Below are 57,671 nucleotides of genomic sequence, written 5' to 3'. Positions count from 1 at the left end.
GTGTGACGTGTTGCGTTCTGAGTCGGCATTCTAGAGATTGGCCAGATGCGGTAAAGTCATTACCTATCTGATTTGGAGATGGGTTGATCATGCAATGGGACCTGGACCAGCTGCGTCTGTTTGTCAGCGTAGCGGAGCAGAGATCGTTCTCGGCGGTGGCGCGACAGCAGCGCAAGGCGCAGTCGGCCGTCAGCAGTTCGATTGCCTTGCTCGAAGAAGACCTGGGCATGAGCCTGTTCGATCGCAGCAGCGGTCGGCAACCCAGGCTCACTGAAGCTGGCAATGCCCTGCTGGAGGAGGCCCGGGAAGTACTGCGCCAGTGCGAGCGTCTCAATGGCCGGGCGTTGGCGATGATGCGCGGGGAGGAAGCGCGGCTGCGACTGGCGCAAGATGAAGCAATGCCTTATCAGCCGATCATTGAAAGTTTCGAGGCGCTTGCGGCGCAATTCCCCTGCCTGGAAGTGCAGTTGACCAGCGCCGCCCAGGGCGAGGTTGCGCGCAAACTGGTGGAGCGTCGCGCCGATCTGGGGTTGCTGTTCTTCCATGACCAGATTCCCGAGGCACTTGAGCGACGGGTACTGGGCAGTGTGGAGATGGTCACGGTGTGTGGTGTTGAACATCCGTTGGCGCAACGGGAGCGGGTCGATTGCCAGCAACTGGCACAGCATCGTCAACTGCTGATGTCCACCCAGTCCAGTGTCTACCCCGGCAGCGAGCCGGCCAGCCCTCAGGTCTGGCGCGCCGACAGTTTTTATGTGATGGCCGAATGGCTGGTGCGTGGCCTGGGCTGGGCATGGCTGCCTCGGCATGTGGTGCAGTACCCCACCTATCACGGCCAGATGGTTGAGTTGGACAGCGAATGGATCCCACCCGCGCTGGTGGTTGAACTGGTGTGGCGTCGCGACGAGCCACTCGGACCTGCGGCTCGCTGGCTGGCGGAACGATTTGCCGTGCACTTGCAGGCGATCGGCGGCAAAAGTGGATAAACTCCGCCGCCATGAATAGAACTCTCTACACCGTGCTGTTTTACCTGGGGCTGCCACTGGTAGCGATTCGCTTGTGGCTGCGCGCGCGCAAGGCGCCGGCCTATGCCAAACGCATTGGCGAGCGCTTCTCCCTTGGGCTGCCGGCCATGAAGCCGGGCGGTATCTGGGTGCACGCGGTGTCCGTTGGCGAAAGTATTGCCGCGGCGCCGATGATTCGCGCATTGCTGCAACGCTATCCGACACTGCCGATCACCGTCACCTGCATGACCCCGACTGGTTCCGAGCGCATCCAGGCCCTGTTCGCCAATGAGCCGCGCATCCAGCATTGCTACTTGCCGTATGACCTGCCTTGCGCTGCCGCGCGATTCCTGGATCGGGTCCGGCCTACGCTGGCCGTGATCATGGAAACCGAGTTGTGGCCCAACCATATCCATCAATGTGCCAAACGCGGGATTCCCGTGGCCTTGGCCAATGCGCGGCTGTCCGAGCGCTCCGCAAGGGGGTACGCACGCTTTGGGAAGTTGACGCAACCGATGCTTGCCGAGATGAGTCTGTTCGCCGTGCAAACCGAAGCCGAAGCCCAGCGCTTTCGCGAGCTGGGCGCTCGCGCCGAGACCGTGCAGGTAACCGGCTCAATCAAATTCGACCTGACCATCGACCCCGCGTTGCTACAGCGCGCCGCCGATCTGCGCGAGCAATGGCAGGCGCAGGAACGTCCAGTCTGGATCGCCGCCAGTACCCATGACGGCGAAGATGAGGTGGTACTGGCCGCCCATCGCCGATTGCTCACCGGTCACCCTGATGCGTTGCTGATCCTCGTGCCGCGCCATCCGGAGCGCTTCAATTCGGTGTTCGAGCTATGCCGGCAGCAGGGCTTCTCCACGATCCGTCGTTCCACCGGCGAACCGGTGACGGCAGACACTTCAGTGTTGTTGGGCGACACCATGGGCGAGCTGCTGTTTCTATATGCCCTGGCGGACAGCGCGTTTGTCGGCGGCAGCCTGGTGCCCAACGGTGGCCACAACCTGCTGGAGCCCGCGGCTCTGGCCAAACCGGTGATCAGTGGCCCGCACCTGTTCAACTTTCTGGAAATCGCTGCACAGTTGCGCAGTGCCGGGGCGTTGCAGGAAGTGGAAGACGCCGACGGCCTGGCATTGGCCGTGCAACGCCTGTTCGAATTACCCCGCGATGCGCAGCGCATGGCCGAGGCCGGTTTGAAGGTGATGCGCACCAATCAGGGTGCCTTGCAGCGCCTGCTCGATGGGTTGGGGCGGTTGATCGAGCGCTGATCCCCGCCTGATCGCTCACTTTTGTGGGCGCGAGCTGGGAGCATTCCCGGTTTGATGATCAGGGCCGTGCCTTGAGCTGAGCCTCTGCCGCCTTCGCCAGATCCGGTGGCAGGAAGTCCTTGTCCGGGTTGTAGTCGGGCTTGAGGTAGCGTTTCAGGTCTTGCAGATCCCCCGGGTTCAGCGTTCCGGCGGCCTGTTTCAGACGCAGGTTGTCGAGGATGTAGTCGTAGCGGGTGTTGTTGTAGTCGCGCACCGAGTTGTACAGCTGACGCTGGGCATCCAGCACGTCGACAATGTTGCGCGTCCCCACCTGATAACCGATTTCGGTCGCTTCAACCGCGCTCTGGTTGGAGATGATCGACTGCTTGCGCGCCTGAACCTGTTCCACGTCAGTGTTCACCGCGCGGTGCAGGTTGCGGGTGTTTTCCACCACTTGGCGACGCAGGCTCTCACGCTGCTGTTCGTTCTGGTCCAGTTGTGCATACGACTGACGGACCTGCGAACTGGTCAGCCCGCCGCTGTAGATCGGAATGTTCAGTTGCAACGCCAGCGTGGTTTGCTCGACAGGGCCGCCGTAGGCCTGGCCGAACGCATTCGGGTTACTGAAACCAAAGGCATCGTTGTCACCTCGTTGGTACTTGGCGACCGCATCGACGGTGGGCAGGTGGCCAGCCTTGCGTTGCTTGAGGGTGTCTTCAGCGGCACTGACCGCGAAGTTGCTGGCCAGCAGGTTGAGGTTCTGCCGGGCAGCGGTATCCACCCAGGCCTTGGCGTCGTTTGGCGCCGGCGGCAGGATCGGCAACGAGTGGACCATGCCCTGAATCGAGTTGTACTGGCGGTTGGTCAAGGTGATCAAAGCTTCGAACGCGTCGTCCACCTGACGCTGGGCCACGATCCGGTTGGCTCGCGCGGTGTCGTAGCTGGCCTGGGATTGCAGCACGTCGGTCTTGTCCGACAGGCCGACGTCAAAACGCTCGTTGGACTGATCGAGCTGACGCTTGAACGCGGCTTCTTCTGCCTTGGTCGAGGCCAGCGTGTCCTGGCTGCGCAGTACGTTGAAGTAGTCTTCGGCGGTTTGCAGAATCAGGTTCTGCTCGGTCGCCGACAGTTGCAACGCCGCTTGTTCGTTGACGTTCTTGGCGGCCTGGTACTGGAACCAGCGGTCGGCACGGAACAGTGGCTGCGCCAGCGTAGCCTGATAGGAGTTGGCGCTGCGGTTGGCGATGGCCGACGGTTGATTGATGTCGGTGCGTACATTGGCCACCTCGCCACCCCCTGAGAGGTTCGGCAGCAGACCGGCGCGGGCCTGGGGCACGACTTCCTTCTGGGCGCCATACTGGGCGCGAGCGGCGGCCAGGTCGGCATTATTGTCCACCGCTTCCTGGTAGACGCTGACCAGGTCGGTGTTGGTCGCCAGGGGCGCTTCTGCTGCCCAGGCCATTCCATTGGACGCACAAGACACGGCAACGGCCAGTGAGAGTTTGCGCAGCATGAGGCGATCCCTAAAAAAGTGATATGACGCTGATAATTCAGGCGCCAAGTTAAGGCGCGGGCTGCACAGCGTCAAGGCGCTATGCGGCGTAGCGAGTGTAGTTGCGCATACGAGCTGCAACAATCCTGCAATTACGCCATTCATCATGGTGATTGCCGCGGTGTTGGCGTTCCTTGCCAGTTGTGTCTAGACTGGCCGGGTTCTTGTCGGGGTGCCTTGCTATGAGGCTGAGATCGAATCATTTCGGATCCCGTTGAACCTGATCAGGTTAGCGCCTGCGTAGGGAACAAGATTTCTCGTCACCCGGCGAGTCCTCTTGTGCTTCGTCCGGGATGTTGTTCGCCATCGAACTACCCCTCGAGCACTGAGCACAGCACAGCTGGTTTCCAGCATTCGTGCGTCCATTCGTCACAGGTTCGCTCCGACAAAATTCCAATGCCTGGATGCCGTCTGGAGAGCCCGTGATGACGATAAAACTAAAAAATACAACCAACCTCAGTGATTCGGCGCAAGTCGATCAGCAATCGGTTCAGCCGTTTACCCGCTCGCAAAAAATCTATGTCCAGGGCTCTCGTCCGGACATCCTCGTGCCGATGCGTGAAATCAGCCTCGACGTGACGCCGACCGACTTCGGCGGTGAGGTCAACGCCCCGGTCACGGTCTATGACACCTCCGGCCCGTATACCGACCCCAACGTCATCATCGACGTGCGCAAAGGCCTGGCCGATGTGCGCTCACCGTGGATCGAATCCCGTGGTGACACCGAGCGCCTGAGCGGCCTGAGTTCGAACTTCGGCCAGGAGCGCCTGGCCGATCCCGAGCTGACCCAATTGCGCTTCGCCCACGTCAACAACCCGCGCCGGGCCAAGGCCGGGGCCAACGTCACCCAGATGCACTACGCGCGCCAGGGCATCATCACCGCCGAGATGGAATACGTTGCCATCCGCGAGAACATGAAGCTGGAAGTGGCGCGCGCCGCGGGTCTGCTGGACCAGCAGCACGCTGGCCACAGCTTTGGCGCCAGCGTGCCGAAAGTCATCACCCCGGAATTTGTGCGTGATGAAATCGCCCGTGGCCGCGCGATCATTCCGGCCAACATCAACCACACCGAACTGGAACCGATGATCATTGGCCGTAACTTCCTGGTGAAGATCAACGGCAACATCGGCAACAGCGCCCTGGGTTCGTCCATCGAAGAAGAAGTGGCGAAACTGACCTGGGGCATTCGCTGGGGTTCGGACACGGTCATGGACCTGTCCACCGGCAAGCACATTCACGAAACCCGCGAGTGGATCATTCGCAACTCGCCCGTACCGATCGGCACCGTGCCGATCTACCAGGCCCTGGAAAAAGTCGGCGGCGTGGCCGAAGACCTGACCTGGGAGCTGTTCCGAGATACGCTGATCGAGCAGGCCGAGCAAGGTGTCGACTACTTCACCATCCACGCCGGCGTGCTGCTGCGCTACGTGCCGATGACCGCCAAGCGGGTGACCGGCATCGTTTCGCGCGGTGGTTCGATCATGGCCAAATGGTGCCTGGCGCACCACAAGGAAAACTTCCTCTACACGCATTTCGAAGACATCTGCGAAATCATGAAGGCCTACGACGTCAGCTTCTCGCTGGGTGATGGCCTGCGGCCGGGCTCGATTGCCGATGCCAACGACGAAGCGCAGTTCGGCGAACTGGAAACCCTGGGCGAGCTGACCAAGATCGCCTGGAAACACGACGTGCAGTGCATGATCGAAGGCCCGGGCCATGTACCCATGCAGTTGATCAAGGAGAACATGGACAAGCAGCTCGAGTGCTGCGACGAAGCGCCGTTCTACACCCTCGGCCCGCTGACGACCGACATTGCCCCCGGCTACGACCACATCACCTCCGGCATCGGTGCGGCGATGATCGGCTGGTTCGGTTGCGCCATGCTCTGCTACGTGACGCCCAAGGAACACCTGGGCCTGCCGAACAAGGATGACGTGAAGACTGGCATCATCACCTACAAGATCGCCGCCCATGCCGCCGATCTGGCGAAGGGTCATCCGGGCGCGCAGATCCGCGACAATGCCTTGAGCAAGGCGCGATTCGAGTTCCGCTGGGAAGACCAGTTCAACCTGGGCCTGGATCCGGACACGGCTCGTTCGTATCACGATGAGACGCTGCCGAAGGACTCGGCCAAAGTCGCGCATTTCTGCTCCATGTGCGGGCCGAAATTCTGCTCGATGAAAATCACTCAGGAAGTGCGCGAGTACGCGGCCAACCAACGGATCGACACGGTCGATGCGGATGTTGCCCAAGGCCTGGCGGAACAGGCCGAGCGTTTCAAGCAGGAAGGCAGTCAGCTTTACAAAAAGGTTTAAGCGACAAGCTGCAAGCTGCAAGTAAAGAGCGCGCGTAATGCCGGCTTTTTCTTGCAGCTTGAAGCTTGCGGCTTGTGGCTATCATCTCTATGAGTCATTCCCCTTGAGCATCCAACCCAGCACCTACTCCCCCGACATCGCGGTACCCGCCGACAAGCGTGTGTTCGGTGGTCGTGATCTGTTTTCCCTGTGGTTTTCCCTAGGCATCGGCCTGATGGTGTTGCAGACCGGTGCGTTGCTTGCGCCGGGTCTTGGCCTGTCCGGCTCTTTGCTGGCGATATTCCTCGGCACCCTGGTCGGCGTCCTCCTGCTGGCGGCGGTCGGCGTGATTGGCAGTGACACTGGCCTTTCATCGATGGCCGCACTGAAACTCAGCCTCGGCGCCAAAGGTGCCAGCCTGCCGGCGGTGCTGAACCTGCTGCAACTGATCGGTTGGGGGTCGTTCGAAATCATCGTCATGCGCGATGCCGCCAGCCTGTTGGGCGCCCGGGCCTTCAGTGAAGGCAGCCTGCTGGCCAATCCACTGCTGTGGACCGTGTTCTTCGGCGGCCTGGCGACCCTGCTCGCGGTCAGCGGTCCATTGACGTTTGTGCGTCAGATCCTGCGTAAGTGGGGCATCTGGTTGCTGTTGGCCGCCTGCACCTGGCTGACCTGGAACCTGTTCGCCAAGGCCGACCTGGCCGCGTTGTGGGCCCAGGCAGGCGACGGCTCGATGCCATTCGCCGTGGGCTTCGACATCGCGATTGCCATGCCACTGTCGTGGCTGCCGCTGATTGCCGACTATTCGCGGTTCGGTAAACGCGCGAAAAGCGTGTTCGGCGGTACGGCCGTGGGCTTTTTCATCGGTAACTTCTGGCTGATGAGTCTCGGCGTGGCCTACACCCTGGCGTTCGCGCCCAGTGGTGAAGTGAACGCTTTGTTGCTGGCACTGGCCGGCGCGGGACTGGGCATCCCGTTGCTGCTGATCCTGCTGGACGAATCGGAGAACGCTTTTGCCGATATCCACTCGGCAGCGGTTTCCAGCGGGATCCTGTTGCGCATGAAAGTCGAGCACCTGGCCTTGGCCATCGGTGTGATCTGCACCTTGATCGCCCTGCTGGCGCCGTTGGCCCAGTACCAGAACTTCCTGTTGCTGATCGGTTCGGTGTTCGCACCGTTGTTCGGCGTGGTGCTGGTGGACCACTTCATCCTGCGCAAACGCAGTGGCCAGGTTGCGTCAACCGCGTTGCGCTGGCCGGCATTGCTCGCCTGGCTGGGCGGTATCAGCACCTACCATCTGCTGGCCAACCTGTATTCGGATGTCGGCGCCACCCTGCCGGCGCTGATCCTGGCAGGGCTGTTGCAACTCATCCTGGGTCGGGCCTTCAGCTACGGCCGGGAAACAGCTCGGGCTTGAGAATGCCATTGAGGCGAGGGTAGGGGATCTTCAGTTCGACATGGCCCAGCGCATAAGGCGCGATGCTGCTGGTCTCGTACTTGAGGATCACCCCGCCATAGGTCAGCGCCACGTTCTGGGTTTTCTGGAACGGCCAGCTCTTCACGAACTCCGCTTCCTGATCGAGCTTGGTGCTGATCAGCCAGCTGTTGTGCGCCACCTGCGCGGCTTTCCAGAATGCCTCTTCCTGGCCCGGCAGCAGCATGTCGGACAGGGTCAGCACCTTGTGCTGCGGCCGTGAGTAGTTGACGAAGCCGCGGCCCGGCGTGCCATGGGCGCCTCCGGTGTCCAGATAGCTGGCAAATTCGATGATCACCAAGCCGTCATGCTGCTCACGTACCTTGGCCTGCAAATAGCTGCTGTTCCGTGGTGGCGCTGTGCGCAGGAACTCATCGCGATAGGCCGCCAGCGTTGGCGCCACCGGGGCGTCGGGCGAGGTGCGGGTCATTTGCAGCAAGCGCTTTTCGACGATGCCGTCCAGGGCGGGCTCACCGGGGAAACGCAGCGTGTCGATGTTCACCAGCGGGCAATCGGCACTCGTGCAACCTGGCTTCAACTGCTCGGAAGTGTCACGGGTGACTTCCAGCGGCACTCGATAGTTGGGCTGGAACAAGCTCTGGCACGCGCCCAGGGTCAGGGCGATGACCGCCACGGAGGCGAATTTGAAAAGCGACATGGGCGTCCTTCATCAAACAGGGAAAGGCGAAAAGGTATCCGCTTCGACTCTCGAGCGGGCCGTCAGTTCGCCACTAAGCTAATTAGAGTGGGTTTCTCCCTCACCGTCCATCCCGCTGGCGGGAAAGGGGCTGCATCAAACGTCACGGGCGCGTTAGGATGGCGCGAAGTCGAGGTGGCAAGAAGCGAACCTCGGATCGGATTGATGGAAACGAGGATTGTCATGACCGATTTTGCCAGCGCCATTCCGACCGCCGTGGATATCGTTCGGCGCGAAAAGTGCTACGAGGGTTTCTACAAGCTCGACCGCGTGCACTTGCGCCACGAATTGTTCGCCGGTGGCATGAGCCGCGAAATCAGTCGTGAAGTGTTTGTGCGCCACGATGCGGTGTGCGTGCTGCCGTACGATCCGCAGCGCGATGAAGTGGTGCTGATCGAGCAGTTTCGGGTCGGCGCCATGGGCAAGGCCGACAATCCGTGGTTGGTCGAACTGGTCGCTGGTCTGATCGACAAGGACGAAGTGCCGGAAGAAGTTGCTCACCGCGAGGCGCAGGAGGAAGCTGGGCTGGTATTCGGGGCGCTGTGGCCGATGACCCGGTATTTCCCATCGCCCGGCGGCAGCAACGAATTCGTGCACCTGTTCCTGGGGCGCTGCGAAACGAACGGGGTGGGCGGCCTTCATGGATTGGAGGAAGAAGCTGAAGATATTCGCGTGACGGTCTGGGCCTTCGAAGATGCCTTGCAAGCCGTGCGCGATGGGCGAATTGCCAACGCGGCGAGCATCATTGCCTTGCAATGGCTGGCATTGAACCGCGTTGAAGTGAGGGGGCTATGGTCGTAAACAAGCTGCGCGATCGCTACCGGGTCGACCTGGCGGGGCTGCAAGCTTCCTGCGAGGCCAACTACGCGCGCCTGATGCGACTGCTGCCCGACATGCGCAGCGAACCCGCAGCGCGGCGCATTGCCGTGACTCACGGCGACCAGATGCTCGGCGTGCTTGCCCTTGAGGTGTTGCAGGTCTGCCCGTACACCACGACCCTGCAAGTGCGCCAGGAACACAGCCTGCCGTGGCTGCCGGTGCCGCAGCTGGAGGTCCAGGTCTACCACGATGCGTGCATGGCCGAAGTGGTCAGTGCCGAACATGCACGGCGCTTTCGCGGCATCTATCCTTACCCCAATGCCGCGATGCACCAGCCCGACGAAAAGGCCCAGTTGAACATGTTCCTGGGCGAGTGGCTGAGCCATTGCCTGGCGCTGGGGCACGAGTACGAAGTCGTTCGTTAGTTGTGAACTGCGTCCGGTTCACGGGTTTCCTCTTTTGCACGTCCCCCAGCATAATTGCGTCACTCGAGCCCTGGGAGAACGTCTTGCCGAGCGTATCCACACTGACCACCGCCGATTCGGCGCTACTGGTGCAACTGTCTGACAGCCATCTGTTTGCCGAGGCCGATGGCACGCTGCTGGGCATGAACACGCGGCAAAGCTTGCAAAAGGTCATCGAACTGGTCCGGCAGCAACAGCCTCGGATCGACCTGATCATTGCCAGCGGCGACCTTTCCCAGGACGGAACATTGGAGTCCTACCGGCAGTTTCGCGACCTGACTCGACCCCTGGACGCGCCAGCCCGCTGGATTCCCGGTAACCACGATGAGCCGCAGGTCATGGCCGAGGCGGCGGTGCAGAGTGCACTGCTGGATCCGGTCGTGGACATCGGCAACTGGCGGGTCACCTTGCTTGACTCGGCCGTACCGGGGTCCGTGCCGGGGTATTTGCAGGAAGAGCAATTGCAACGGCTGGCGCGTTCCCTGAGCGAAGCGCCGGATCGCCATCACCTGGTGTGCTTTCATCACCACCCGGTGCCGATCGGCTGCGCCTGGATGGAGCCGATCGGCCTGCGCAACCCCGATGCACTGTTCGCCGTGCTTGACCGTTTTCCCCAGGCGCGTGCCGTGTTGTGGGGGCATGTGCATCAGGAAATCGATCAAGTGCGTGACAACTTGCGACTGATCGCCTCGCCTTCGACCTGCATTCAGTTCGAGCCGGGCAGCGCCGATTTCAAGGTCGGCGAGCAGGCGCCAGGTTATCGCTGGCTGCGGTTGCTGCCCGATGGGCAGATCGAGACCGGGGTAGAGCGGGTGACCGGGTTCGAGTTCACTGTGGATTATGGGTCCAATGGCTATTGAGGTTGTTGGCTTGATCTGAGACCGAGGCGCGCCCATCGCGGGCAAGTCGAATCGTCGCACCGCCGCTCCCACAGTTGGAACGCGCTCCCCTGTAGGAGCGAGCCTGCTCGCGATGAGGCCGGTACAGGCGCCCCTGCTTTCCCTGTAAACTCCGCCTTCCTCACCCGACACCCAGGGAGCTCCAATGTCCGGTTCGATCCTCTATATCCATGGTTTCAACAGCGCACCCGCCTCGAAAAAGGCCACGCAGTTGATGCAGGTAATGGAACGGCTGGGCTTGAGCGATCACCTGCGGGTTCCGGCCTTGCATCACCACCCGCGCCAAGCCATCGCGCAACTGGAGCAGGCCATCGGGGAGCTGGGACGGCCATTGCTGGTCGGCAGCTCGCTCGGCGGCTACTATGCCACTCACTTGGCCGAGCGCCATGGCCTCAAGGCCCTGTTGATCAACCCTGCCGTCAGTCCGCACCGGATGTTCGACGGATTCCTGGGAACGCAGAAAAACCTGTACACCGATGAGGCCTGGGAGTTGACCCACGACCACGTGACGGCGCTGGCCGAACTGGAAGTGCCGGCGCCCCGAGACCCGCAGCGATATCAGGTGTGGTTGCAAACCGGTGATGAAACACTGGACTATCGACTCGCCCAGCAGTATTACCGGGCCTGTGCGTTGCGCATCCAGGCTGGTGGCGATCATGGTTTCCAGGGTTTTGCCGAGCGATTGCCGGCAATGCTGAGTTTTGCCGGTATCGGCGCAGATGTGTATCAGGCGATGGATTTCACAGCTTTGTGAGCCTTCGCTCCTTTTTTATCGAACATTTTTTATACAGGCGGACGAAGAGACCCCATGGCCACTCCCAGCGCTAGCTCTTATAACGCAGACGCCATCGAAGTCCTCTCGGGCCTCGACCCGGTGCGCAAACGCCCCGGTATGTACACCGACACCAGTCGGCCGAACCACCTCGCCCAGGAAGTCATCGACAACAGCGTCGACGAAGCCCTGGCCGGCCACGCCAAGTCCGTGCAGGTCATCCTGCATGCCGACCACTCGCTGGAAGTCTGCGATGACGGGCGTGGCATGCCCGTGGACATTCACCCCGAAGAGGGCGTGTCGGGCGTCGAGCTGATCCTCACCAAGCTGCACGCGGGCGGCAAGTTTTCCAACAAGAACTACCAGTTCTCCGGCGGTCTGCACGGGGTGGGTATTTCCGTGGTCAACGCCCTGTCGACCGAAGTGCGGGTGCGCGTCAAGCGTGACGGTAACGAATACCAGATGACCTTCGCCGACGGTTTCAAGAAAACCGAGCTGGAAGTGGTCGGCACCGTCGGCAAGCGCAACACCGGCACCAGTGTATTTTTTGCGCCGGACCCGAAATACTTCGATTCGCCAAAATTCTCCATCAGCCGCCTCAAGCACGTGCTCAAGGCCAAGGCTGTGCTGTGTCCCGGGCTGCTGGTGAGCTTTGAAGACAAAGGCACCGGCGAGAAAGTCGAGTGGCATTACGAAGATGGCCTGCGCTCGTACCTGGTCGATGCGGTCAGCGAATTCGAGCGCCTGCCGAACGAGCCGTTCTGCGGCAGCCTGGCCGGTAACAAGGAAGCGGTGGATTGGGCGCTGCTGTGGCTGCCCGAAGGTGGCGACAGCGTTCAGGAAAGCTATGTCAACCTGATCCCGACTGCTCAGGGCGGTACCCACGTCAATGGCCTGCGCCAGGGCTTGCTCGATGCCATGCGTGAGTTCTGCGAGTTCCGCAGCCTGTTGCCGCGCGGCGTCAAGCTGGCGCCGGAAGACGTCTGGGAGCGCATCGCCTTCGTGCTGTCGATGAAAATGCAGGAGCCGCAATTCTCCGGCCAGACCAAAGAGCGCCTGTCGTCCCGGGAAGCGGCGGCATTCGTCTCCGGCGTGGTCAAGGACGCGTTCAGCCTGTGGCTCAACGCCAACCCGGAAACCGGCATGTTGCTGGCCGAACTGGCGATCAACAACGCCGGTCGCCGGCTCAAGGCCAGCAAGAAGGTCGAGCGCAAGCGTATTACCCAGGGCCCGGCCCTGCCAGGCAAGCTGGCTGATTGTGCCGGCCAGGATCCGATGCGCTCCGAGCTGTTTTTGGTGGAAGGTGACTCCGCCGGTGGTTCGGCCAAGCAGGCACGGGACAAGGAGTTCCAGGCGATCCTGCCGCTGCGTGGCAAGATCCTCAACACTTGGGAAGTCGACGGCAGCGAAGTGCTGGCCAGCCAGGAAGTGCACAACATCGCCGTGGCCATTGGTGTCGATCCAGGCGCGGCGGACATGAGCCAGCTGCGCTACGGCAAAATCTGCATCCTCGCCGACGCCGACTCCGACGGCCTGCACATCGCCACGCTGCTGTGCGCGCTGTTCGTCCAGCATTTCCGTGCGTTGGTAGAGGCCGGTCACGTCTACGTGGCGATGCCGCCGCTGTACCGCATCGACCTGGGCAAGGAAATCTACTACGCCCTCGACGAAGCCGAGCGCGACGGAATTCTTGATCGCCTCGTTGCCGAGAAGAAACGGGGCAAGCCGCAGGTCACCCGATTCAAGGGCCTGGGTGAAATGAACCCGCCGCAACTGCGCGAAACCACCATGGACCCGAACACCCGGCGCCTGGTGCAGCTCACCCTGGGTGAAGATTTCGCCGAAACCTCGGAAATGATGGACATGCTGCTGGCGAAAAAACGCGCCGGCGATCGTAAAACCTGGCTCGAATCCAAAGGCAACCTCGCCGAGGTTCTTGCCTGATGCGGGTTGGCTTTGCCCTGGCGTGCCTGTTGACCTGCGTTTCGGCTTTTGCCGAACCGGTTCCGGAGTTGCGCCTGTTGTCCGAGCATCCCGTGGAAGGGATGCGCGGTGGCAACCTGTCAGGGCTGGCCTTGTGCGGCAAGGAGCTGTGGACGGTTTCCGATCGCGATGACGATCAGATCTATCGCCTGCAGGCCAGCGATACGGTCTGGCAGGCGCAAGCCGTGCACATTGACGTGCCGCCTGTACCGGACAGCGGTTTGCCCTGGGGTTTGCGTTCGCGGACCTGGGCGGCCTCGTTCGTGCGGGGGGGGCGACCTGGATTTCGAAGGCATCACCTGTGATAACGCCGGCAATCGCTACATTGTCAGCGAGGCACATGCGGCCGTGCTGCAAGTGCCGGCAGACGGCGCCACGTCCTGGCTGAGGATTTCGCCATTGCTGGTGCGCGAGGCACGGGCCAGCGGCATGCTGTTGCACTTCAACGCGCTGTTCGAAGGCCTGGCAATCAACCCGGCTGGCGATCAGTTGTGGTTGGCGGCGGAGCGTGAGCGCCGTGGCCTGCTGAAAATCAAGCGCCAGCAAACGCTCTGGGATTGCGACGGCGGCTGTGTGCTGCTCAGTGAAGCCGGAGTGGAAATGCAACCGGCACAGTTCCCCAAGGCGAGGGCGGTGTCGCGGGATTTTTCCGACCTGTCCCTGTTCAACGGCAAGCTGTTTACCCTGGAACGCAATGCATTCGAGATTTGCCGCCGTGATGCGGTGACAGCCAAGGTCGAGCGTTGCTGGTCGTTTGCCGATGAAGCGTTGCAGGAAAACCGACGTTATTCTCAGAGCTATGGTTTGGCAGAAGCGTTGATCATTGACGCCGATGGCGCGTGGATCGGCATCGACAACAACGACGGTGCTCGGGCCGATGGCGAGACACGCCCAATTGTCTGGCGCTTTGCCGCGCCGCAAGGCGGCTGGGGCGCCACGCCGTGACTGAGCAGGCGCCGGGCAAGCGCGCCGGTCGGGTCTTGCTGATCCTGGCCTGGTGCGCCGGGCTGTTCCTGGCCACGCGGTTTTTCGGTGAATGGGAAGCGCGCCAGAACAACCCGAACGTTATCGTCAGCTCCGAACAGGGCGATGGCTTTATCGAAGTGAAACTGGTGAGCAATCAACAGGGGCATTTTGTCGCCAGCGGCCAGATCAACGGCCAGCCGGTGGATTTCATGCTGGACACCGGGGCGACGGATGTCTCGATCCCGGCGGACCTGGCCAAGCGGTTGAAACTTGAAGAAGGCTTTGGGGTGACCCTGAGTACGGCAAACGGCCTGAGCCAGGGTTACCGTACCCGGATCGATCGTTTGCAGGTCGGCGACATCGTCTTGCGCGATGTTCGTGCGCTGGTCGCACCCGGCCTGGATGGCAATCAGGTGCTGCTCGGTATGAGCGCGCTGAACAAACTTGAATTTACCCAGCGCGGTGGCACCATGCTGCTGCGCCAGACAACGAACCGATGAGGCCCGCATGAGCGACTCCCTTGATCTCAGCCTGGACGGTGTAGAACGCCGGTCACTGTCTGACTTCACCGAAAATGCCTACCTCAACTACTCCATGTACGTGATCATGGACCGTGCCCTGCCGCATATCGGCGATGGCCTGAAACCGGTACAGCGCCGCATCGTCTATGCGATGAGCGAGTTGGGGCTTGACGCTGATTCCAAGCACAAGAAATCGGCGCGTACCGTCGGTGACGTGCTCGGCAAGTTCCACCCCCACGGCGATTCGGCCTGCTACGAAGCCATGGTGCTGATGGCCCAGCCATTCAGCTATCGCTACACGCTGGTCGATGGGCAAGGTAACTGGGGTGCGCCGGACGATCCCAAGTCCTTCGCTGCCATGCGTTACACCGAGGCGCGTTTGTCGCGTTACTCCGAAGTGCTGCTCAGCGAACTGGGTCAGGGCACCGCGGACTGGGGACCGAATTTCGACGGCACCCTTGACGAGCCGCTGGTGTTGCCGGCACGTTTGCCGAACATCCTGCTCAACGGCACCACCGGCATCGCCGTGGGCATGGCCACTGACGTGCCGCCGCACAACCTGCGTGAAGTGGCGTCGGCGTGCGTGCGTTTGCTCGATGAGCCCAAGGCCACGGTCGAGCAGCTCTGTGAACACATCCAGGGCCCCGATTACCCGACCGAAGCGGAAATCATCACCCTTCGCGCCGATCTGCTGAAGATCTACGAAACCGGTCGCGGTTCGGTGCGCATGCGCGCCGTGTACCACATTGAGGATGGCGACATCATTGTCACCGCGCTTCCGCACCAGGTCTCCGGGGCCAAGGTGCTGGAACAGATCGCGGCCATGATGCAGGCAAAACCGTCGAAAGCCCCGCAGATCGCCGATCTGCGCGACGAATCCGACCACGAGAACCCATGCCGCATCGTGATCATTCCCGGGGCGCGAAAAAACTTCGACCACGACGCGCTGATGCAGCATCTGTTTGCCAGCACCGATCTGGAGTCCAGCTACCGGGTCAACATCAACATCATCGGCCTGGACGGCAAGCCGCAGCTGAAAAACCTGCGAGCGCTGCTGGTCGAGTGGCTGGAGTTCCGGGTGAAGACCGTGCGTCGCCGCCTGCAATTCCGCCTCGACAAGGTCGAGCGCCGCCTGCACCTGTTGGACGGCTTGCTGATTGCCTACCTCAACCTGGATGAAGTGATCCATATCATCCGCACTGAGGAACACCCCAAGGCGAGCCTGATCGCACGGTTCGCCCTGAGCGAAATCCAGGCCGACTACATTCTCGATACCCGCTTGCGTCAGTTGGCGCGACTGGAAGAAATGAAGTTGCGTGATGAGCAGGATGCATTGCTCAAGGAACAGGCCAAGCTGCAAGCGCTGCTGGGCAGCGAAGCCAAGCTGAAGAAGCTGGTGCGCAGCGAGCTGATCAAGGATGCCGAAACCTATGGCGACGATCGTCGCTCGCCAATCGTCGAGCGCGCCGAAGCCAAGGCCCTGACCGAACACGATCTGTTGCCTAACGAGAAAGTCAGTGTGGTGCTGTCTGAAAAAGGCTGGGTTCGCTCCGCCAAGGGCCACGACATCGACGCCACCGGGCTTTCCTACAAGGCCGGGGATGGTTTCAAGGCGTTGGCGGCAGGGCGCTCCAACCAGTACGCGGTGTTTATCGACTCCACAGGTCGCAGCTATTCGGTGGCCGCTCATACCTTGCCGTCGGCCCGTGGCCAGGGTGAGCCGTTGACCGGTCGCCTGACGCCGCCGCCAGGGGCGAACTTCGAATGTGTGCTGATGCCTGAAGACGATTCGCTCTACGTGATCGCCTCCGACGCCGGCTACGGGTTCGTGGTCAAGGGTGAAGACTTCCAGGCCAAGAACAAGGCGGGCAAGGCCCTGTTGAGCCTGCCGAACAATTCGAAAGTGATTGCGCCGCGTCCGGTGGCTGACCGTGAGAACAACTGGCTGGCCTCGGTGACCACCGAAGGTCGCCTGCTGATTTTCAAGATCAGCGATCTGCCACAATTAGGTAAGGGCAAAGGCAACAAGATCATCGGTATTTCCGGTGAGCGCGTGGCCAATCGCGAAGAATATGTCACGGACATCGCCGTTATTCCCGAAGGCGCCACCTTGGTGCTTCAGGCTGGAAAACGTACCTTGTCACTGAAAGCGGACGACCTCGAACACTACAAGGGTGAGCGTGGTCGTCGTGGTAACAAATTGCCACGTGGCTTCCAGCGGGTCGATGCGCTGCTCGTCGAAAACCTCAATTAAGCGTCCTAGAGCGCCGGATCTGCGATTTAACGCGTAGATCGGCGCTTTGGCGCTGGAGTCGGAGCGCATATTCACGGATGATGTGCCCTTTCAAGCGCCGGTGTAACCGAGCGTTCTTCATATTTATTGAGTATTTTCACTGTGGTCCGCTTTGTAGCGACCACCTGGACGGGATGATGACTGCTCTGCGCCTTCCTTTTATTTTGATGCTCGCCGGCGTTCTTGGCCTGGCGGGTTGCAGCGTTCACCAGCCGGTGTCGCTGTATCAGCTGGACAGCGGAAGTCCGGCACAGCCTGCGCAAGCCGCAGGTATGGCGGTTTTACTCGGCCCGGTAACGGTTGCCGACTACCTGCAACGCGAAACCCTGCTGCAACGTCAGCCGGATGGCAGCCTGCAGGCATCGATTGACGGTCGCTGGGCGGGTAGTCTGTCGGCGGATATCGATCAGCTGTTGCTGCGTCAGGTGGCGGGCCACCTGGACAGCCAGCGTGTGGTACTGGCCCCGGCGACCCTCGGTTTCACCCCGGATGTCCAGGTACTGCTGACCATTACCCGCCTGGACTCGGGCGAATCACAACCGGCGATCCTCGATGCGCAATGGCGTCTGATCGACCGCCGTGGCCAGGTTCGCGATAACCGCATCGTTCACCTGCAAGAGGAGCACGCCGGCGGCACAGCGGCCCAGGTGCAGGCCCAGGGCGTGTTATTGCAGCGTTTGGCCGAACAGTTGTCCGTGGCGCTCAAGCCACTGGCCAACCAGCCACCGATTGCCGAAGCACCACGCAAACCGGCAGCCAAGCCGGCGGCGCCGGCGGTCGAGCAGGAAAAACAGCCAAAAATCCCGATGGCTGCGCCGATCCGTACCGATATGGAAGTGTTCAGGTTCTGAGGTTGGTTTGATTTGGTTTAAAGCAAAGCCCGCGAACGTGCGGGCTTTGTTATTTCTGGAGGATCTTCAGGGCTTCTGCCGGCCCCATCGCGAGCACAGGCAACAAAAAAAGCCCGCATGATCTGCGGGCTTTTCTACGACTGAAACTCAGGCCTCAGGCCCGGCGCTCATGCATCCGCGCCAGTTGCCGTTCAAGCATCGATGGATAAGGCTCCATCAGCCGCTCCACGCAGCAGGCCCCCTCGGGGCTGGCGATCGGGCGGATACGGGCGCGCTGGCGGATCAGGGCGTCGTCGCTGATCTTGCGCTCCACCAGCAGCAGGTTGCGGCTGTGTTGCGAAAGCGCCAGGGCGTCCTGGGCGGTTTCGGTCAGCAGCAGGTCGATCTGGCTCAGGCCGAACAGCTCGTCACCCAGGGTCAGGCCCAGTTGCAATTGGAGGGTGATGCCGCTGTCTGCGACTTCGATCTGCAATTGATGGCCCAGCGCACGCAGCAACTCACCGCAGCAGATGGCGTTGGTCAGGTAGTCGTCGCCGCTGTCCTCGGTGTGGAACAGCATCAGCGTGCTGCCATCGTTCAGGGTGTGCAGTTCACTCTGGTAGAGCGACGCGGCCTGATCGAGGCAATCGCGATAGCGTTCGAGCAATTCTTCCAGGCGCGCACGGGGCAGGCGACGCAGTTGGTCCTGGGCGCCGAGCTGCACGGCCAGCACGGCGCTGTGCTGCGGTACGTTGGACACGGGTAGCTTGATAGCCGGGCTCGCTGTCGACTCGTCGCGCAGGTCGGCAAACGGGTCCTCGTCGTCATCGTCGTCTTCGACGGTGCTGACGATTTGCCGGGGTGCGGGCTTGAGGCCAGCAACCGGCTTGGTCTCATCGAAACTCGGATCGCGCAGGTTACGCACTTCGAAGGCCGGTTCGTCGGAGTCAGCGTAATCGCTGTCGTCGTACTCGGCTTCCGGGACGGGCTCGGGTTCAGCCGGTTCCGGAGCGAAATTGGCGTGAAGTTGACGCGCCAGGTCGCCGATTTCGTCCTGGCGGTCGGTCGCCGGGGTGTATTCGTCGATATTGCGCAGCCACACGCGCAATTGCAGCAGCGGCGTGGACAGGTAGCGCCCCATGCGCAGGCTCAGGGCCAGGGACAGGGCCAGCAGAATGGCACTCAGGATGCCCATGCTCTGGAGGCTGATGGTCATCGGCTGCTGGAACTGATCCATGTCCAGGCTGATGCGCAGTTGACCGGCGGTTACGTCCTGGAAGGTGATCTTGCTCTGGTACATACCCTCGGCTTCGCCCAGCAGGCCGTGCTTGGGGCGCTGACCGGATTCGGCGAGGATGCGATTATCCACGCTGTAGATGGCGGCGTGTGCCACCAGCTTGTTCTTGGTCAGGTTGTTGAGCAGCACGTTGAGGCTGAGGATGTCGTTGGACACCAGCAGCTCGGTGGCCGAGGTGGCCGTCTGCGTGGTCAGGCTTTCGCCCAGGGCATCCGCCTGCTCGTGCATGGCCTGCTTGAACTGCAAACCCATCACGCAGGCGTAGATCACCAGGGCCAGGGCCACCAGGATCACGTTATGGCTGGCGATGCGCAATGCAATCGGTACACGGCGGTGACGCAGTGCACGGAAGATCAGCAGGAAGAAGTTATCGGTTTTTACTGGCGTGGGCCGGTTCACTTGCGCTCGGCTCTTTTGTCCGTGAAGTTGATGCGCAGTATAGCGACAGGCCCTAGACCGGCAAAGCGCTCACGGTGCCCGATGGTCACTGAATGTGGGTAGAATGCGGTTTTTTTCCACTTGCGGGGGTGCGCCTTGCGCGAAATCGTCCTGATAAACATCACCGGATCCGATCGTCCGGGTCTGACTGCGGCCATTACCGGCGTTCTGGCACAGGGTGGTGTGAGCATTCTCGACATCGGCCAGGCGGTGATCCACGACACGCTGTCGTTCGGCATCCTGGTCGAAATTCCCGACACCGAGCAAGGTCAGTCGGTGCTCAAGGACATCCTCTTCAAAGGCTACGAGCTCGAGCAACAGGTGCGATTCACGCCGGTGTCCGAAGAGGATTACCAACAGTGGGTGGGCAACCAAGGCAAAAAACGCCATATCGTGACGCTACTGACCCGCAAAGTGACCGCCGGGCAATTGCAGGCGGTGAGCGAAATTACCGCCAGGTACGGGCTGAACATCGATCACATCGATCGTCTGTCCGGACGCATGCCCCTCGACACCCCGGCCGACAAGGGCAAGGGTTGCATCGAGTTTTCGGTACGTGGTGAAGCCGCTGACCCACAGGCATTGCGCGCCGAATTCCTCAACGTCGCCCAGGAACTGAACGTCGACATCGCCTTCCAGGAAGATTCGCTGTTCCGTCGCAACCGTCGCCTGGCGGTGTTCGACATGGACTCGACCCTGATCGAGGCCGAAGTGATCGACGAACTGGCCAAGGCCGCTGGTGTAGGCGACAAGGTCTCGGAAATCACCGAGCGCGCCATGGCCGGTGAGCTGGATTTTCGTGCCAGCTTCAAGGAACGCCTGGCGCTGCTCAAGGGCTTGGATGTCGGCGTGCTGGACTCCATCGGCGCCTCATTGCGCCTGACCGAAGGCGCCGAGACGCTCTTTGCGGAACTCAAGCGCCTGGGCTACAAGACGGCGATCCTTTCGGGTGGTTTTACCTACTTCGCCAAGCAGTTGCAGGCCAAGTTGGGCATCGACTATGTGTTCGCCAACGAGTTGGAAGTGGTGGATGGCAAGGTAACCGGCGTTGCGGTCGAGCCGATTGTCGATGCGCAACGCAAGGCCGATCTGCTCAAGGAACTGGCGGCCAGAGAAGGCTTGCGCCTTGAGCAGACCATCGCCGTGGGCGACGGCGCCAACGACCTGCCGATGCTGGCGATCGCCGGCCTGGGCGTTGCGTTTCGCGCCAAGCCGCTGGTCAAGCAGTCGGCGAAACAGGCGATTTCCACGCTGGGGCTCGATGGTGTGTTGTATCTGCTGGGCTTCAGGGATCGTGACGGGCAGCTCTGAGTTCAGCGGCGGCTGACAAACCTTATCGCGGGCAAGCCCGCTCCTACAGTTGGTCTGCTGTAGGAGCGGGCTTGCCCGCGATGGCCGCGCTGCGGTCTCTCAGAGTGTCTTCCACAACGAATCAAAATCTTCTTCCGAGCCGACCCCACCGTCGCTGCCCGTGGCGTTCTCGTTCCTGGCCGCTTCCAGCGAGCGATACGCGAACTGATTGAAGCTGTTGGTGCTGGCCAGCCGCCGATCCAGACCGGCGCGGCGTTCTTCGCCGTTGGTATTGATCAGCACCTTGTTGCCTTCCTGGAAGGGCAGGCGCGGGGCGAGCAGGGTTGCCGGCAAATCGACCGCACTGATGGCCGGCAACAACAGGCCACGCAGATAATGGCTGTGGTCGTCGCGAGCGCGCACCAGTTGCAGGCCGCAAGGTTCGGCATACGGGGCAACTTGCTCAATGCCCATTTGCGTGCCGCCGCCACGAACCTGGCGGATCCAGCGCACCACCGCAATGCTCCAACCGCCCCCCGCTGCATCTTCGATGCCGACCATTTCGCCCGCCTGCAATTCCTCTGGCACAGCGTCGGGCCACGCCAGGCAATAGCCTCCCGGGCTGTGATTGATCACGGGCAGGACGTAGGTCGGGAAGTGACGGTTGTGGTCAGAGGTCTCGTGGCTGTCGTCGATCTGCAGTTGTGGGTATTCGATTTCCTCATAGGGAAGCATCGCATCGGCGGTGCCTTGAGGCGCGGCGTCGAATGCCTGTCGCCAATGGTCATTTTGGGGGCCGGCAGGTTCCATGGCTGTGAATTTGGCGCGGCCGCTTCCGGGGTTTTTCAGGATTTCGCTAAACGGACGTTGGCCGCCCAGGTAAAAGTGCAGCGCGCTCATGCCAACGCACAGCGTCAGGGTGCCTTGGCTGGCGGTGCGCTGGAAGCTGCGCTCTACGGCCTGGCCCCAGGCGGCACTCAGGTGTTGCAGGGTGTCCACGCTCAGGCCTGCGGGCACGGGTAGGGGATTGGCGCTTTCGATGTCTCGCAGGTGCGCGTCAATGGCGGCTACGAGTGGCTGCGGATCGAAAGTGAGCAAACTTTCCAACTGTTCAGGGCGGAATTTCGCTCGGTAGCGGGGGCCGATATCGAGTTCCGGTGCGACGGCAAACAAGCCAGAGGCTTGCGTTTGCAGCTTGAGCCATTTGCTCCAGGGCTCAAGCACTTCGACAAGCCGTGCGATCTGGTTCTGGCGCAGCTGATTGCAGCGGGCGGCGCCGAGCAGCAGGGCGACCGTATAGGTTTGTTCGATACTGATCGTTTGCGTCTGGCTGGCCAACGGATCGCGCAGAATCTGGTCCTGAAGGCGATGGGCGCAGGCAATCCGATACAGTTGGTGCAGTTCCAGCCACAAACCTTCCGGCACGGGGGCGTACAGTTCGGTGGCGCGAATCAGGGTACCGTTGAGGCAATGCATGGCCCGTTGCAATGCGTGGGTCAACAGCGGTGCGCGGTCTTTGCTAAAACGCGGGGCAATGCGTACGACGATCTGCTTGTACCCGATCGCCAAATGACCTTGCAGCGCCTGGCAGAGGTTGACGACCTTGCGCGAGCGCTCATCGAGCACAATCGACTGGTGCAGGAAGTGCCGCTCCAGGTGCTTGCAAACGTAATACACCTCGGGCCGCAGCAATTCGAGGAGTTGCAGGCGATTGTCGCTGGGGGTGAGCAGTTGGTTGAGTTCGCTCAGGCCCTGATAAAGCCGACGTGCGGTTTCGCCGATGTTGGCCTTGGGCAAGTCTGCGATCCAGCGCTTGAGATCGCGCGGAGTGGCCTCGCAGAAAGACAAACGTGGTTGAGTGGGCGTGGGTGCCCGTAGCAACAAGTGGGGACTGGTCTCATCCATGCCGTAAACAAACTCCAGCCGGGAAGTGGGCAGTGAAGGTTTGACTCTAGCAGCTATGGACAAGCGAAAGGGTACACAAATTCCACACCCCCACTGTAGGAGCGAGCAAGCTCGCTCCTACAGTGGGGGTTGGTATCAGGCCTTTGGCAGGCCCAAACCCTGGCCCATCTGCACGGGCGAACCAGCGGCCAATTCTTCGGCCCACTTGACCTGATCCGGCCCAAACAGCACGACGGCGGTCGAACCCAGCTTGAATCGACCCAGTTCCGCACCTTTTTCCAGATGGATCGGCGCACGGGCCGCTTCGTCGTAGCGGAAGGTTTTCAGCTCGCGCTTGGGAGGCGTCACCAACCCGGCCCAAACGGTTTCAATCGACGCCACGATCATCGCGCCCACCAGCACCACGGCCATCGGCCCGCGCTCGGTGTCGAAAATGCACGCCACGCGTTCGTTGCGCGCGAACAGTTCCGGGACGTTTTCAGCGGTGGTCTGGTTGACCGAGAAGATACGGCCCGGAATGTAGACCATCTCGCGCAGGGTGCCGGCCAGCGGCATGTGCACGCGGTGGTAGTCCTTGGGCGACAAGTAAATGGTGGCGAAATCGCCGCCCATGAACGGTGCGGCATTGGCCGGGTCGCCGCCCAGCAATTCCAGCACGCTGAAACTGTGGCCCTTGGCCTGGAACACACGTCCGTGTTCGATCGGGCCCAACTGGCTGACCGCGCCATCGGCCGGGCTCAGGATTGCGCCTGGTGTCTCGTCCAGCGGACGGGCGCCATCCTTCAAGGCACGGGTGAAGAATGCATTGAAGTGCTCGTACGCGGTGATGTCTTCAACCAGGGCCTGGGACATGTCCACCTGATAGCGTTTGGCGAACCAGGCGGTGAACGCATTCTTGAACCAGCGCACACGGCATTCGGCGACGCATCCGGCCAATCGCGAAAGCAGGTGGTGGGGCAGCAGGTACTGGCTGAGGATAAACAGACGCTTGTTCATTAACTGTCCTTTAAAACCTTAAATCTCTACGGGCGTGTCGGGATGGTTGCCCCATTCGCCCCAGGAACCGGCATAGCCTTTGACCCGCGGATAACCGAGGGATTTGGCCACCAGATAAGTGAAGCCAGAACGGTGATGAGTCTGGCAGTGGGTAATGACTTCTTTGTCCTTGGTGATCCCCAGGTGTTCGAGGATTCGCGGCATGTCGGTGCGGATGCGCAGGTTGCGCGCCGGGTCCATGCCCTCGGTCCACTCGAAGTTGACTGCGCCGGGAATGTGCCCAGCCTTGGCCGCCAGGACCTTCTCGCCGGAATACTCCAGTGGCCCGCGTGCGTCCCAGATAGCCAGGTCGGCGGCGCCAAGGCGGCTTTGCAGGTACTCGCGTGTCGCGGTGGGTTCCTCGTGCAGGGTCAAGGTCACCGGACCGCCCACCGCTGGCGGGATTTGGATCGACATCGGCGAGCCTTCCGCCAGCCAGGCCGTCAGGCCACCGTCGAGGTAGTGGTACTTCTGGTGGCCGATGACATCGAGCAACCAGATGAAGCGCCCGGCCCAACCGCCGCCTTCGTCGTCGTAGACCACGTACACGGCGTCGGGATTGTGGCCCAGTTCACCGAACAGCGCTTCCAGCGCCGCTTGCGGTGGCATCAGGCCCGGCGCCGGCGGCTGGCCGAGTTGCGTGCGTTTCGGATCGACGAAGCGCGCGCCGGGAATATGGCCTTCGGCATAGCGGGCGCTGCTGGTCAGGTCCACCAGGATGAGATCGCGGGCGTCGAGGCGAGGAAGCAAGTCGCTCGGCTCAATCACCAGCGGCAAGCCAGAGAAGTCAGACATGTGAGGTCTCCAGGGCACAAAGGGGAGGATTGTAGCGGGTCATTGGCCGCGATGGCTAAAGCTGTGCAGGGCTTTCTCGATGCACTGCGCGGTTTTCCCAAAGGCCTGCACGGTGATATCCGAAAACGGCCCACCACCCTGGTCTGCGGCCACGATCATGATGACGCGGCCGTTGTTGACCAGCGAACGCAGCATCAAGTGTTCACCGCGAAATTGTGCGCGCAGGCCGGGCGGCAGCAGCGCCGAGAATTGCGCATTGTTGGCCGGGGTCAGGCGCACCTGGGCCTGTTGCGCCAGCAAGCGTTGCAACACGGTGCTTTGACTGACCACGAAATTCAATCCGGCTGCTTCCTTGGGCAGCCCGGCGGTCTGGTGTACGCGCAGATTGGCGTGGGTGCGGTCGGCCATCAGGATCATCACCCGGCGCATGCCACACGCCACCAGGGCGTCCCGTGCCGAGTTGGTCAGGTGCATGGCATTGGTGAACCGACTCGGCTCAGCCAGTAATTCGGCGCATTGCCCGCGCCACTTCGTCAAGTCTTCGGCAGACGGTCCCGGGGCAGGCAGCAGACCAGCGTGGATACGATGGGTACCCCACGGCCAGAGCAGCGCAACGGCGGGATGGAAGAGGTCTGGCGCCGCGTGGTGGCGGGCGCTGTTGGCCGCCTGCTGGTGCAGTTGCTGCTGCAACTCGTCCATTGGCATTTGCAGGTAAAGACTGGTCAAGTATTGCCAGCGCTGACTGTGCGGGCAGTCCCAGGATTGTTGCGCCGACAGTGCCAACCCGTTGGCCAGCAACACGGTGTTGGCCGGCTGGTTGAGCCAGCGACGCAGTGTCGGGTCGTCATCGAGACGGTTTTGCTGGCGCAGCGGATGATCGATGTCACGGGCGATGCGCAGAACCTGCACCAGCTCACGTTGCTCCATGAGCAGCAGCCTGTAACCTTGTTGGACCCAGTTCGGCAGGTGCCAGGTTTCCACCAGTGTGCGGGCGATACGCAACAAGCGAACGCCGAACAATTGTTTCTCGACTTTGCGTGCCGACTCGCCCTTGTGGATAACCCGCAGTTCCCACTCTTCGAGCAATTGCGGGTGGGTCAGTGCCAGCGGCCATAACGGCGACAGGAATAACAGGCTGCCCCAGTGGATGTCCTGCCACAGCCTGGCCAGGCGTGCGGCGAAAAAACCGTTGGCCTGTTGCGTGGCGTGCTGGCTGATCAACTGCAACTGTCGCAGGGTCGCTGGAATTTGCGATTCAGGCATGGCAGGCAGCCGAGCGAGCAACTCTTCGGTGCGCTTCAAACCCAGGCGCGTGATCGCCACCTCAAGGTTTTCCGCTGGCTCGGCCATGCTGCCGTGAGTCTGCCGATTGGCTTCGCGAATCACACACAATGCCAGTGCAGGGCTGTCCTGCATCAGGTCGGCGATGTCGCGCAATGAGCTGCGATTGTCGGTGATTGCCTTGCAAACCCGGTCATGGCTGTCCTGTGGGACAGGCAGGCGCACGCCATCGAGAAGCTTTACCCAGCCTTCGAGCGTGGTCGGTTTTTGCGGTGGAACGTTCGTTTCATTAGCCATGGTTGGACGTGATCATCGTCTGCATTACCTACGCCCAGAATGGGCCAAATTGGCTTTTCGCCTGAACTGGCTATAGTCTGGCGCAGTTTTGCCGATAAGTAGAAGAAGAGATTTTTTAACTTCCGAATATGACCTTGAACCCGACTCAGTAAGTGCTCTCCTACCTATGGCTAAAATAATCGGCATCATCGTCGTATTCGCTAGCGTGCTCGGCGGATACGTGCTCTCCCACGGCAAAATTGCCGCCCTGATCCAACCCTTCGAAGTCATGATCATTGGCGGCGCAGCCCTGGGTGCGTTCCTGCAGGCCAACCCCGGCTATATGACCATGCACGTGCTCAAGAAATCCCTGAGCATGTTCGGCTCGCGCTTCAGCCACACCTTCTACCTGGAAGTGTTGGGGCTGGTTTACGAAATCCTCAATAAAAGTCGCCGTGAAGGCATGATGGCCATCGAAGGCGACATCGAAGATGCCGCGGCGAGCCCCATTTTCGCCAAGTATCCCGCAGTGTTGAAAGATGAACGCATGACCGCGTTTATCTGTGATTACCTGCGCATCATGTCGTCCGGCAACATGGCTCCCCATGAGCTGGAAGGTCTGTTCGACATGGAACTTTACAGCCTCAAGGAAGACCTGGAGCATCCTTCCCATGCGGTCAACGGCATTGCCGACGGCATGCCCGGTTTCGGTATTGTCGCCGCGGTACTGGGTATCGTGGTGACCATGGCCTCGCTCGGTGAGGGCGACCAGGCTTCCATCGGCTTGCACGTAGGTGCCGCACTGGTGGGTACCTTCTTCGGTATTCTCGCCGCTTACGGTTTTTTCGGCCCCCTGGCCCATTCCCTGGCCCACGATGCCAAGGAAGAGCTGAACGTATACGAAGCGATCAAAGCCTCGCTGGTGGCCTCGGCTTCTGGCATGCCGCCATCGCTGGCCGTGGAGTTCGGGCGCAAGGTTCTGTACCCGGCGCACCGTCCTAGCTTCGCTGAGCTGGAACAAGCGGTTCGCGGTCGCTAAACCATGGAAAATAATCAGCCGATAATCGTCAAGCGCGTAAAGCGCATAGCCGGCGGACATCACGGGGGCGCCTGGAAAATCGCCTTCGCTGACTTCGCGACGGCGATGATGGCGTTCTTCCTGGTGCTGTGGCTGCTGTCCACCGCGACACCGGAACAGAAGATCGCCATCGCCGGTTACTTCAAGGACCCGGTCGGGTTTTCCGAAAGTGGCACGCCCTACATCATTGACCTGGGCGGCTCGCCGACCCTGGCGCCGGAAAACACCCTCAACCCTGAGGTGAAGTCCCAGCCTCAGCCGGACAAGGTGACGGTCGACGCCGAACAGGTCGAAGGCATGGCCGAGATGGTCGAGAAGGAACGCCTGGAGCTGTTGCTGCAGGAACTGCAGAACAAGGTGGAAGAAAACCCGCAACTGCAGAAGTTCAAGGACCAGATCCTGTTCGAGATCACCACCGACGGCTTGCGTATCCAGATCGTGGACGCCGAGAACCGGCCGATGTTCGATTCCGGCAGTGCGCGCCTGAAGCCGTATTTCGAAGACATCCTGCTGGCCATGGCCGACACCATCAAGGCGGTGCCGAACAAGATCAGCGTCAGTGGCCACACCGATGCCAAGCCGTTCGCCGGTACCGGCGACTTCGGCAACTGGGAGCTGTCGGCCAACCGTGCCAACGCCGCACGCCGTGCGCTGGTGGCGGGCAGTTATCCGGAAGATCAGGTGGCGCGGGTGGTGGGTTATGCCTCGTCGGCACTGTTCGACCGCGAGAATCCGCTCAACCCGGTCAACCGCCGTATCGACATCATCGTGCTGACCAAGAAAGCCCAGCGTGCCATCGAAGGCTCGCAAGGTGCGGAACCGGCTCCGGAACCGACACAAGGCCAAGGTGGCCCAGGTGAAGTGCCGGCCAAACCGGCCGATCCAAACGCCTTGCCGCCTGAAAAGGAACCGCTACCGGCCCACGAGCTGCGCGAACGCCTGAACCTGTTCGACAACCCGGCCCCCAAACCGCCGGAAGCGCCGAAACAGTGATACGAAAAAGCCGCGATATGATCGCGGCTTTTTTGTGCCTGAATGGCCAATTTCAAAGCTAATCACCGACCCCTGTAGGAGCGAGCTTGCTCGCGATGGATGTCCAGACACCGCTGGATGTCAGGCCGCCAGCGTCATCGTTGACGACCATCGCGACGGTTCGACGCTTCGACAAGCTCGCTGCTACAGGTTCGGTGTTATGCCGGTGGGTGAGGTCGCCCGGGAAAAAACCGAAAAACCATCCATGTCCGAGATTGATGTGGGAAATCTCTTAGTTGCATAAACCGGGGTTTTCTTCATCTGGGGCGCGCCTATAGTTTCCCCGTCACCGACGAAAACGGTGATCGACTTTAGCCGGTCGTATCAGATGATGCACAAGCGCCCGTATAATCGCGGCGCTTTTTGCTGCCTTGGGTCTGCATGTCTATGGTGGCTGTGCGTGGGACACCTTCGGGTGTGCCGGAGTCATCTGCCGGTCGGCTAACCCGCGCATAGCTACCACCTAATTCGTTTAGCCGCGAAAGGTGGAGCTTCATTTATCAGATGAGATTCAGCCATGCCTAAATACCACCCCCTCCAAAACAATTTCAGCGCCGGCCCGATCCTGTACATCGATACCGGGGCCCGAGCTGTCGACCTGCTCGAAAACGCTGTCCACCGCCTCAAAATTGCCCGTAACCTGCTGAATAGCGTCACCTGCCTGAGCGTCAGGAATGCTGAAGGTCATGACCTGGAACACTTCGCCAGTGCCGCCCACCTTCTGTTGCAGGACGGTTGCGATGCGCTGGATGTGCTGGGTTGGTCGCTGGAAAAAGCCGCCCGCTAAATGCAAAAAAGCCGCGAAATGCTCGCGGCTTTTTTATGCCTGAATGGCCAATTTCAAAGCTAATCACCGACCCCTGTAGGAGCGAGCATGCTCGCGATGGATGTCCAGACACCGCTGGGTGTCAGGCTGCCAGCGTCATCGTTAACGACCATCGCGGCGGTTCGACGCTTCGACAAGCCCGCTCCCACCGGGACAACGCCGCTTAATAACCACCCTGCGGCAAGCTCGCGATGATCGAGCGATAGCTGTTCATCCGCTGCTGTTGCACGCGGCCGTCTTCCAGGGCCTTGAGCAGCGCACAGCCGGGTTCGCGGTCGTGTTTGCAATCGCGGAAGCGGCAGGTGCCGATCAGGTCGTTGAATTCGATGAAGCCGGCTTCGACGTCGGCGCGGCTGACGTGGCCGAGGCCGAATTCGCGGATGCCCGGGGAGTCGATCAATTCGCCACCACCGGGGAAGTGGAACAGGCGCGCGGTGGTGGTGGTGTGGGTGCCTTGGCCGGACAGCTCGGACAAAGGTCCGACGCGGGTGTCGACGTCCGGCAGCAGACTGTTGACCAGCGACGACTTGCCGACGCCGGACTGGCCTACGAACACACTGATGTGCCCGTCCAGTTGCTGTTGCAGTTGCTCCATGCCGTTGCCGTGGTGCGCCGACACTTCCAGCACCGGGTAACCCAGCGTGCGGTACACCGCGAGCAGGGCGTTGAGTGCCGGGGCGTTCTGCTCGTCGATCAGGTCGAACTTGTTGAGCAGCAACAGCGGGCGAATGCCGGCATGTTCGGCGGCCACCAGATAACGGTCAATCAGGTTGGCGTGAGGCTCGGGCAGCGGAGCGAAGACGATCACGATCATGTCGACGTTGGCCGCCACGGGCTTGAGCTGGCCGCGGCTGTCCGGGCGGCACAGTTCGGTGTTGCGCGGCAATTGCGCGACGATCACCCCGATGCCCTGATTGCCGGCGCGCCACACCACCTGATCGCCGGTCACCAGCGCCGGCAGGTTGGCGCGCAAATGGCAGCGAAACACCTGGCCAGCCAGTTCGCCAGCCAGCGCTTCGACTTCGACCTGCACACCAAAATGCGCAATCACAAGGCCTGTCTGTTCCGGGCCCAGGTCGCCACCCTCGAGTGCCTCGACCGCCGAGGACTCGCGTTTGGCGGCGCGGGCAGCGCGCTCGCCCTGAATTTTTTCGATGCGCCAGTTCTGACGACGATTGAGTTGGCGTTTGGCCATGGGTGTTCCACAAGAAGAATGCAGCGATTAGGTAAAACGGCCGCGAGTTTAGCACGCCCCGAGGCCTCCCTAAGCTAAACTGCGCAGCATTGCCTAGGAGTCGACACATGCTAAACGCGCAAAACCTGATCTGGATCGATCTGGAAATGACCGGTCTGAACCCTGACACCGACGTCATTATCGAAATGGCCACCATCGTCACCGACAGTGAGCTCAACACCCTGGCCGAAGGCCCGGTGATCGCCATTCACCACAGTGACGAAGTGCTCGCCACCATGGACGAGTGGAACACCCGCACCCACGGCAACTCGGGCCTGACCCAGCGTGTGCGTGAGAGCCGCATCAGCATGGCCGAAGCCGAAGCGCAAACCATCGCGTTCCTGGAACAGTGGGTGCCGAAGGGCAAATCGCCGATCTGCGGCAACAGCATCTGCCAGGACCGTCGCTTCCTTTATACCCACATGAAAGGCCTGGAAAGTTACTTCCACTACCGCAACCTCGACGTGTCGACTCTCAAGGAGCTGGCGGCACGCTGGGCGCCGGATGTGCGTGACAGCTTCAAAAAGGGCAGTACCCACCTGGCACTGGACGACATTCGCGAATCGATCGCGGAGTTGCAGCATTACCGCAAGCATTTCATCAAGGTTTGATTTGCCGGTGTCTGGGCGGGCCTCTTCGCGAGCAAGCCCGCTCCCACAATTGATCGCGTTCACAATTGGGCTTCTGTGGGAGCGGCGGTGCGACGATTCGACTTGCTCGCGATGGGGCCAGCACAATCTACAAGGCACGCCCCCCTTTGGTGCCGCCCCTTAATGGCTAGACTGCGCGCCTTCTCGCAAGGACTGCCGCCATGTTGCTGATGCTTTACCTGATCGCCATTACCGCCGAAGCCATGACCGGGGCGCTGTCCGCGGGGCGGCGGGGCATGGACTGGTTTGGCGTGGTGCTGATTGCCTGCATCACGGCGCTGGGCGGTGGCTCGGTGCGCGATGTTTTGCTCGGCCATTATCCGCTGACGTGGGTCAAACACCCGGAGTACCTGGTGCTGACGTCGATTGCGGCCATGGTCACCGTGTTCACCGCGCGCTGGATGCGCCACCTGCGTTCGCTGTTTCTGGTGCTCGATGCCGTGGGGCTGGTGGCCTTCACTTTGATCGGCTGTATGACCGCCCTGGAAATGGGCCACGGCATGCTGGTGGCCTCGGTCAGCGGTGTGATTACCGGGGTGTTTGGCGGCATCCTTCGTGACATATTCTGTAACGACATCCCGCTGATCTTCCGCCGCGAGTTGTACGCCAGCGTTTCCTTCGCGGCCGCCTGGTGCTACATGCTGTGCATCTACCTGCAACTGCCCGGCGAACAGGCGATCCTGATCACCCTGTTTGGTGGATTTCTCCTTCGCTTGCTGGCCATTCGTTTCCATTGGGAAATGCCCAAGTTCGTCTATAACGACGAACAGTGAGACACATGCACTCACAGACCCTTTGCGTTGCGGTACATAGATAAAGACAAGGCGTTCAAGTGACTCAATAAGCTGTGGGCTACCACTGTTTAAAGGATCCTTCCATGCCTGATTCATCGACTGCCAGCGATGCTGGGGCCCCACCTCTACATTCCAATGCTTTCAATTTCAGCGGGTTTCTCACCGGAGGGGTCGATCCTCGCACCGGCACGTATACCTGCTCGCTGACACTGGGCGAGCTCAGGTCCAACTTTTTGCAGGGGCCAAGCCTGCCAATCAGGCTTTTCTTCAATCCACTCCAGACCCATGACGGCGGATTCGGGAAGGGCTGGTCACTGGCACTGACCCGCTACGACGTACCCCATGGCCTCCTGACCCTGGCGGGGGGCGAACGTTACCAGGCGAAGAAGACGTCTTCGGGGCTCGTCCTTGACGAACTCAAGCTGAAGACTTTCAAGGTGCTTTGTCGGGAATCCGGACGCTTTGATGTCGTGCATAAAAGCGGCTTGATCGAAGAACTGGAGGTCTACGTCGGTAGTGAGCTGGCGGTGCCCAAAAGAATCGTTTCGGCCAACGGCGGGGCGATCCTGTTCGATTACCAGTCGATGGGTGATGAGCCGGCGCTGTCCGCCGTGCGCGACGCCACTCGAGCCTTGTTGAGCATCGAGCGAACGCCTGGCCAGGTGGTCTTGACGTTGTACCCAGGCAGCGAGTGCGCCGCGTCCTTCACGCTGAAACAGGCCGGTGATCGGGTGAGTGCCGTGCAGTTACCCGACGGCAGTGCCTGGATACTGAGCAGTCAGGCCATCGGCGGGGCCGAATGCCTGACAGAGGTCATCTCACCCCTGGGGGCGCGCGAGCAGATCCGCTACGAAGCGGCGGGCCATCGGCTTCCCCGTGGCGCGCCACAGACGACGATCCCGCATGTATGCACCCATACGGTTTTCCCGGGCCTGCAACCGGCCATCACTACCCACTACCGATTCTCGCCGACCAATTTCCTGGGGTACGACGACAGTGATCTGCACTGGAGGCGGGACGGCGACACCTTGTACCAGAGGAGCTCGGACTACCTGTATTCCTCGGTGGAAATGCTGATGGAGGGTGCCAACGTGCATCGCTCCATCAAGCGTACCTACAACAAATACCATTTGCTGATCTCCCAAGTGACCCGCTGCAATCAAAGCGTGGTGTCGAGAACGGTCGATTATCACCTTGAGCCGGGCAAACCGTTCACCGGGCAGCCCGCGCAATTCCGACTGCCCAAGGTCCAGACGCTGCGCTATGAAAACCGCCAGACCCAGGCTTTCCGCGAGGAGGTGACCACGACCCTGTTCGATGCCTGGGGCAACCTTCTCAAGCATGTCGCGCCGAACGGGGTGGTGACCGTCTCGACGTTTTACCCGGCCAGCGGTGCCGAAGGTTGTCCGGCCGACCCGCTGGGGTTCGCGCGCTTCGAGAAAAGCCGAACCGTACGGGCGGCAGCGGATCTTGCCCAGGCTGCGACGACGCAGCTGCAATTTCGCTACCGGCAAATCGGCGAGCCCGGTAAGCCTGGCTGCGATGTCGTACTGTCGCAACAGCGCTTTTACGAGCACACGCAGGCGGGAGCGGTCTTGCGGTTGCAGACCGATCTCGAATACACCGAGATGGTCACAGACCCGCAGGCTTACACCGTGCTGCACAAATACACAGTGCGCCAGGGCGGGGAGTCGTGCGCGACGCATTTCGAGTACCTGCTTGATGACACCGCGTTGCAGATGCAAACCATCCAGTTGGGGTTCGATGAAACCCGCCAGGAATCGAGTGTGAGCGCGTCTGTCATCAATGGCTTGAAGCGCTCGGAGCAGAACGAGGACCAGGGGCGCGTCGACTTCACTTACGATGGCCTGGGTCGAGAAACGAGCCGAACCGTTGCAGCCGGCAGTGAATTCGAAAGCCGCAACAGCTCGCGTTTTAAACAGGAGAAGAAGGGGGCCCGGATCCTGGTGACGAAACTGGACACCGATGCCATGGGCCAACACAGCAAAACCCGCTATGACGGGCTTGGGCGGGTCATTGAGGTCGAAGAGCAGGACCCGGAGCAGGACGGGGACGTGGTGTTTCGCGAGGTCTATGCCGCGAAGTACGACGTGCTCGGGCAAATGACTGGTGAAAAAAAGATCGACTGGTGGCTCGGGCAGCGCCAGGTGTTCAATACGGTCTTCACCTATGATGATTGGGGGCAGGTCAGCAGTACGGTGCACCCCGATGGTCGTCGGGAGCGTCGCGACTTTGACCCGATCCTGCGCAAGGAGACGACCTGGCTGGAGGGTATGGGCAAAACCGTCACGGTGTACAACACATTCGGTAAACCCGACAGCATCGAGCGCTTCGATACCTCGAACAACAGCCATGGCGCACAGCTTTATGCCTATGACGGTCTGGGCCGTTGCGTCGAGCAGACCGACCCCGTGGGGAATCGCACCACCCATGCCTATGACGTGTTCGATCGCCTGACCCTCAGCACGTTACCCGACGGCAGTGCGGTGCAGACCACCTACGCCGGGCACTCCCGGCAGTCCTTGCCGGTCGGCATCACGGTGGCCGGCCATACGCTGGGGCGACAGGTATTCGATGGGCTGGGGCGCTTGACCCTGCGCGTCGTAGGTGGCCGGACCAGTCGGGTGGGATATGAAGCCGGTTGCAGCCAACCTGCCTGGAAGCAAACGCCCGCTGGCGAGCGCGTCGAATACCGCTACGAAGCCCAATTGGGTGGTGTTGTCACGCAACGCCAGGCCACCGGATTACTCGCCAGCTACGAATATCATCCTCAGCTGGGCGAGTTGACCCGGTGTGTCGAGCAGGGCCGCGAAACCCGACTGACGTACGACCGGGCCGGGCGCCTCAAAAGTGAGACTTCCCGGGTCGGCGACGACGGTAAAAGTGTCTTCTACAGCTATTCCCTGGGTGGTCGATTGCTTCGTTTCGTCGACGTTCTGGGTGAACCGCACACGACCGGGTATGACGATGCAGGTCGTGCGCAGTCATTTGAACATCGGGCGCTGAACGCCACTTTTTCCTACAATACACTCAGTCAACTGGTGGCGATCGAGGCCCGCGCCACGCAGGGACAAGGCTCCATGACCACGCGTATGGCCTACGATGATTTCGGGCGCGAGGTGTCGCGAACCTTCCAGTTCGGCGATGGCGTGACGCAGGTCTTGTCCTCTACCTACAGCCAGGCGGACAAGCTGATGCGAAAGACGTTGCGGCACGAGCAGGCGGTGTTGCGCGACGAGCAGTTCACCTACGACTCGCGCGGTCGCCTGTGCTTTTATGAGTGCACGGGCACTCAACGGCCGCGCGATGCCCAGGGCAAGGAAATCATCCGGCAAGCCTACGTGTTCGATGCACTCGATAACATCCTCACCCTGGAAACCCGATTCCCCGGTGGCACCAACCTCACGACTTTCGAGTACAGCGCTACTGACCCGACCCGATTGACTGCGATCCGTAACAGCCACAAGGACTACCCGGCGCCAGTGACGCTGCAATACGACGACAATGGTCATCTGGTCCTGGATGAACAGGGGAGGCGTATTTCCTACGATGCCCTGGGGCGCCTGGTCCGGGTCGCCGGCACGGACCAGCAGGTCATACGCGACTTTCATTACGACGCCCGGGATCGGCTGGTCGAGCTGGCCCAGCCGTCAGGGGCGACCACCCGGCGTTATTATCGAAACGATCGGAGCAGCAATGATCTCGAGGGTGCCAGCAGCCGCACGTCGTTGGCGTCGAACGGCCTTCTGTTGGGGCTGGAGCGCCGAGGTACCGATGCCGGGATCGGGCTGCTGGCTGTCGATCAGCAGCGTAGCGTGCTCAGCGAGACGTCGGGCACGCAATGTTCGCCGTTTGCCTACAGCCCTTTTGGTCATCGACGGGTGCAGGCCGGTTCGTTCAGCGTGCCGGGATTCAGTGGCGAGCTACTCGATCCGCAGAGCGGTTTGTACCTGCCCGGAAACGGTTATCGTGTTTACAGCCCGACCCTGAGGCGCTTCCTCAGCCCCGACAACCTGAGCCCGTTCGGTGCGGGTGGTTTGAATCCCTACGCTTATTGCGCAGGCGATCCGATCAATCGAGTCGATCCCACCGGGCATTTCTGGGGGGCGATCCTGAGTGGCGTGGTCTCGTTCATCGGCATTGCAGCCAGTGTTTTGACATTAGGCGTCGCGACGCCACTGGCAATGGTGGGATTGGCCATGGGGGTCGTTTCCGGCGTTACCGGAGCGACTGCCGCTGTGTTGCGGACCTTTGACGCGGAGTCGGAAGCGGCGGATATCCTCGACTGGGTCAGTATCGGGGCAGGCGGGGGTTCGGTGGTGGCAGGGGTTGGCGCCATCGGTAAGGCCACCGTGCATTGGGGCAATCGGCTTGGCAAAGCCTTTTCGAAGGGGTTGAGCCCCAAGCGCCCACCCTCGGCATCGGGAATCGGTACAAAAACCGGGAATGCCGGCAGTTCGGTCGGCGAAGGCTTCAGGGGCAATGGGCCGTGGAAAATCAAGCTGGCCGAGCCGAAAAGCATCTCGAAACAACTGAGGCGCGCGCAGCAACACGAGTACGACCAATTCAAGAACGCGATCTACCACAAAGGGGTGGACCCGGCCGAAGCGGTTCGGCACATGGGCGACCCCAACCCCAAATTCCTGCAGCATCATTCGAAGGCCTGGAAGGACCTTCAGGGTAACAGGGTCAACCGGGTCGATATGTGGGAGGCCCGGCTCGGCGGCAAGGACCGCGTGACGTACCTGGTCGATGACACCGACAAGTTGGTCACTGTTCTACAGGTAGGTGGCCACACCTGAGCCACTCAGGAGGCGCGAGCAGAATGCTGGCGCAACGCCCATTCCACGTGTTCCCTGACCATCTCCGAGGGATAATCCCGCCGTGCCTTCAGCGCTTCCAGCACCTGGATCGTCGAAGGCGCATTGCCCAGGCCCACGGCCAGATTCCGCAACCAGCGCTCGTACCCCGCCCGGCGCAGTGGCGAGCCTTCGGTACTGCTGAGGAATTTATCCTCGTCCCACAGGAACAGCTCCGCCAGTTCGGCGTTGTCCAGGTTATGCCGTGGCTTGAAGTCGCCTTCACCGGATGGTTTGGCAAAGCGGTTCCACGGGCAGACGATCTGACAGTCATCACAGCCGAACACCCGATTGCCGATCAGGGGGCGCAACTCTTCAGGGATGGCGTTTTTCAGCTCGATGGTCAGGTAGGAAATACAGCGTCGGGCATCCAGCACGTAGGGACCGACAAAGGCGTTGGTCGGGCAGATGTCGAGGCACGCCGTGCATTTTCCGCAATGATCGCTGGCGTGCGGCGGATCGACCGGCAACGGCAGGTCGACGAACAATTCGCTCAGAAAGAAATAACTGCCGGCCTTGCGATTCAAGACCAGTGTGTTCTTGCCGATCCAGCCTAGACCCGCCTGCTGTGCAATGGCTTTTTCCAGCACTGGAGCGCTGTCGACGAATGCCCGGTAGCCGAACGGGCCGATCACTCCTTGAATTTTTTCTGCCAGTTGTTGCACACGTTTACGGATCAATTTGTGGTAATCGCGGCCCAAGGCATAACGCGATACGTAGGCTTTTTCCGGTTGGGCCAGGCGTTTGGCCATTTCGGTGTCGCCTGGCAGGTAGTCCATGCGCAGGGACACCACCCGAAGTGTGCCGGGCACCAGTTCCTCCGGATGCGAACGTTTGCTGCCGTGGGCGCCCATGTAGTCCATTTCGCCGTGATAGCCGGCTTCGAGCCAGCGCTCCAGGTGCTGCTCATGCTCGGCGAGGTCCAGGCCGCTGATGCCGACTTGCTGGAAGCCCAGCTCGCGGCCCCAGTCCTTGATGGATTGGGCGAGGGCGGACAGGTCTGTAGTAATGGCGGACATGAGGCGAGAGAAACCGGAGCTGAGGTGCGTATAATTCTGCCAGACATCGGAGCCCGAAGACGCATGCCGCACACTAAAGATGATTTACCCGACGCGCTGTACGGCGCCGCGCAAGTGCGAGCCATCGATGCGCGGCTGATCGCTGCCGGCACACCGCGCTTCGAATTGATGCAGCGCGCTGCGTATGCCACCTGGCGGACGCTGGTCCGGCGCTGGCCGGGCGCGGACGAATTGACGGTCGTTGCGGGCCACGGCAATAACGCCGGTGATGGCTATCTGATTGCTGTGCTGGCCAGGCGTGCCGGTTGGAAGGTTCGCGTGTTGGCTGCCGGTGATCCTCAGCGCTTGCAAGGCGATGCCGCGTTGGCCTGTGCCGAGGCACGGGCCGAGGGCGTGGACATTGAGACCTGGGGCGCGCAATCGGCGCTTCGGGGCGTCGTCGTGGACGCGGTGCTGGGCACGGGGCTGACGGGCGAGGTGCGCGAGCCCTTCGCCAGTGTCATCGGTGCAATCAACGCCAGTGGCTTGCCGGTGGCGGCGGTGGATATACCTTCGGGGCTGTGTGCCGATACCGGCCGGGTATTGGGTGTGGCGGTGCGGGCCGACCTGACCGTGACATTCATCGCTCTGAAGCTGGGACTGTTCACCGGGGACGCGGCGGATGTGCTCGGAGAGCTGGTGTTCAATGATCTGCAAGCATCACCGCAGGCTTTCGAGGGCGTCGACGTCAGGGCGCGTCGACTGACGGCCAGCAACTTGCCTCGTGTGGCGAGTCGCGCGCCGAGCGCCCATAAAGGCCAATTCGGCCATGTCCTGTTGATCGGCGGGGATCACGGTTTTGGGGGTGCCATCCTGCTCAGCGCGCAAAGTGCGCTGCGCAGTGGCGCGGGCATGGTGTCGCTGGCCACCCGTAGCGAACATGTGCCGGCAGCGCTGGCCCGGCTCCCGGAAGCCATGGTCCTGGGCACTTCGTCGGCCAATCAGTTGATGGGATTACTGCAAAAGGTTTCCGTGCTGGTGGTCGGGCCCGGCTTGGGGCAGTCTTCCTGGGGGCGAAGTTTGCTGTCGGCAGCGGCCAATGCACCGTTGCCGCAGGTTTGGGATGCTGATGCCCTGAATATGCTGGCGGCAGGGCAGGTGAAGCTGCCCGGTGGCGGTGTGATCACACCTCATCCGGGCGAGGCCGCACGGTTGCTCGGGATCACTACCGCTCAGGTTCAGGCCGACCGGCCAGGCGCCGCCCAGGCACTGAGCAAAAGATATACAGCGGTTGTGGTGCTCAAGGGCGCCGGCAGCCTGATCGCCAGCCCCGACGGGCGTCTGGCGGTGTGTCATCAGGGCCACCCGGCCATGGCCACAGCGGGTCTGGGCGATGTGCTGGCCGGTTTGATTGGCGCGTTGTTGGCGCAAGGCATGAGCCCGTTCGACGCTGCTTGTCTTGCGGTCTGGCTGCACGCCAATGCCGGGGCGCAACAAGGTAATTCGGGCCGTGGGCTGGCGGCCAGTGATTTGATTCCAGCCATTCGTCAGTTGTTGGAGGAGCAAGCACCGTGTCTGAAGTAACCCTGTACCTGGCTGATGAGCAAGCGATGACCGCTTTTGGCACACGCATCGCGAAAACCACCGAAGGGCACGGTCTGATTTTTCTCGAGGGGGATCTGGGGGCGGGTAAAACCACGCTGTCCAGGGGCATCATCCGTGGCCTGGGCCACGTGGGCGCGGTGAAAAGCCCGACCTTCACGTTGGTTGAACCCTACGAGATCGGCGACATTCGCGCCTTCCATTTCGACCTTTATCGGCTGGTTGACCCGGAAGAGCTGGAGTACCTCGGCATCCGTGACTATTTCGAAGACGATGCGTTATGCCTGATAGAGTGGCCCCAGAAGGGGGCAGGCTTTTTGCCAAAGCCCGACCTGACCATTACCATTAGCCCCCAAGGCAGTGGGCGTTCGCTGAAAATTTTGTCCCAGGGCTCGCGTGGCGAGTCCTGGTGTGCCGCTTTGGCATTGGAATCCAATTAAATGATGGGGTCAGGTATGCGCTTTCGCGCGATGGTAGCTGCCGTTGGGATGTTGTTTTTGGCGGTGACCGTCAACGCTATGGCCGACACGAAGGTCAACAGTGTTCGTCTGTGGCGGGCGCCGGACAACACACGTCTGGTGTTCGACCTCACCGGGCCGGTGCAGCACAGTGTGTTCACCTTGACCGCCCCGGATCGACTGGTGATCGACATCAATGGCGCCAGCCTTGGCGCGCCATTGAACGTCTCCACCGCCAACACCCCGATCACCGCCATGCGCTCGGCTCAACGCACGCCGACCGACCTGCGGGTGGTCATCGATCTTAAAAAAGCCGTCACGCCGAAGAGTTTCACCCTGGCGCCAAATGCCCAGTATGGCAACCGCCTGGTGGTCGACCTGTTCGACAATCCGGCGGACGCTGCGCCGATTCCGGCGCCGACCAACGTCGCGACCGTCGCCCCGGTCCCGGTCACCCCGGTAGATCCTCCGGTGAAGTTGCCGCCTGCCCCAGCCGGCAAGCGCGACATCATTGTGGTCATCGATGCCGGCCACGGCGGTGAAGACCCGGGGGCCTCGGGTTCCCGTGGTCAGCGCGAAAAAGACGTGGTGCTGTCCATCGCCCGTGAACTGCAACGGCAAGTCAACGGGATGAAAGGCTTCCGCGCCGAACTGACCCGTACTGGCGACTACTTCATTCCGCTGCGCGGGCGCACCGAAATTGCGCGCAAGAAAGGCGCCGATCTGTTCGTCTCGATCCACGCCGATGCCGCACCCTCCACCGCCGCGTTCGGTGCGTCGGTGTTCGCCCTGTCGGATCGTGGCGCCACGTCGGAAACGGCACGGTGGCTGGCGGACAGTGAAAACCGTTCCGACCTGATCGGCGGTGCGGGCAACGTCAGTCTCGACGACAAGGACCGCATGCTCGCGGGCGTATTGCTCGATCTGTCGATGACCGCGTCGCTGACTTCCAGCCTGAACGTCGGTCAGAAGGTCCTGAGCAACATCGGGCGCGTCACGCCTTTGCACAAACAACGTGTGGAGCAGGCCGGGTTCATGGTGTTGAAGTCGCCGGACATCCCATCGATCCTGGTGGAAACCGGTTTTATCTCCAACGCCAACGAAGCGTCCAAGCTCGCCGCGTCCAGCCACCAGCAGGCCCTGGCACGCTCGATCAGCAGCGGTGTGCGCCAGTTCTTCCAGCAGAATCCTCCGCCGGGGACCTACATCGCCTGGTTGCGTGATTCCGGCAAGATTGCCCAGGGCCCACGGGACCACCGGGTCAACCCCGGCGAAACCCTGGCAATGATCGCCGTGCGCTACCAGGTGTCGCCGGCGACCTTGCGCAGTGCCAACAACCTGAAAACCGATGAGTTGAAAATCGGTCAGACCCTGACCATTCCCGGCACTGAACTGGCGTCCAAAGAATGAATCAGGTGGTGACCAACAGCGCTCGTATCGAGCTGCTCAGCCCCCGACTGGCCAACCAGATTGCCGCCGGTGAGGTGGTCGAGCGCCCGGCTTCGGTGATCAAGGAGTTGCTGGAAAACAGCCTCGACTCCGGTGCCAAACGCATCGATGTCGATGTGGAGCTGGGCGGCATCAAGCTGCTGCGGGTGCGCGACGATGGCCGAGGCATCGCCGCCGATGACCTGCCGCTGGCCCTGGCGCGACACGCCACCAGCAAGATCCGCAACCTGGAAGACCTCGAGCAGGTGATGAGCCTGGGGTTTCGCGGTGAGGCGCTGGCTTCGATCAGTTCCGTGTCGCGCCTGACCCTGACGTCACGTACCCGCGATGCCGATCAGGCGTGGCAGGTGGAGACCGAAGGTCGGGAGATGGCGCCCCGTGTCCAGCCGGCGGCTCACCCGGTGGGCACGTCGGTGGAAGTGCGCGACCTGTTCTTCAATACCCCGGCGCGGCGCAAATTCCTCAAGACCGAAAAAACCGAATTCGATCACCTGCAGGAAGTGATCAAGCGCCTGGCGCTCGCCCGGTTCGACGTGGCGTTTCATTTGCGTCACAACGGCAAGACCATCCTCAGCCTGCATGAGGCCCATGATGATGCGGCCCGCGCACGGCGTGTGGCAGCCATTTGCGGCCCGGGTTTCCTGGAGCAGGCGCTGCCCATCGAAATCGAGCGCAATGGCCTGCATCTGTGGGGATGGGTCGGCTTGCCCACCTTCAATCGCAGCCAGGCGGACTTGCAATACTTCTTCGTCAATGGCCGGGCCGTGCGCGACAAACTGGTGGCCCACGCGGTGCGCCAGGCCTATCGCGATGTGCTGTTCAATGGCCGGCACCCGACATTCGTGCTGTTCTTCGAGGTCGACCCAACCGGCGTCGACGTCAACGTGCACCCGACCAAGCACGAAGTGCGCTTTCGCGAAGGGCGCATGGTCCATGACTTCCTCTATGGCACCTTGCACCGCGCCTTGGGCGATGTACGTCCCGACGATCATCTGGCCGCACCGGTAGCGACCGCCATCGTCCGCCCGACCGGCCTTGAAGCCGGCGAGTTCGGGCCACAGGGCGAAATGCGCCTGGCGGCCAATGCCCTGCTGGAGCAGCCGCAGGCCCAACCGTCATTCAATGCCGCCGGCGCTGGAGCTGGCGCCGGTTATCAGTATCAATACACTCCGCGCCCGCAGTCGACGATGCCGGCAGCGGAAGCCCAGGCCGCCTATCGCGAGTTCTTCGCGCCGCTGCCCGAAGCCAACGCCGCTGCGCTTCCCGAAGGGCAGGGCGATATCCCGCCGTTGGGTTATGCGTTGGCGCAGCTCAAGGGTATCTACATCCTCTCGGAAAACGCCCAGGGTCTGGTGCTGGTAGACATGCACGCCGCCCATGAGCGGATCATGTACGAGCGACTCAAGGTCGCCATGGCGAGCGAGAGTCTGAGCGGACAGCCACTATTGGTCCCTGAATCGTTGGCGCTGAGTCAGCGCGAGGCCGATTGTGCCGAAGAGCACGTCGCCTGGTTCCAGCGCCTGGGCTTCGAATTGCAGCGTTTGGGCCCGGAGACTCTGGCCATTCGCCAGATTCCGGCGTTGCTCAAGCAAGCCGAAGCCAACCGGCTGGTCAGCGATGTACTGGCGGACCTGATGGAATATGGCACCAGCGACCGCATTCAGGCCCACCTCAACGAACTGCTGGGCACCATGGCCTGTCACGGTGCGGTGCGGGCGAATCGGCGGCTGGCCCTGCCGGAAATGAACGGCTTGCTGCGTGACATGGAAAACACCGAGCGCAGCGGCCAATGCAACCATGGCCGACCGACCTGGACCCAACTGGGCCTGGACGATCTGGACAAATTGTTCCTGCGCGGTCGTTGATGAGCCAGCTCCCACCTGCGATTTTCCTGATGGGCCCGACTGCAGCGGGCAAGACCGACCTGGCCATCGAGCTGACCAAGGTCCTGCCCTGCGAACTGATCAGTGTCGATTCGGCCCTGGTCTATCGCGGCATGGACATCGGCACCGCCAAGCCTTCGAAAGAAATCCTGGCTGAATTCCCACACCGCTTGATCGATATTCTCGACCCGGCAGAGAGCTATTCGGCGGCCGATTTCCGCCGTGACGCCCTGCAAGCCATGGCCGAGATCACCGCGCGCGGCAAGATTCCGCTGCTGGTGGGCGGCACCATGCTCTATTACAAGGCGCTGCTCGAAGGCCTGGCGGACATGCCGGCAGCCGATCCCGAAGTGCGGGCGCAAATAGAAGAAGAGGCTGCACGCCTTGGCTGGCAAGCCCTGCACGAGCAATTGCAGCGTATCGACCCCGAGTCGGCGGCGCGCATACACCCCAACGATCCCCAGCGCCTCAGTCGCGCATTGGAAGTTTATCGGGTCAGCGGTCAGAGCATGACCGCGCTTCGATTGCAACAAAGTGCGCAAAGTACTGAAGCAGCCGCGTCGGGACGGCAACAATTGCCCTATACTGTCGCGAACTTGGCCATTGCCCCGGCAAATCGCCAGGTACTGCACGAACGAATTAAACAAAGATTCACTTTGATGTTGGAACAGGGGTTCATGGACGAGGTCGTAGCCCTGCGTGAAAGAGGTGACCTGCACACCGGGTTGCCATCTATACGTGCGGTCGGTTATCGACAAGTCTGGGACTATCTGGATGGCAAGCTGACAGAAGCCGAAATGCAGGAGCGTGGAATCATCGCCACGCGCCAATTGGCCAAGCGTCAGTTCACGTGGTTGCGCAGCTGGGCTGACTTACACTGGTTGGACAGTCTCGATTGCGACAATCTGCCACGCGTCTTGAAATACCTTGGAGCCATCTCCATATTGAGCTGAGTCTTTGCAATTGCCGTCTATCCTTGGGGGTGTGACGGCCACAAGCCAACTGTTTACCTATTTTTATATTGAATCCTTAAAGGAGTGCGACACATGTCAAAAGGGCATTCGCTACAAGACCCTTACTTGAATACTTTACGTAAAGAGAAAGTTGGGGTGTCCATCTACCTGGTCAACGGGATCAAACTGCAAGGCACGATCGAGTCGTTTGACCAGTTCGTCATCCTGCTGAAAAACACCGTCAGCCAGATGGTCTACAAGCACGCTATCTCTACAGTGGTGCCGGTTCGTCCAATTCGTCTGCCTAGCGCAACCGAATCCGAGTCGGGTGACACTGAACCAGGTAACGCCTGATAGGAGTCTCCTTTGTTCTTTGAGCGCCACGGTGGTGGGGAGCGAGCCATTCTCGTTCACTTGGATGGTCAGGACCCTGAGGCGCGCGAAGATCCGCAGGAGTTTCAGGAGTTGGCGGCATCGGCTGGCGCCGAGACCGCGGCGTTTTTCAACGTGCCGCGTAATCGGCCAACCGCCAAATACCTGATTGGCAGCGGCAAGGTCGAGGAGTTGCGCGACCTGGTCAAAGCCGAACAGGTAGAACTGGTTATTTTCAATCACATCCTCACGCCCAGTCAGGAACGTAACCTCGAACGTGTTTTCGAGTGTCGCGTGATCGACCGCACGGGTCTGATTCTCGATATCTTCGCCCAACGCGCCCGTACCCATGAAGGCAAGCTCCAGGTTGAACTGGCCCAGCTTGAGCACATGAGCACGCGCCTGGTTCGTGGCTGGACTCACCTTGAGCGGCAGAAGGGCGGTATCGGCCTGCGCGGTCCGGGTGAAACACAGCTGGAAACCGACCGGCGCCTGTTGCGGGTTCGCCTGCGGCAGATCAAGGGGCGCCTGGAAAAGGTTCGCAGCCAGCGCGAGCAGTCTCGGCGTGGGCGCAAGCGCGCGGAAATTCCGACGGTTTCACTGGTGGGTTATACCAACGCCGGCAAATCGACGCTGTTCAACTCGGTGACCGATTCCGAAGTGTTTGCCGCGGACCAGCTCTTCGCCACCCTCGACCCGACACTGCGCCGCCTCGAACTCGACGACCTCGGCCCCATCGTGCTGGCCGATACCGTGGGGTTCATCCGTCACCTGCCGCACAAACTGGTCGAGGCATTTCGGGCTACGCTCGAGGAGTCGAGTAACTCCGACCTGCTGCTGCACGTGATCGACGCCCATGAACCCGAGCGTATGGCCCAGATTGAACAGGTCATGGTAGTGCTCGGGGAGATCGGGGCGCAGGACTTGCCGATCCTCGAGGTATACAACAAACTCGATTTGCTCGAGGGCGTGGAGCCGCAGATCCAGCGCGATGCCGATGGCAAGCCGCAGCGGGTCTGGTTGTCGGCCAGGGACGGTACAGGTCTGGACTTGCTCAAGCAGGCCGTGGCCGAATTGCTCGGCGATGATTTGTTCGTGGGCACCTTGCGCTTGCCGCAACGTTTTGCTCGACTGCGTGCGCAGTTTTTTGAAATCGGTGCTGTACAGAAAGAAGAGCATGACGAAGAAGGCATCTGCCTGCTGGCCGTTCGTTTGCCACGCGTCGAGTTGAATCGACTGGTGAGCCGCGAAGGCATGCAACCGATGGAATTCATCGAGCAACACACTTTGCAATAAAAGCCTGAGAAAGCGGTTGTGCCGCAGGGACAGGCATTCTGTAGCATTGGTCGGCGCGCCGTGGGTGCGTCTTTGCTTTATCAGATGGAGAGCGCTATGGCTTGGAATGAGCCGGGTGGCAACTCGAATAATCAGGATCCTTGGGGTGGCAAGCGCCGCAATAACGGCGACCGCAAGGGGCCACCAGATCTCGACGAGGCCTTCCGAAAGCTGCAGGAAAGCCTGAACGGGTTGTTCGGTGGTGGTAAAAAACGCGGTGATGACGGCGGTGGTTCCGGCAAGAGTGGCGGCTTTGGCGGCATACTCGGCATCGGCCTGGTCGTGCTGGCGGCCGTCTGGCTGTACAGCGCCGTTTATGTCGTCGACGAGCAGGAGCAAGCCGTGGTGCTGCGCTTCGGCAAGTACTACGAAACGGTTGGCCCGGGCCTGAACATCTATTTCCCGCCGATCGACAAGAAGTACATGGAAAACGTCACGCGTGAGCGTGCGTACACCAAGCAGGGCCAGATGCTCACCGAAGACGAGAACATCGTCGAAGTGCCGCTGACCGTGCAGTACAAGATCAGCAACCTGCAGGACTTCGTGCTGAGCGTCGATCAGCCGGAAATCAGCCTGCAGCACGCGACTGACAGCGCCTTGCGCCACGTGGTGGGTTCCACTGCGATGGACCAGGTGTTGACCGAAGGTCGTGAATTGATGGCGAGCGAAATCAAGGAGCGTCTGCAACGCTTCATGGATACCTATCGCACCGGTATCACCGTTACCCAGGTCAACGTACAGAGCGCAGCGGCACCGCGTGAAGTGCAGGAAGCCTTCGATGACGTGATCCGTGCCCGTGAAGACGAGCAGCGTTCGCGTAACCAGGCGGAAACCTATGCCAACGGCGTCGTGCCGGAAGCCCGTGGTCAGGCCCAGCGCATCCTTGAAGACGCCAATGGCTACCGTGACGAAACCGTCTCGCGTGCCAAGGGTGAGGCTGACCGCTTCACCAAGCTGGTGGCCGAGTACCGCAAGGCGCCTGAGGTTACACGTCAGCGTCTGTACCTGGACACCATGCAGGAAGTCTTCAGCAGTACCAGCAAGGTACTCGTGACCGGCAACAAGAACGGCCAGAGCAACCTGCTTTACCTGCCGCTGGACAAGATGATCGACAGCAGTGGTCGCAGCACCAACGCACCGGTCAACAGTGCGGCAGCGACCAGCAATGAAGCAAATGCGCGTGCCGCAGCTGATCTGCAGCAACAGCAGGCACGTACCAGGGAGAGTCGCTGATGAGCAATAAATCGCTGATCGCCCTTATTGTTGGCGTCGTTGTGGCGATCGCTGCCTGGAACTGCTTCTACATCGTGGCTCAGACCGAGCGCGCGGTGTTGCTGCAGTTCGGACGCGTGGTTCAGGCTGATGTCCAGCCGGGGCTGCATGTGAAAGTGCCTTACGTTAACCAGGTGCGCAAGTTCGACGCTCGCCTGATGACGCTGGATGCACCGACACAGCGCTTCCTGACCCTGGAAAAGAAAGCCGTGATGGTCGATGCCTACGCCAAGTGGCGTGTGAAGGACGCCGAGCGTTTCTACACCGCGACTTCCGGCCTCAAGCAGATCGCCGACGAGCGTCTGTCCCGTCGTCTGGAGTCGGGCCTGCGTGACCAGTTCGGTAAGCGCACCCTGCACGAAGTGGTATCCGGTGAGCGTGATGCGCTCATGGCGGACATCACCTCTTCGCTGAACAAGATGGCCGAAAAGGAACTGGGTATCGAAGTGGTCGACGTTCGCGTCAAGACCATCGACCTGCCCAAGGAAGTGAACCGCAGCGTGTTCGAGCGTATGAGCACCGAGCGTGAGCGTGAAGCTCGCGAGCACCGCGCCAAGGGTAACGAGCTGGCAGAAGGCATCCGTGCCGACGCCGATCGTCAACGCCGCGTGCTGCTGGCTGAAGCCTATCGTGAATCGGAAGAGATTCGCGGTGACGGCGATGCCCAGGCCGCAGCGATCTATTCCAAGGCCTACGGCCAGGACCAGGAGTTCTACGCGTTCTACCGTAGCCTGCGCGCCTACCGTGAAAGCTTCGCGAACAAATCCGACGTCATGGTCCTGGACCCAAGCAGCGACTTCTTCCACTACCTGGAAAAAGCCAAGCCTTGATACGGCGTTGACCGAAATCGCCCCCGCCGGGCGGCTAAAACCTTCGGCGGGGTGATCCTTTGGGAAAACGTGTGTATGATGCGGCAGCCGGGAAATTCCCGGCTTTTTTGCGTCTGCACGTTTGATTGCTGTTTTTTTGCAGATGTCCGGGCCCGTTGGCTCGACAGGTTTTACGAGGAAAGTGTTTGGCGAAGCCCGAATTCAGGCTTTTCGCTTCGTTGCTCTTGCGCGTGTTTTCGCAGGGCCAGGCATTTTCTGCTTCACTCAAGGCTCGCCCCAAGGCTTGCCGCCCGGATCATAGGGGAATGGCGTAATGGCAACGGTAGACCGCTGGCTGCTGCCAGATGGCATCGAAGAAGTACTGCCACCGGAGGCGGCGCGCATAGAAGTCGCGCGTCGCCAGGTGTTGGATCTGTTCCAGAGCTGGGGTTACGAGTTTGTCGTGACTCCCCATATCGAGTACCTGGAATCCCTGCTGACCGGCGCGGGCCAGGACCTGGATCTGCGTACCTTCAAGGTCATCGACCCGCAATCGGGTCGGCAGATGGGTTTCCGGGCGGATATCACGCCGCAGGTGGCGCGCATCGATGCGCACACCTTGCGTCGCGAAGGCCCCAATCGCCTGTGCTATGCCGGTAGCGTGCTGCACGCCCAGCCGCGCGCCTTGTCATCCTCGCGCAGCCCGATCCAGTTGGGTGCCGAGTTGTACGGCGATGCCAGCCCGAGCAGTGACGTCGAAGTCATCAGCCTGATGCTCGCCATGCTGCAACTGGCCGATGTGCCGGACGTGCACATGGACCTCGGGCATGTTGGCATCTACCGCGGCCTGGCCCGTGCGGCAGGCCTGTCCGGTGAAGTCGAGCAGCAGTTGTTCGATGCGTTGCAACGCAAGGCCATCGACGAGGTCATTACCTTGACCGAAGGCCTGCCGGCAGAACTGTCCGACATGCTGCGCGCGCTGGTTGACCTGTGTGGCGGCCGTGAAGTGCTGGTGGCGGCTCGTGAGCGCCTCGCCAAGGCGCCGGCACCCGTGCTGGCGGCGTTGGACGATTTGCTGGCGATAGCCGAGCGCCTGTCCAGCCGTTTCCCGGATCTGCCGCTGTATTTCGACCTGGGCGAGTTGCGCGGTTATCACTACCACACCGGTGTGGTGTTCGCCGTGTTCGTACCGGGTGTTGGCCAGTCCATTGCCCAGGGTGGTCGTTACGACGACATCGGTGCCGACTTCGGTCGTGCCCGTCCGGCAACCGGCTTCTCCACCGATTTGAAAACCCTGGTGACCCTGGGGCGTGCTGAGATCGAGCTACCGTCTGGCGGTATCTGGATGCCTGACAGTACGGATGCGGCACTCTGGCAGCAGGTTTGCCAGTTGCGCAGTGAGGGTCAGCGTGTTGTCCAGGCGTTGCCTGGGCAGCCTTTGGCCGCCGCCCGTGAAGCGGACTGCGACCGGCAATTGATTCAGCAGAACGGGCTTTGGCAAGTATCGCCACTGGCCTCTTGAGTTTTCCTGCCGGCCGCCGCCGGCACCAAGTTTGCGCGAATGAGGACAAGTGTTATGGGTAAGAATGTCGTAGTCCTGGGCACCCAGTGGGGTGATGAGGGCAAAGGCAAGATCGTTGATCTGCTGACCGAACATGCTGCCGCCGTAGTGCGCTACCAGGGTGGCCACAACGCGGGTCACACGCTGGTGATCGACGGTGAGAAAACCGTCTTGCACCTGATCCCGTCGGGCGTACTGCGCGAAGGCGTACAGTGCCTGATCGGTAACGGCGTGGTGGTTGCGCCCGACGCTCTGATGCGGGAAATCACCAAGCTGGAAGAGAAGGGTGTGCCGGTGCGTGATCGCCTGCGCATCAGCCCTTCCTGCCCGCTGATCCTGTCCTATCACGTGGCGCTGGACCAGGCCCGCGAAAAGGCTCGTGGCGAGATGAAGATCGGCACCACCGGTCGCGGCATCGGCCCGGCATACGAAGACAAGGTTGCACGTCGTGGCCTGCGCATCGGTGATCTGTTCCACCGCGAGCGTTTCGCCGCCAAGCTGGGCGAGTTGCTGGACTACCACAACTTTGTCCTGGTCAATTACTACAAAGAGCCGGCCATCGACTTCCAGAAAACCCTGGATGAGTGCATGGAATACGCCGAGTTGCTCAAACCGATGATGCTCGACGTCACCGCCGAGCTGCACGAGCTGCGTCGCGCGGGCAAGGACATCATGTTCGAGGGCGCCCAGGGTTCCCTTCTGGACATCGACCACGGTACCTACCCGTATGTCACCAGCTCCAACACCACCGCCGGCGGTATCGCCACCGGTTCCGGTGTGGGGCCGCGCTTCATCGACTACATCCTGGGTATCACCAAGGCCTACACCACTCGTGTCGGTTCAGGTCCGTTCCCGACCGAGCTGTTCGATGACATCGGTGCATTCCTGGCCAAGCGTGGCCACGAATTCGGTGCAACCACCGGTCGCGCCCGTCGTTGCGGCTGGTTCGATGCCGTCATCCTGCGTCGCGCCATCGACGTCAACAGCATCTCGGGCCTGTGCCTGACCAAGCTGGACGTACTGGACGGCCTGGAAACCATCAACATCTGCATTGGCTACAAGAACCAGGACGGTGCGGTGATTGACGCTCCGACCGACGCCGACAGCTACATCGGCCTGGAGCCTGTGTACGAACAGATGCCAGGCTGGACCGAATCGACCCTCGGCGCCAAGACCCTGGAAGAGCTGCCGCAAGCCGCTCGCAACTACATCAAGCGCATCGAAGAACTGGTCGGCGCGCCGATCGACATTATTTCGACGGGCCCGGACCGCAACGAAACCATCGTTCTGCGTCATCCGTTCGCTTAATGAGTCGTTGATGTAAAAGACAAAGGGCCCTTATTTGGGCCCTTTGTCGTATCTGTCTGTAGGACGGCACGACCTTTGCTCTGAATTTGAAAAAGCTCAATAAAAAAAGGATGGCTGCCTCCGTGCCATCAATTTAATGGCGTCAAAGCAGAGGGATTACCTGTGTCGGCCGTTCTTTCCCTGTTACAAAGCCGTCTTTTGCGGCCTGTGTTCGTTACCCTTGGTATCGCTCTTTTGGTGCAAGTGCTGGTTGCGGTCGCCCTGACACGCAGCACGGTGACTGCGCTGGAGGCCGATCTGGGCGTTCGCCTGGGCGCCGACAGCCAAAAACTGTCCACCGAGCTCGAGCAGGCGGGACGCGAAGTCACGTCGAGCCTCGACAGCCTTTCCGCCAGTACGCGCCAGCGGCTCACTGCCGGCTTGTCTTCGCGTCTTGAAGAGGAGCAATCGCAGCTGCGGGCGACCCTGGAAAAAGACCTGAAGGACTCCGCCAGTGATATGGCGCAGCTCCTGGCCTCGGTCGCGCCCCGCGCCATGTGGGACAACGACGTGCCGACCCTGTCCGAATTCGCCCGTCGCGCCCAGCGCAATCCCAACGTGCTGTTCGTCGTCTATGACGATGCGACCGGCCAGCACCTGACGCGCTACCTCAATCGCGAAAATCCGATCAACAAGGCACTGCTGGAAAAAGGCCAGGGCGAACGTGCCCTGGACAAGGTGCTGGATGCAGCGAAAAACGATCCGTCGGTCTACTACGTTGAAGCGTCCATCAACCCCAATGGCGTGGAAATCGGCAAGGTGCTGATGGGGGTCTCCACCGCTTCGGTGGAAACGGATCTGGCGGCGCTGGATAAACGCTTCGAAGCGCTGATTGCCAACAGCGATCAACTGGTGGGCGACAGCCTCAAGGGCGCGGCGGCCGACAGTGCCACCGCCATGCGCGCACGGCTGGCTTCCGCTCAGTCCACTGCTGCGGACATGAAAGCCAATACCACCGAAACCGTGCAGGAAGCGGCAGCGACCTTGCGCTGGCGCATTGGCATGGGCCTGGCCTTGGTGGGGTGCGGCGTGTTGCTGCTGCTGGCCGTCGTGCTCGGTCGTCGGGTGGTCAATCGGTTGAAGATGCTGATCATCGCCATGGACGACCTGGCGGCCGGCGAGGGCGACTTGACCAAGCGCGTGCAGATCAACAGCAAGGACGAGATCGGCGACATGGCGTCGGCGGTCAATCGCTTTGTGGATAAGTTGCAGCCCATCGTGCGTGAAGCGGGCGATGTCGCCCAGCGCACGGGCGTCGAGATCGGCGCCATGACCTTGCGCAACGCCGGTGCCGATGCGGCGGCCGGTATGCAGCGCGACGAGGTGGCCGAGAGCCTGCGCGCGTTGTCGCAAATGGCCGATGAGGCGCAGTCCGAAAGTCATGCCATGCAGGCGGCCTTGCAGCAGGTGGTGGAGATTCGTTCGGCCACCGACGAAAATACCCGCACCTCGGCGAAAGTCGGCGGCCTGATCGAGGCGCTGGCCGAGCAAGTCGATACCGGCGCCAAGGTGATTGAGCGACTGGCGCAGCAGAGTGAGCAGATTGAAGTGGTGCTGACCGTGATCCACGGCATCGCCGAGCAAACCAACCTGCTGGCGCTGAACGCGGCCATCGAGGCGGCGCGCGCCGGTGAAACCGGTCGTGGCTTCGCCGTGGTGGCGGATGAAGTGCGGGCGTTGGCGAGCAAAACCCAAAGCTCCACCGGTGACATCCAGGCGCACATCGTCGCCTTGCAGCAAGGTGCGCGGGAGGCTGTTGCTGCGATTGGCCAGGCCGGGCGCCAAGCCAGCGAAGGTCTGCTGGTGTTGCGTGACAGCGCGCGCCTGCAACAAACGGTGCAGGTGTCGGTCGAGCAGGTGCACGCGGCGATTGGCCTGGCCACGCAGGCCGCGGCGCATCAGGCGCAGGGTGCGCAGGCTGTACGCGGGCGCGTGGAAACCATTCATGCCCAGGCCGAGAAAGCGGCTCAGGCAGTGGTAGAGACGACCGAGAGCGGCAAGGTGCTCGATGGGTTGGCAGCGCAGCTCAAGGCCAGCCTGGGGCAGTTCAGGGCTTGATGTGTAGTCTGTAAGGCCGCCATCGCGGGCAAGCCCGCTCCTACAGTTTGGAATGCGATTTCCTGTAGGAGCGGGCTTGCCCGCGATAGCGGTATCAGCGGTTCAGATACATCCGCGTCGTCAACAGATAAACCGGCAACCCCGACACCACAATCAACAGCGCCGCATAAGGCGCTGCCGCTGCAAACTCCACATTCGCCGTGTGCGCCCAAACCTCTGTTGCCAAAGTGTTGAGCCCCGTGGGGCTTAGCAGCAGGGTCGCCGTCAATTCCTTCATCGCGTCCAGGAACACCAGCGCAAACGCCGCCCCTAGTGCCGGGAAGATGATCGGCAAGGTGATGCGGCAAAATGCGCTGAACGATGATGCGCCCAAGGTGCGGGCGGCTTCTTCCAGTTGCGGCGCGGCCTTGTTCAGTGCTGTGCGAATCGGCGCCTGTGCCAGCGGCAAGAACAGCAGAGCATACGCAATCAGCAGCAATGCCGAGGTCTGATACAGCACCGGCACGTAATGCAGGGCGAAATACACCAGGGTCAGGGCAATCACCAGTCCCGGCAGCGCATGCAACAGATAAGGCAGGCGCTCAGCCCAGATGGCCAGTCGACCCTTGTGGCGCACCACCAGCAGTCCCACTGGCACCGCCAGCACCAGGCACAGCGCGGCGCCGCCCAGAGACAGCGCGAGTGACGACAGGAGCGCCTCGGTGATCGCGGCCACGGGAAACGCCGCCGAGGAACCCACCATCAACCAATACGCCAGCATGCCCAGGGGAATGCCGCTGCCGATGATCGCCAGCGCCAGGCAGTAAAGTTGCCCGGCGACAGCCCAGTGCCCAAGCCGAACCTGCTCTGCACGTCGTGCCGCCCCCTGGCCGGTGCGCACGTGGCGGCCCTTGCCACGCATCCGTAGCTCGAGCCACAACAGCATCAGGCACAGCGCCAGCAGTACTGCGGACAGCATTGCCGCGTTGGCATTGCTGAACTCCAGCTCGAACTGCTGATAGATCGCCGTGGTAAAGGTTTGCAGGCCGATGATCGACAGCGCACCGAACTCCACAAGCATGTGCAGTGCGATGAGCAGCGAGCCGGCCAGCAGGGATGGCCAGAGCAGCGGCAGGGTGATCTTGAAGAACACGCCCCAGCGGTTCTGACCCAATGTGCGCGCGGATTCTTCCAGGGATGGGTCGAGATTACGCAGCGTGGCCGCTACCGGCAGGAAGATCAGTGGGTATTTGGACAGGGTCATCACCAGGATGGCGCCGCCCAGGCCTTCGAAATGCGCGCTCAGGGAAACCCAGGTAAAGCTGCTGACAAACGCCGGCACGGCGAACGGCAGGCAGAGGATCACCCCCCACAGTCGCCGTCCCGGCAAATTGCTGCGCTCCAGCAGCCAGGCCAGCGAAAGGCCGATGATGCCGCAGGCCACCGTCACGCCCGCCATCAATGCCAGCGTATTGCGCAACAGGCCGAACACATAAGGTCGCCACAACAGGTGCAGTGCCTCGGCCCAGCCGGCCTGCCAGGTTTTCAGGCCGACATAGACCAGCGGCAACAGGCTCAGTAGCACCAGCAACAGCACTGGCAGCAGCAACCAGATCGACGGCCGCTTGCGCCGTGGCACATGACCCCCGCGCGCGGCGGGGGCAGATAACGATGCGCTCATCAGTTCAAGCCAACGTCGCGTTCCAGGTCCAGGGCTTCTTCAGCGTTGCCGAGGTCGGCCGGCGTGACGTTGGGGGCTTGCAGCTCGCTGAAGGGCTTGAGGCCGCGATCCGACTCCATGCCTTTGTGCAGCGGGTACTCGGCGGTGGTCTGGGTGATCACGCGCTGGCCTTCTTCGCTAGCCATGTAGGCGAGCAACTGCTGGGCTTCTTTGGGATGCTTGCTGGATTTCAGGACGGCCGCGCTGGAAACGGTGATCAGCCCGCCGACGTCGCCGCCGGTGAAATAATGCAGTTTCGAATCAAGCTGGCCTTTTTCACGCTGCAGGGCGAACCAGTAATAGTTGTTCACCAGGACAGTGGCGACTTCACCGTTTTCCACGGCCTTGAGTGCGACCATGTTGTTGCTGTACGTCTTGCCGAAGGCGCGCAGCCCAGTCAGCCATTCCTCGGCCGCGTCCATGCCGTGCACCTTGATGATGGCGACGGCCTGTTCCTGGAACGCGCCGCTGGTAGGCACGAAGCCAACCTTGCCTTGCCATTTCGGGTCGGAAAATTCCATTACCGACTTGGGGAGGTCTTTTTCATCGATCAGTTTAGGGTTGAAGGCCACCACACGAACCCGCGCGGTCACGCCGATCCAGGTGCCATTGCTTGCGACGTAGTCTTTGGGCAGGACGGCGAGGGTGGTGGCGTCGGTCTGGGCCAGCAGGCCCTGCTCGCCGAGTTTGTTCAGTGGGGGAGATTCTTCGGTGTAGATCACGTCGGCGGGAGAGCGATCGCCTTCTTCGACGACCTGGCTGGCCAGTTGGTTGCTGCTGCCCTTGCGCACATTGACGTGAATCCCGGTCTTGGCCTCGAACGCCTTGGCGACGGCGTCGCCGACTTCCTTGTGTTGGCCGTTATAGAGGGTCAGGGAAACCGGGTCGGCAGCCTGGGTGAGGGGAGTGGCGAGTGTCAGGCCGAGCAGGGTGAAGGTCAGGCCGCGGCGCAGGGTATTTCGAAACATCATTCGCAGGGTTCCTCACTGTCGCATTGCAAAAACTTGCAACAATGATAAACGATATTGTTTCTCATGTGCGCCTTGCGGGTTGGTATTGCCTTTGGTATGGACCTGGGGCTGAAACCTGTAGGAGCGAGCATGCTCGCGATGGTCGTCAACGATTGCGCTGGCTGCCTGACACTCAACGGTGTCTGGGCGACCATCGCGAGCATGCTCGCTCCTACAGGGGGTATGGAATTTCAGGGGGGGGCAGAAACGCAAAAACCCGCTTTCGCGGGTTTTTGTGAAATTCAGAATCGTGATCCTGAATTTGAAATTGGTGCCCAGAAGAAGACTCGAACTTCCACGACCGTAAGGTCACCAGCACCTGAAGCTGGCGTGTCTACCAATTTCACCATCTGGGCATTCATCGCGAGCGTTGCCGCTGTTGATGTGGCGCACTATACGGAGAGCTTTTTGATCTGTAAACCCCTGATTTGGTTTTAATAAATCAAATGCTTAGAATGCAAAAACCCGCTTTCGCGGGTTTTTGTGGGAGCCTTGAAATTGATCTAATCTCAAGCTCGAAATTGGTGCCCAGAAGAAGACTCGAACTTCCACGACCGTAAGGTCACCAGCACCTGAAGCTGGCGTGTCTACCAATTTCACCATCTGGGCAGTATCGGCAGCGCTAGTGCGTCGTCGATGGCGCGCACTATACGGAGCGTCTTTTTAACTGTAAACCCCTGCCTTCAAAAAAACATGAAAAATGTTACCGACGGCATTTTTACCAGCTCTGCGGTGTCCATAAAGGGGCTTTAGGCGAGTCGATGCAGTCCGAAATTTCCCGTTTCATTACGCCTATGCCAAACTAACGCGTATATAGACAAGGTGAAAACTCTCTAATGGCCGATTGGCAGTCCCTCGATCCCGAGGCCGCTCGTGAAGCGGAAAAATATGAAAACCCTATTCCTAGCCGCGAACTGATCCTTCAGCACCTTGCTGATCGAGGTTCGCCTGCTAACCGCGAGCAGTTGGTCGAAGAGTTCGGCCTGGTCACCGAAGACCAGATCGAAGCGCTGCGCCGGCGGCTGCGCGCGATGGAGCGCGATGCTCAACTCATTTATACCCGTCGTGGCACTTATGCGCCGGTGGACAAGCTCGACTTGATCCTGGGCCGCATCAGCGGTCACCGCGATGGTTTCGGCTTCCTGGTGCCGGACGACGGCAGTGACGATTTGTTCATGAGCCCCGCGCAAATGCGCCTGGTGTTCGATGGTGACCGTGCATTGGCCCGTGTGTCTGGCCTGGATCGTCGCGGTCGTCGTGAAGGCATGATCGTCGAAGTCGTGTCCCGTGCTCACGAAACCATCGTCGGTCGTTACTTCGAAGAAGGCGGTATCGGCTTCGTGGTGGCGGACAATCCGAAGATCCAGCAGGAAGTGCTGGTGACACCGGGTCGCAACGCCAACGCCGACATCGGTCAGTTCGTCGAAGTGAAGATCACCCACTGGCCGACGCCACGCTTCCAGCCCCAGGGCGATGTCATTGAAGTCGTGGGCAACTACATGGCGCCGGGTATGGAGATCGACATTGCTCTGCGCACCTACGATATTCCGCACGTCTGGCCCGATGCAGTACTCAAGGAAGCCGCCAAGCTCAAGCCGGAAGTCGAAGAAAAGGATAAAGAGAAGCGCATCGACCTGCGCCATCTGCCGTTCGTCACCATCGACGGTGAAGATGCCCGCGACTTCGATGACGCGGTGTATTGCGAGGCCCGCCCGGGCAAGCTGCGCCTGTTCTCCGGTGGCTGGAAGCTGTACGTGGCGATTGCCGACGTCTCCAGCTACGTGAAGCTCGGTTCGGCGCTGGATGCCGAGGCCCAGGTTCGCGGTAACTCGGTGTACTTCCCCGAGCGCGTGATTCCGATGTTGCCCGAGCAGTTGTCCAACGGCCTGTGCTCGCTGAACCCGATGGTCGACCGGTTGGCCATGGTTTGCGAGATGACCATCTCGAAAACCGGTGAGATGACCGATTACTGCTTCTATGAAGCGGTCATTCACTCTCATGCACGCCTGACCTACAACAAGGTCAGCGCCATGCTCGAAACGCCCAAAGCCGCCGAGGCGCGCAAGCTGCGTGGTGAATACACCGATATCGTGCCGCATCTCAAGCAGCTTTATGCGCTGTACAAGGTGTTGCTGGCTGCCCGCCATGTGCGTGGCGCGATCGATTTTGAAACCCAGGAAACCCGGATCATCTTCGGTTCCGAGCGCAAGATCGCGGAAATTCGCCCGACCGTGCG

At 61.1% G+C, this 57,671-nt stretch carries 43 protein-coding genes, 2 tRNA genes, 1 pseudogene and 1 riboswitch (1 of these 47 cut by a window edge); of the genes and pseudogenes, 33 read left to right on the top strand and 13 right to left on the bottom strand.

The window, feature by feature from the left end; translation table 11 throughout:
• Positions 1-89 precede the first annotated feature (89 nt).
• Entirely contained in the window at positions 90-986 is an 897-nt protein-coding gene (locus AB4N33_RS19415; RefSeq protein ID WP_476458036.1) for a LysR family transcriptional regulator, read from the top strand.
• Positions 987-997: 11 nt separating this feature from the next.
• A complete protein-coding gene (gene waaA, locus AB4N33_RS19410) occupies positions 998-2,275 on the top strand; it encodes a lipid IV(A) 3-deoxy-D-manno-octulosonic acid transferase (RefSeq protein ID WP_476458035.1) in 1,278 nt (425 codons plus the stop codon).
• A 58-nt stretch (positions 2,276-2,333) separates the two neighbouring features.
• Here the strand turns inward: waaA and AB4N33_RS19405 are convergent, their stop codons facing one another.
• Positions 2,334-3,767, bottom strand: a complete 1,434-nt coding sequence (locus AB4N33_RS19405) for a TolC family outer membrane protein (RefSeq protein WP_460118654.1) — start codon at positions 3,765-3,767, stop codon at positions 2,334-2,336.
• Between the two features lie 197 nt (positions 3,768-3,964).
• Positions 3,965-4,070: riboswitch (TPP riboswitch) on the top strand.
• A gap of 161 nt (positions 4,071-4,231) precedes the next feature.
• Here AB4N33_RS19405 and thiC point away from each other — a divergent pair.
• Positions 4,232-6,121 (top strand): phosphomethylpyrimidine synthase ThiC, encoded by a 1,890-nt coding sequence (thiC, locus tag AB4N33_RS19400; protein ID WP_460118652.1) that lies wholly within the window; start codon positions 4,232-4,234, stop codon positions 6,119-6,121.
• Positions 6,122-6,224: 103 nt separating this feature from the next.
• Positions 6,225-7,517, top strand: a complete 1,293-nt coding sequence (cytX, locus tag AB4N33_RS19395) for a putative hydroxymethylpyrimidine transporter CytX (RefSeq protein ID WP_476458034.1) — start codon at positions 6,225-6,227, stop codon at positions 7,515-7,517.
• Here the strand turns inward: cytX and AB4N33_RS19390 are convergent.
• Entirely contained in the window at positions 7,486-8,232 is a 747-nt protein-coding gene (locus AB4N33_RS19390) for an RsiV family protein (RefSeq protein ID WP_460118648.1), read from the bottom strand. The two genes, cytX and AB4N33_RS19390, sit on opposite strands and share 32 nt — an antisense overlap.
• Before the next feature lie 222 nt (positions 8,233-8,454).
• Between AB4N33_RS19390 and AB4N33_RS19385 the strand changes: the two genes are divergently transcribed.
• The 9 genes and pseudogenes from AB4N33_RS19385 (at position 8,455) to AB4N33_RS19345 (ending at position 17,839) form a co-directional block, all read left to right on the top strand.
• Complete coding sequence (locus tag AB4N33_RS19385; RefSeq protein ID WP_476458033.1) at positions 8,455-9,072, top strand: NUDIX domain-containing protein; 618 nt, start codon at positions 8,455-8,457, stop codon at positions 9,070-9,072.
• Positions 9,063-9,515: a DUF1249 domain-containing protein gene (locus AB4N33_RS19380; protein ID WP_460118644.1), complete on the top strand. Its 453-nt coding sequence runs from the start codon at positions 9,063-9,065 to the stop codon at positions 9,513-9,515. Before AB4N33_RS19385 ends, AB4N33_RS19380 begins: the two co-directional genes overlap by 10 nt.
• An 83-nt stretch (positions 9,516-9,598) precedes the next feature.
• Positions 9,599-10,414: a 3',5'-cyclic-AMP phosphodiesterase gene (gene cpdA, locus AB4N33_RS19375; protein ID WP_460118642.1), complete on the top strand. Its 816-nt coding sequence runs from the start codon at positions 9,599-9,601 to the stop codon at positions 10,412-10,414.
• Between the two features lie 184 nt (positions 10,415-10,598).
• A complete protein-coding gene (locus AB4N33_RS19370; protein ID WP_476458032.1) occupies positions 10,599-11,207 on the top strand; it encodes a YqiA/YcfP family alpha/beta fold hydrolase in 609 nt (202 codons plus the stop codon).
• A 54-nt stretch (positions 11,208-11,261) separates the two neighbouring features.
• Positions 11,262-13,169, top strand: a complete 1,908-nt coding sequence (gene parE, locus AB4N33_RS19365) for a DNA topoisomerase IV subunit B (RefSeq protein WP_460118638.1) — start codon at positions 11,262-11,264, stop codon at positions 13,167-13,169.
• Positions 13,169-14,153 (top strand): annotated as a pseudogene (locus AB4N33_RS19360) (esterase-like activity of phytase family protein). Before parE ends, AB4N33_RS19360 begins: the two are co-directional and overlap by 1 nt.
• Complete coding sequence (locus tag AB4N33_RS19355) at positions 14,150-14,674, top strand: retropepsin-like aspartic protease family protein (RefSeq protein ID WP_460118634.1); 525 nt, start codon at positions 14,150-14,152, stop codon at positions 14,672-14,674. Before AB4N33_RS19360 ends, AB4N33_RS19355 begins: the two are co-directional and overlap by 4 nt.
• 7 nt (positions 14,675-14,681) lie before the next feature.
• Positions 14,682-16,949: a DNA topoisomerase IV subunit A gene (parC, locus tag AB4N33_RS19350; RefSeq protein ID WP_476458031.1), complete on the top strand. Its 2,268-nt coding sequence runs from the start codon at positions 14,682-14,684 to the stop codon at positions 16,947-16,949.
• Positions 16,950-17,125: 176 nt separating this feature from the next.
• Positions 17,126-17,839, top strand: coding sequence for a PqiC family protein (locus tag AB4N33_RS19345; protein WP_460118630.1), 714 nt, complete (start codon positions 17,126-17,128; stop codon positions 17,837-17,839).
• Positions 17,840-17,993: 154 nt separating this feature from the next.
• Here AB4N33_RS19345 and AB4N33_RS19340 read toward each other — a convergent pair whose 3' ends face one another.
• The gene (locus tag AB4N33_RS19340) at positions 17,994-19,514 is read right to left on the bottom strand and encodes an AhpA/YtjB family protein (RefSeq protein ID WP_476458030.1); all 1,521 of its coding nucleotides are present in this window, start codon (positions 19,512-19,514) and stop codon (positions 17,994-17,996) included.
• 135 nt (positions 19,515-19,649) lie between these two features.
• Between AB4N33_RS19340 and serB the strand changes: the two genes are divergently transcribed.
• Positions 19,650-20,864 carry a phosphoserine phosphatase SerB gene (gene serB, locus AB4N33_RS19335; RefSeq protein WP_460118626.1) on the top strand — a complete coding sequence of 405 codons (1,215 nt, stop codon included), beginning with the start codon at positions 19,650-19,652 and terminating at the stop codon, positions 20,862-20,864.
• A 99-nt stretch (positions 20,865-20,963) separates the two neighbouring features.
• Here the strand turns inward: serB and AB4N33_RS19330 are convergent, their stop codons facing one another.
• The 4 genes from AB4N33_RS19330 to AB4N33_RS19315 all read right to left on the bottom strand — a co-directional run bounded on the left by AB4N33_RS19330 (position 20,964) and on the right by AB4N33_RS19315 (position 26,156).
• Positions 20,964-22,748, bottom strand: a complete 1,785-nt coding sequence (locus AB4N33_RS19330; RefSeq protein WP_476458029.1) for a molecular chaperone — start codon at positions 22,746-22,748, stop codon at positions 20,964-20,966.
• A 135-nt stretch (positions 22,749-22,883) separates the two neighbouring features.
• Positions 22,884-23,744, bottom strand: a complete 861-nt coding sequence (asd, locus tag AB4N33_RS19325) for an archaetidylserine decarboxylase (protein WP_460118622.1) — start codon at positions 23,742-23,744, stop codon at positions 22,884-22,886.
• A gap of 18 nt (positions 23,745-23,762) precedes the next feature.
• Positions 23,763-24,578: a thiosulfate sulfurtransferase gene (gene rhdA / locus AB4N33_RS19320; RefSeq protein WP_460118620.1), complete on the bottom strand. Its 816-nt coding sequence runs from the start codon at positions 24,576-24,578 to the stop codon at positions 23,763-23,765.
• A 39-nt stretch (positions 24,579-24,617) separates the two neighbouring features.
• A complete protein-coding gene (locus AB4N33_RS19315; RefSeq protein ID WP_476458028.1) occupies positions 24,618-26,156 on the bottom strand; it encodes an HDOD domain-containing protein in 1,539 nt (512 codons plus the stop codon).
• A gap of 166 nt (positions 26,157-26,322) precedes the next feature.
• Between AB4N33_RS19315 and motA the strand changes: the two genes are divergently transcribed.
• The 3 genes from motA (at position 26,323) to AB4N33_RS19300 (ending at position 29,032) form a co-directional block, all read left to right on the top strand.
• A complete protein-coding gene (gene motA, locus AB4N33_RS19310; protein WP_371050223.1) occupies positions 26,323-27,174 on the top strand; it encodes a flagellar motor stator protein MotA in 852 nt (283 codons plus the stop codon).
• A gap of 3 nt (positions 27,175-27,177) precedes the next feature.
• Positions 27,178-28,206 carry a flagellar motor protein MotB gene (motB, locus tag AB4N33_RS19305; RefSeq protein WP_460118616.1) on the top strand — a complete coding sequence of 343 codons (1,029 nt, stop codon included), beginning with the start codon at positions 27,178-27,180 and terminating at the stop codon, positions 28,204-28,206.
• A 556-nt stretch (positions 28,207-28,762) separates the two neighbouring features.
• Complete coding sequence (locus AB4N33_RS19300; RefSeq protein ID WP_476458027.1) at positions 28,763-29,032, top strand: hypothetical protein; 270 nt, start codon at positions 28,763-28,765, stop codon at positions 29,030-29,032.
• 202 nt (positions 29,033-29,234) lie between these two features.
• On the opposite strand, the gene rsgA is transcribed toward AB4N33_RS19300, so the two are convergent.
• The gene (rsgA, locus tag AB4N33_RS19295; RefSeq protein WP_460118612.1) at positions 29,235-30,266 is read right to left on the bottom strand and encodes a small ribosomal subunit biogenesis GTPase RsgA; all 1,032 of its coding nucleotides are present in this window, start codon (positions 30,264-30,266) and stop codon (positions 29,235-29,237) included.
• Between the two features lie 107 nt (positions 30,267-30,373).
• Here rsgA and orn point away from each other — a divergent pair, with 107 nt between their 5' ends.
• From orn to AB4N33_RS19280, 3 genes are all read left to right on the top strand, one after another.
• Positions 30,374-30,916 carry an oligoribonuclease gene (gene orn, locus AB4N33_RS19290; RefSeq protein WP_460118610.1) on the top strand — a complete coding sequence of 181 codons (543 nt, stop codon included), beginning with the start codon at positions 30,374-30,376 and terminating at the stop codon, positions 30,914-30,916.
• 200 nt (positions 30,917-31,116) lie between these two features.
• A complete protein-coding gene (locus AB4N33_RS19285) occupies positions 31,117-31,728 on the top strand; it encodes a trimeric intracellular cation channel family protein (RefSeq protein ID WP_368556745.1) in 612 nt (203 codons plus the stop codon).
• A 104-nt stretch (positions 31,729-31,832) separates the two neighbouring features.
• The gene (locus AB4N33_RS19280) at positions 31,833-36,572 is read left to right on the top strand and encodes an RHS repeat domain-containing protein (RefSeq protein ID WP_476458026.1); all 4,740 of its coding nucleotides are present in this window, start codon (positions 31,833-31,835) and stop codon (positions 36,570-36,572) included.
• A 5-nt stretch (positions 36,573-36,577) separates the two neighbouring features.
• Here the strand turns inward: AB4N33_RS19280 and queG are convergent, their stop codons facing one another.
• Positions 36,578-37,648 carry a tRNA epoxyqueuosine(34) reductase QueG gene (gene queG, locus AB4N33_RS19275; protein ID WP_460140396.1) on the bottom strand — a complete coding sequence of 357 codons (1,071 nt, stop codon included), beginning with the start codon at positions 37,646-37,648 and terminating at the stop codon, positions 36,578-36,580.
• A 63-nt stretch (positions 37,649-37,711) separates the two neighbouring features.
• On the opposite strand from queG, the gene AB4N33_RS19270 reads away from it, so the two are divergent.
• From AB4N33_RS19270 to AB4N33_RS19215, 12 genes are all read left to right on the top strand, one after another.
• Positions 37,712-39,211, top strand: coding sequence for an NAD(P)H-hydrate dehydratase (locus tag AB4N33_RS19270; protein ID WP_476458025.1), 1,500 nt, complete (start codon positions 37,712-37,714; stop codon positions 39,209-39,211).
• Positions 39,199-39,669 carry a tRNA (adenosine(37)-N6)-threonylcarbamoyltransferase complex ATPase subunit type 1 TsaE gene (gene tsaE, locus AB4N33_RS19265; RefSeq protein WP_460118602.1) on the top strand — a complete coding sequence of 157 codons (471 nt, stop codon included), beginning with the start codon at positions 39,199-39,201 and terminating at the stop codon, positions 39,667-39,669. The genes AB4N33_RS19270 and tsaE overlap by 13 nt, the downstream gene beginning before the upstream one ends.
• Positions 39,670-39,717: 48 nt before the next feature.
• Complete coding sequence (locus tag AB4N33_RS19260) at positions 39,718-41,097, top strand: N-acetylmuramoyl-L-alanine amidase (protein ID WP_460126833.1); 1,380 nt, start codon at positions 39,718-39,720, stop codon at positions 41,095-41,097.
• On the top strand, positions 41,094-43,001 hold the full coding sequence (mutL, locus tag AB4N33_RS19255) for a DNA mismatch repair endonuclease MutL (protein WP_476458024.1): 1,908 nt from the start codon (positions 41,094-41,096) through the stop codon (positions 42,999-43,001). The genes AB4N33_RS19260 and mutL overlap by 4 nt, the downstream gene beginning before the upstream one ends.
• Positions 43,001-43,972 (top strand): tRNA (adenosine(37)-N6)-dimethylallyltransferase MiaA, encoded by a 972-nt coding sequence (gene miaA / locus AB4N33_RS19250; RefSeq protein WP_460118598.1) that lies wholly within the window; start codon positions 43,001-43,003, stop codon positions 43,970-43,972. The genes mutL and miaA overlap by 1 nt, the downstream gene beginning before the upstream one ends.
• A 93-nt stretch (positions 43,973-44,065) precedes the next feature.
• On the top strand, positions 44,066-44,326 hold the full coding sequence (gene hfq, locus AB4N33_RS19245) for an RNA chaperone Hfq (RefSeq protein WP_476458023.1): 261 nt from the start codon (positions 44,066-44,068) through the stop codon (positions 44,324-44,326).
• 12 nt (positions 44,327-44,338) lie between these two features.
• Positions 44,339-45,640: a ribosome rescue GTPase HflX gene (gene hflX, locus AB4N33_RS19240; RefSeq protein ID WP_460118594.1), complete on the top strand. Its 1,302-nt coding sequence runs from the start codon at positions 44,339-44,341 to the stop codon at positions 45,638-45,640.
• Positions 45,641-45,736: 96 nt separating this feature from the next.
• Positions 45,737-46,912, top strand: a complete 1,176-nt coding sequence (gene hflK / locus AB4N33_RS19235; RefSeq protein ID WP_460118592.1) for an FtsH protease activity modulator HflK — start codon at positions 45,737-45,739, stop codon at positions 46,910-46,912.
• The gene (hflC, locus tag AB4N33_RS19230; protein ID WP_093227195.1) at positions 46,912-47,781 is read left to right on the top strand and encodes a protease modulator HflC; all 870 of its coding nucleotides are present in this window, start codon (positions 46,912-46,914) and stop codon (positions 47,779-47,781) included. The genes hflK and hflC overlap by 1 nt, the downstream gene beginning before the upstream one ends.
• A 313-nt stretch (positions 47,782-48,094) precedes the next feature.
• Positions 48,095-49,282, top strand: a complete 1,188-nt coding sequence (locus AB4N33_RS19225; RefSeq protein ID WP_460118589.1) for an ATP phosphoribosyltransferase regulatory subunit — start codon at positions 48,095-48,097, stop codon at positions 49,280-49,282.
• A 54-nt stretch (positions 49,283-49,336) separates the two neighbouring features.
• Positions 49,337-50,629: an adenylosuccinate synthase gene (locus AB4N33_RS19220; protein ID WP_460118587.1), complete on the top strand. Its 1,293-nt coding sequence runs from the start codon at positions 49,337-49,339 to the stop codon at positions 50,627-50,629.
• Positions 50,630-50,791: 162 nt separating this feature from the next.
• Positions 50,792-52,726, top strand: a complete 1,935-nt coding sequence (locus AB4N33_RS19215; protein WP_460118585.1) for a methyl-accepting chemotaxis protein — start codon at positions 50,792-50,794, stop codon at positions 52,724-52,726.
• Between the two features lie 94 nt (positions 52,727-52,820).
• Here the strand turns inward: AB4N33_RS19215 and AB4N33_RS19210 are convergent, their stop codons facing one another.
• The 4 genes from AB4N33_RS19210 to AB4N33_RS19195 form a co-directional block, all read right to left on the bottom strand.
• Positions 52,821-54,386, bottom strand: a complete 1,566-nt coding sequence (locus AB4N33_RS19210) for an ABC transporter permease (RefSeq protein WP_460118583.1) — start codon at positions 54,384-54,386, stop codon at positions 52,821-52,823.
• On the bottom strand, positions 54,386-55,396 hold the full coding sequence (locus AB4N33_RS19205; RefSeq protein WP_476458022.1) for an extracellular solute-binding protein: 1,011 nt from the start codon (positions 55,394-55,396) through the stop codon (positions 54,386-54,388). Before AB4N33_RS19205 ends, AB4N33_RS19210 begins: the two co-directional genes overlap by 1 nt.
• Before the next feature lie 308 nt (positions 55,397-55,704).
• Positions 55,705-55,791, bottom strand: a tRNA-Leu gene (locus AB4N33_RS19200).
• A 166-nt stretch (positions 55,792-55,957) separates the two neighbouring features.
• Positions 55,958-56,044 (bottom strand) — tRNA-Leu (locus AB4N33_RS19195).
• 227 nt (positions 56,045-56,271) lie between these two features.
• Between AB4N33_RS19195 and rnr the strand changes: the two genes are divergently transcribed.
• Positions 56,272-57,671, top strand: the 5' portion of a protein-coding gene (rnr, locus tag AB4N33_RS19190; RefSeq protein WP_476458021.1) for a ribonuclease R. It continues 1,201 nt past the right edge of the window; the window shows 1,400 of its 2,601 coding nt (coding positions 1-1,400); its start codon is at positions 56,272-56,274; its stop codon lies off the right edge, out of view.

This window comes from Pseudomonas sp. S1_E05, from assembly GCF_056337105.1.
Note: the sequence above shows the minus strand (reverse complement) of the source record. Positions and strands in the feature narration are given on the sequence as shown.

What these genes read in the sequence shown, in the direction of transcription:
- AB4N33_RS19300 (WP_476458027.1), top strand. Translation starts at nt 28,763, where the DNA reads ATGCCTAAATACCACCCCCTCCAAAACAATTTCAGCGCCGGCCCGATC.
- AB4N33_RS19390 (WP_460118648.1), bottom strand. Translation starts at nt 8,232, where the DNA reads ATGTCGCTTTTCAAATTCGCCTCCGTGGCGGTCATCGCCCTGACCCTG.
- AB4N33_RS19260 (WP_460126833.1), top strand. Translation starts at nt 39,718, where the DNA reads ATGTTGTTTTTGGCGGTGACCGTCAACGCTATGGCCGACACGAAGGTC.
- AB4N33_RS19315 (WP_476458028.1), bottom strand. Translation starts at nt 26,156, where the DNA reads ATGGCTAATGAAACGAACGTTCCACCGCAAAAACCGACCACGCTCGAA.
- AB4N33_RS19210 (WP_460118583.1), bottom strand. Translation starts at nt 54,386, where the DNA reads ATGAGCGCATCGTTATCTGCCCCCGCCGCGCGCGGGGGTCATGTGCCA.
- parC (WP_476458031.1), top strand. Translation starts at nt 14,682, where the DNA reads ATGAGCGACTCCCTTGATCTCAGCCTGGACGGTGTAGAACGCCGGTCA.
- AB4N33_RS19370 (WP_476458032.1), top strand. Translation starts at nt 10,599, where the DNA reads ATGTCCGGTTCGATCCTCTATATCCATGGTTTCAACAGCGCACCCGCC.
- asd (WP_460118622.1), bottom strand. Translation starts at nt 23,744, where the DNA reads ATGAACAAGCGTCTGTTTATCCTCAGCCAGTACCTGCTGCCCCACCAC.
- motB (WP_460118616.1), top strand. Translation starts at nt 27,178, where the DNA reads ATGGAAAATAATCAGCCGATAATCGTCAAGCGCGTAAAGCGCATAGCC.
- AB4N33_RS19270 (WP_476458025.1), top strand. Translation starts at nt 37,712, where the DNA reads ATGCCGCACACTAAAGATGATTTACCCGACGCGCTGTACGGCGCCGCG.
- orn (WP_460118610.1), top strand. Translation starts at nt 30,374, where the DNA reads ATGCTAAACGCGCAAAACCTGATCTGGATCGATCTGGAAATGACCGGT.
- mutL (WP_476458024.1), top strand. Translation starts at nt 41,094, where the DNA reads ATGAATCAGGTGGTGACCAACAGCGCTCGTATCGAGCTGCTCAGCCCC.
- rsgA (WP_460118612.1), bottom strand. Translation starts at nt 30,266, where the DNA reads ATGGCCAAACGCCAACTCAATCGTCGTCAGAACTGGCGCATCGAAAAA.
- hflK (WP_460118592.1), top strand. Translation starts at nt 45,737, where the DNA reads ATGGCTTGGAATGAGCCGGGTGGCAACTCGAATAATCAGGATCCTTGG.
- hflC (WP_093227195.1), top strand. Translation starts at nt 46,912, where the DNA reads ATGAGCAATAAATCGCTGATCGCCCTTATTGTTGGCGTCGTTGTGGCG.
- AB4N33_RS19345 (WP_460118630.1), top strand. Translation starts at nt 17,126, where the DNA reads ATGACTGCTCTGCGCCTTCCTTTTATTTTGATGCTCGCCGGCGTTCTT.
- miaA (WP_460118598.1), top strand. Translation starts at nt 43,001, where the DNA reads ATGAGCCAGCTCCCACCTGCGATTTTCCTGATGGGCCCGACTGCAGCG.
- AB4N33_RS19415 (WP_476458036.1), top strand. Translation starts at nt 90, where the DNA reads ATGCAATGGGACCTGGACCAGCTGCGTCTGTTTGTCAGCGTAGCGGAG.
- motA (WP_371050223.1), top strand. Translation starts at nt 26,323, where the DNA reads ATGGCTAAAATAATCGGCATCATCGTCGTATTCGCTAGCGTGCTCGGC.
- AB4N33_RS19385 (WP_476458033.1), top strand. Translation starts at nt 8,455, where the DNA reads ATGACCGATTTTGCCAGCGCCATTCCGACCGCCGTGGATATCGTTCGG.
- AB4N33_RS19330 (WP_476458029.1), bottom strand. Translation starts at nt 22,748, where the DNA reads ATGGATGAGACCAGTCCCCACTTGTTGCTACGGGCACCCACGCCCACT.
- parE (WP_460118638.1), top strand. Translation starts at nt 11,262, where the DNA reads ATGGCCACTCCCAGCGCTAGCTCTTATAACGCAGACGCCATCGAAGTC.
- AB4N33_RS19280 (WP_476458026.1), top strand. Translation starts at nt 31,833, where the DNA reads ATGCCTGATTCATCGACTGCCAGCGATGCTGGGGCCCCACCTCTACAT.
- waaA (WP_476458035.1), top strand. Translation starts at nt 998, where the DNA reads ATGAATAGAACTCTCTACACCGTGCTGTTTTACCTGGGGCTGCCACTG.
- queG (WP_460140396.1), bottom strand. Translation starts at nt 37,648, where the DNA reads ATGTCCGCCATTACTACAGACCTGTCCGCCCTCGCCCAATCCATCAAG.
- thiC (WP_460118652.1), top strand. Translation starts at nt 4,232, where the DNA reads ATGACGATAAAACTAAAAAATACAACCAACCTCAGTGATTCGGCGCAA.
- rhdA (WP_460118620.1), bottom strand. Translation starts at nt 24,578, where the DNA reads ATGTCTGACTTCTCTGGCTTGCCGCTGGTGATTGAGCCGAGCGACTTG.
- AB4N33_RS19220 (WP_460118587.1), top strand. Translation starts at nt 49,337, where the DNA reads ATGGGTAAGAATGTCGTAGTCCTGGGCACCCAGTGGGGTGATGAGGGC.
- hfq (WP_476458023.1), top strand. Translation starts at nt 44,066, where the DNA reads ATGTCAAAAGGGCATTCGCTACAAGACCCTTACTTGAATACTTTACGT.
- AB4N33_RS19205 (WP_476458022.1), bottom strand. Translation starts at nt 55,396, where the DNA reads ATGATGTTTCGAAATACCCTGCGCCGCGGCCTGACCTTCACCCTGCTC.
- AB4N33_RS19225 (WP_460118589.1), top strand. Translation starts at nt 48,095, where the DNA reads ATGGCAACGGTAGACCGCTGGCTGCTGCCAGATGGCATCGAAGAAGTA.
- AB4N33_RS19380 (WP_460118644.1), top strand. Translation starts at nt 9,063, where the DNA reads ATGGTCGTAAACAAGCTGCGCGATCGCTACCGGGTCGACCTGGCGGGG.
- AB4N33_RS19405 (WP_460118654.1), bottom strand. Translation starts at nt 3,767, where the DNA reads ATGCTGCGCAAACTCTCACTGGCCGTTGCCGTGTCTTGTGCGTCCAAT.
- AB4N33_RS19285 (WP_368556745.1), top strand. Translation starts at nt 31,117, where the DNA reads ATGTTGCTGATGCTTTACCTGATCGCCATTACCGCCGAAGCCATGACC.